This window comes from Rhodococcus sp. IEGM 1354, from assembly GCF_030056855.1.
Classification (GTDB): Bacteria; Actinomycetota; Actinomycetes; order Mycobacteriales; family Mycobacteriaceae; genus Rhodococcoides.
This window is the reverse complement of the sequence record NZ_JASHKT010000005.1, coordinates 287,559-344,646: the sequence shown is the minus strand read 5'-3', so window position 1 is coordinate 344,646 and position 57,088 is coordinate 287,559. Positions and strand designations below refer to the sequence as shown.

General features: G+C 64.2%; 56 protein-coding genes, 2 tRNA genes, 1 other RNA gene and 3 pseudogenes (2 of these 62 only partly in view). 38 read left to right on the top strand and 24 right to left on the bottom strand.

Going from position 1 to position 57,088, the window contains the following annotated elements:
* The 3 genes from QM588_RS13765 to QM588_RS13755 all read left to right on the top strand — a co-directional run.
* Positions 1-1,436: the 3' portion of an ATP-dependent DNA helicase UvrD2 gene (locus QM588_RS13765; protein ID WP_283314024.1), read on the top strand. It extends 679 nt beyond the left edge of the window; the window shows 1,436 of its 2,115 coding nt (coding positions 680-2,115); its start codon lies off the left edge, out of view; its stop codon occupies positions 1,434-1,436.
* 143 nt (positions 1,437-1,579) lie between these two features.
* Positions 1,580-1,891: a hypothetical protein gene (locus QM588_RS13760; protein ID WP_283314022.1), complete on the top strand. Its 312-nt coding sequence runs from the start codon at positions 1,580-1,582 to the stop codon at positions 1,889-1,891.
* 153 nt (positions 1,892-2,044) lie between these two features.
* Positions 2,045-2,365, top strand: coding sequence for a WhiB family transcriptional regulator (locus QM588_RS13755; RefSeq protein ID WP_032383607.1), 321 nt, complete (start codon positions 2,045-2,047; stop codon positions 2,363-2,365).
* Positions 2,366-2,399: 34 nt separating this feature from the next.
* Here QM588_RS13755 and QM588_RS13750 read toward each other — a convergent pair whose 3' ends face one another.
* The 3 genes from QM588_RS13750 to QM588_RS13740 form a co-directional block, all read right to left on the bottom strand.
* Positions 2,400-3,710 carry an ABC1 kinase family protein gene (locus tag QM588_RS13750; protein ID WP_283314019.1) on the bottom strand — a complete coding sequence of 437 codons (1,311 nt, stop codon included), beginning with the start codon at positions 3,708-3,710 and terminating at the stop codon, positions 2,400-2,402.
* 95 nt (positions 3,711-3,805) lie between these two features.
* A complete protein-coding gene (locus QM588_RS13745) occupies positions 3,806-4,693 on the bottom strand; it encodes a hypothetical protein (RefSeq protein ID WP_283314018.1) in 888 nt (295 codons plus the stop codon).
* A 123-nt stretch (positions 4,694-4,816) separates the two neighbouring features.
* Positions 4,817-6,220, bottom strand: a complete 1,404-nt coding sequence (locus tag QM588_RS13740) for a zinc-dependent metalloprotease (RefSeq protein WP_283314017.1) — start codon at positions 6,218-6,220, stop codon at positions 4,817-4,819.
* Between the two features lie 144 nt (positions 6,221-6,364).
* Here QM588_RS13740 and QM588_RS13735 point away from each other — a divergent pair, with 144 nt between their 5' ends.
* Positions 6,365-7,390, top strand: a complete 1,026-nt coding sequence (locus tag QM588_RS13735) for a YlbL family protein (protein WP_283314015.1) — start codon at positions 6,365-6,367, stop codon at positions 7,388-7,390.
* A gap of 15 nt (positions 7,391-7,405) precedes the next feature.
* Here QM588_RS13735 and QM588_RS13730 read toward each other — a convergent pair whose 3' ends face one another.
* Positions 7,406-7,972 (bottom strand): PPA1309 family protein, encoded by a 567-nt coding sequence (locus tag QM588_RS13730; RefSeq protein ID WP_283314167.1) that lies wholly within the window; start codon positions 7,970-7,972, stop codon positions 7,406-7,408.
* Positions 7,973-8,260: 288 nt separating this feature from the next.
* On the opposite strand from QM588_RS13730, the gene QM588_RS13725 reads away from it, so the two are divergent.
* Positions 8,261-11,221 (top strand): UPF0182 family protein, encoded by a 2,961-nt coding sequence (locus QM588_RS13725; protein ID WP_283314013.1) that lies wholly within the window; start codon positions 8,261-8,263, stop codon positions 11,219-11,221.
* 141 nt (positions 11,222-11,362) lie between these two features.
* On the opposite strand, the gene QM588_RS13720 is transcribed toward QM588_RS13725, so the two are convergent.
* Entirely contained in the window at positions 11,363-11,935 is a 573-nt protein-coding gene (locus tag QM588_RS13720; RefSeq protein WP_283314011.1) for a transglycosylase family protein, read from the bottom strand.
* A 500-nt stretch (positions 11,936-12,435) separates the two neighbouring features.
* On the opposite strand from QM588_RS13720, the gene QM588_RS13715 reads away from it, so the two are divergent.
* Positions 12,436-12,512: transfer RNA gene (locus tag QM588_RS13715), tRNA-Met, on the top strand.
* 105 nt (positions 12,513-12,617) lie between these two features.
* Positions 12,618-13,130 (top strand): putative immunity protein, encoded by a 513-nt coding sequence (locus QM588_RS13710; RefSeq protein WP_283314009.1) that lies wholly within the window; start codon positions 12,618-12,620, stop codon positions 13,128-13,130.
* Between the two features lie 2 nt (positions 13,131-13,132).
* Here the strand turns inward: QM588_RS13710 and QM588_RS13705 are convergent, their stop codons facing one another.
* Positions 13,133-13,753, bottom strand: coding sequence for a hypothetical protein (locus QM588_RS13705; RefSeq protein ID WP_283314008.1), 621 nt, complete (start codon positions 13,751-13,753; stop codon positions 13,133-13,135).
* A gap of 5 nt (positions 13,754-13,758) precedes the next feature.
* Positions 13,759-13,950, bottom strand: a complete 192-nt coding sequence (locus QM588_RS13700) for a hypothetical protein (RefSeq protein ID WP_206498065.1) — start codon at positions 13,948-13,950, stop codon at positions 13,759-13,761.
* Positions 13,951-14,023: 73 nt separating this feature from the next.
* Between QM588_RS13700 and QM588_RS13695 the strand changes: the two genes are divergently transcribed.
* Complete coding sequence (locus tag QM588_RS13695) at positions 14,024-14,563, top strand: GNAT family N-acetyltransferase (RefSeq protein ID WP_283314006.1); 540 nt, start codon at positions 14,024-14,026, stop codon at positions 14,561-14,563.
* Here the strand turns inward: QM588_RS13695 and QM588_RS13690 are convergent.
* The 4 genes from QM588_RS13690 to QM588_RS13675 form a co-directional block, all read right to left on the bottom strand.
* Positions 14,536-15,816: an RNA polymerase sigma factor gene (locus QM588_RS13690; RefSeq protein WP_283314004.1), complete on the bottom strand. Its 1,281-nt coding sequence runs from the start codon at positions 15,814-15,816 to the stop codon at positions 14,536-14,538. The genes QM588_RS13695 and QM588_RS13690 overlap by 28 nt on opposite strands.
* 16 nt (positions 15,817-15,832) lie before the next feature.
* The gene (locus QM588_RS13685; RefSeq protein WP_027496565.1) at positions 15,833-16,177 is read right to left on the bottom strand and encodes a YciI family protein; all 345 of its coding nucleotides are present in this window, start codon (positions 16,175-16,177) and stop codon (positions 15,833-15,835) included.
* 184 nt (positions 16,178-16,361) lie between these two features.
* Positions 16,362-17,582 (bottom strand): acyl-CoA dehydrogenase family protein, encoded by a 1,221-nt coding sequence (locus tag QM588_RS13680; protein ID WP_032397698.1) that lies wholly within the window; start codon positions 17,580-17,582, stop codon positions 16,362-16,364.
* A gap of 44 nt (positions 17,583-17,626) precedes the next feature.
* Positions 17,627-19,036 carry an acyl-CoA dehydrogenase family protein gene (locus tag QM588_RS13675; RefSeq protein ID WP_283314166.1) on the bottom strand — a complete coding sequence of 470 codons (1,410 nt, stop codon included), beginning with the start codon at positions 19,034-19,036 and terminating at the stop codon, positions 17,627-17,629.
* Positions 19,037-19,180: 144 nt separating this feature from the next.
* On the opposite strand from QM588_RS13675, the gene QM588_RS13670 reads away from it, so the two are divergent.
* Positions 19,181-19,549 (top strand): DUF1304 domain-containing protein, encoded by a 369-nt coding sequence (locus QM588_RS13670; RefSeq protein ID WP_283314002.1) that lies wholly within the window; start codon positions 19,181-19,183, stop codon positions 19,547-19,549.
* Here QM588_RS13670 and QM588_RS13665 read toward each other — a convergent pair.
* Positions 19,546-20,349, bottom strand: a complete 804-nt coding sequence (locus tag QM588_RS13665) for an inositol monophosphatase family protein (protein WP_283314001.1) — start codon at positions 20,347-20,349, stop codon at positions 19,546-19,548. The genes QM588_RS13670 and QM588_RS13665 overlap by 4 nt on opposite strands.
* Before the next feature lie 58 nt (positions 20,350-20,407).
* Positions 20,408-20,485: pseudogene (locus QM588_RS25810) on the bottom strand (carbonic anhydrase); the annotation flags it as partial.
* A 148-nt stretch (positions 20,486-20,633) separates the two neighbouring features.
* Between QM588_RS25810 and prfB the strand changes: the two are divergent.
* The 13 genes from prfB (at position 20,634) to QM588_RS13600 (ending at position 32,535) form a co-directional block, all read left to right on the top strand.
* Positions 20,634-21,746: a peptide chain release factor 2 gene (gene prfB, locus QM588_RS13660; protein ID WP_027496571.1), complete on the top strand. Its 1,113-nt coding sequence runs from the start codon at positions 20,634-20,636 to the stop codon at positions 21,744-21,746.
* 3 nt (positions 21,747-21,749) lie between these two features.
* Positions 21,750-22,649, top strand: coding sequence for a mechanosensitive ion channel family protein (locus tag QM588_RS13655; RefSeq protein WP_032401394.1), 900 nt, complete (start codon positions 21,750-21,752; stop codon positions 22,647-22,649).
* Positions 22,646-23,095: a hypothetical protein gene (locus QM588_RS13650; protein ID WP_283313998.1), complete on the top strand. Its 450-nt coding sequence runs from the start codon at positions 22,646-22,648 to the stop codon at positions 23,093-23,095. The genes QM588_RS13655 and QM588_RS13650 overlap by 4 nt, the downstream gene beginning before the upstream one ends.
* Positions 23,096-23,181: 86 nt before the next feature.
* Positions 23,182-23,871, top strand: a complete 690-nt coding sequence (ftsE, locus tag QM588_RS13645) for a cell division ATP-binding protein FtsE (protein ID WP_027496574.1) — start codon at positions 23,182-23,184, stop codon at positions 23,869-23,871.
* 66 nt (positions 23,872-23,937) lie between these two features.
* A complete protein-coding gene (ftsX, locus tag QM588_RS13640) occupies positions 23,938-24,843 on the top strand; it encodes a permease-like cell division protein FtsX (RefSeq protein WP_283313995.1) in 906 nt (301 codons plus the stop codon).
* 83 nt (positions 24,844-24,926) lie between these two features.
* The gene (smpB, locus tag QM588_RS13635) at positions 24,927-25,400 is read left to right on the top strand and encodes an SsrA-binding protein SmpB (protein WP_027496576.1); all 474 of its coding nucleotides are present in this window, start codon (positions 24,927-24,929) and stop codon (positions 25,398-25,400) included.
* Positions 25,401-25,408: 8 nt separating this feature from the next.
* Positions 25,409-26,263: a DMT family transporter gene (locus tag QM588_RS13630; protein WP_283314165.1), complete on the top strand. Its 855-nt coding sequence runs from the start codon at positions 25,409-25,411 to the stop codon at positions 26,261-26,263.
* Between the two features lie 31 nt (positions 26,264-26,294).
* Positions 26,295-27,755, top strand: a complete 1,461-nt coding sequence (locus QM588_RS13625; protein ID WP_283313993.1) for an SDR family NAD(P)-dependent oxidoreductase — start codon at positions 26,295-26,297, stop codon at positions 27,753-27,755.
* 65 nt (positions 27,756-27,820) lie between these two features.
* Positions 27,821-28,191: a transfer-messenger RNA gene (ssrA, locus tag QM588_RS13620) on the top strand.
* Between the two features lie 497 nt (positions 28,192-28,688).
* Positions 28,689-30,329: a phosphoglucomutase (alpha-D-glucose-1,6-bisphosphate-dependent) gene (pgm, locus tag QM588_RS13615; RefSeq protein ID WP_283313991.1), complete on the top strand. Its 1,641-nt coding sequence runs from the start codon at positions 28,689-28,691 to the stop codon at positions 30,327-30,329.
* Positions 30,330-30,406: 77 nt separating this feature from the next.
* Positions 30,407-31,564, top strand: a complete 1,158-nt coding sequence (locus QM588_RS13610) for an MFS transporter (RefSeq protein WP_283314164.1) — start codon at positions 30,407-30,409, stop codon at positions 31,562-31,564.
* A 25-nt stretch (positions 31,565-31,589) separates the two neighbouring features.
* Positions 31,590-32,336, top strand: coding sequence for a DsbA family protein (locus QM588_RS13605; RefSeq protein ID WP_283313989.1), 747 nt, complete (start codon positions 31,590-31,592; stop codon positions 32,334-32,336).
* 126 nt (positions 32,337-32,462) lie between these two features.
* A tRNA-Ala gene (locus QM588_RS13600) sits at positions 32,463-32,535 on the top strand.
* A gap of 114 nt (positions 32,536-32,649) precedes the next feature.
* Here the strand turns inward: QM588_RS13600 and QM588_RS13595 are convergent.
* Positions 32,650-32,994: a histone-like nucleoid-structuring protein Lsr2 gene (locus tag QM588_RS13595; RefSeq protein WP_032370939.1), complete on the bottom strand. Its 345-nt coding sequence runs from the start codon at positions 32,992-32,994 to the stop codon at positions 32,650-32,652.
* A gap of 550 nt (positions 32,995-33,544) precedes the next feature.
* On the opposite strand from QM588_RS13595, the gene QM588_RS13590 reads away from it, so the two are divergent.
* A complete protein-coding gene (locus QM588_RS13590) occupies positions 33,545-34,642 on the top strand; it encodes an N-acetylmuramoyl-L-alanine amidase (protein WP_283313986.1) in 1,098 nt (365 codons plus the stop codon).
* Between the two features lie 11 nt (positions 34,643-34,653).
* Positions 34,654-35,577: pseudogene (locus tag QM588_RS13585) on the top strand (CobW family GTP-binding protein); the annotation flags it as partial.
* A gap of 138 nt (positions 35,578-35,715) precedes the next feature.
* Here the strand turns inward: QM588_RS13585 and QM588_RS13580 are convergent.
* The 3 genes from QM588_RS13580 to QM588_RS13570 are packed head-to-tail and all read right to left on the bottom strand — an operon-like array spanning position 35,716 to position 38,316.
* Entirely contained in the window at positions 35,716-36,129 is a 414-nt protein-coding gene (locus tag QM588_RS13580; RefSeq protein WP_283313983.1) for a molybdenum cofactor biosynthesis protein MoaE, read from the bottom strand.
* Positions 36,122-37,138, bottom strand: a complete 1,017-nt coding sequence (moaCB, locus tag QM588_RS13575; protein WP_283313982.1) for a bifunctional molybdenum cofactor biosynthesis protein MoaC/MoaB — start codon at positions 37,136-37,138, stop codon at positions 36,122-36,124. Before moaCB ends, QM588_RS13580 begins: the two co-directional genes overlap by 8 nt.
* Positions 37,126-38,316, bottom strand: a complete 1,191-nt coding sequence (locus QM588_RS13570; protein WP_283313980.1) for a molybdopterin molybdotransferase MoeA — start codon at positions 38,314-38,316, stop codon at positions 37,126-37,128. Before QM588_RS13570 ends, moaCB begins: the two co-directional genes overlap by 13 nt.
* Positions 38,317-38,495: 179 nt before the next feature.
* Between QM588_RS13570 and moaA the strand changes: the two genes are divergently transcribed.
* Positions 38,496-39,548 carry a GTP 3',8-cyclase MoaA gene (moaA, locus tag QM588_RS13565; protein WP_283314162.1) on the top strand — a complete coding sequence of 351 codons (1,053 nt, stop codon included), beginning with the start codon at positions 38,496-38,498 and terminating at the stop codon, positions 39,546-39,548.
* 31 nt (positions 39,549-39,579) lie between these two features.
* Complete coding sequence (locus QM588_RS13560) at positions 39,580-39,825, top strand: MoaD/ThiS family protein (protein ID WP_283314160.1); 246 nt, start codon at positions 39,580-39,582, stop codon at positions 39,823-39,825.
* A 29-nt stretch (positions 39,826-39,854) separates the two neighbouring features.
* On the opposite strand, the gene nadE is transcribed toward QM588_RS13560, so the two are convergent.
* Positions 39,855-40,700: an ammonia-dependent NAD(+) synthetase gene (gene nadE, locus QM588_RS13555; RefSeq protein WP_283313979.1), complete on the bottom strand. Its 846-nt coding sequence runs from the start codon at positions 40,698-40,700 to the stop codon at positions 39,855-39,857.
* A 66-nt stretch (positions 40,701-40,766) separates the two neighbouring features.
* Here nadE and QM588_RS13550 point away from each other — a divergent pair, with 66 nt between their 5' ends.
* Positions 40,767-41,549 (top strand): fructosamine kinase family protein, encoded by a 783-nt coding sequence (locus QM588_RS13550; protein WP_283313978.1) that lies wholly within the window; start codon positions 40,767-40,769, stop codon positions 41,547-41,549.
* A 10-nt stretch (positions 41,550-41,559) separates the two neighbouring features.
* Here QM588_RS13550 and QM588_RS13545 read toward each other — a convergent pair whose 3' ends face one another.
* Complete coding sequence (locus QM588_RS13545) at positions 41,560-42,159, bottom strand: TetR/AcrR family transcriptional regulator (RefSeq protein WP_283313977.1); 600 nt, start codon at positions 42,157-42,159, stop codon at positions 41,560-41,562.
* 104 nt (positions 42,160-42,263) lie between these two features.
* Between QM588_RS13545 and QM588_RS13540 the strand changes: the two genes are divergently transcribed.
* The 7 genes from QM588_RS13540 (at position 42,264) to nrdF (ending at position 48,539) form a co-directional block, all read left to right on the top strand.
* Positions 42,264-42,830 carry an NAD(P)H-dependent oxidoreductase gene (locus QM588_RS13540; protein WP_283313975.1) on the top strand — a complete coding sequence of 189 codons (567 nt, stop codon included), beginning with the start codon at positions 42,264-42,266 and terminating at the stop codon, positions 42,828-42,830.
* A gap of 43 nt (positions 42,831-42,873) precedes the next feature.
* The gene (ykgO, locus tag QM588_RS13535; RefSeq protein WP_027496600.1) at positions 42,874-42,996 is read left to right on the top strand and encodes a type B 50S ribosomal protein L36; all 123 of its coding nucleotides are present in this window, start codon (positions 42,874-42,876) and stop codon (positions 42,994-42,996) included.
* Positions 42,997-43,398: 402 nt separating this feature from the next.
* Complete coding sequence (locus QM588_RS13530) at positions 43,399-43,632, top strand: redoxin NrdH (RefSeq protein WP_027496601.1); 234 nt, start codon at positions 43,399-43,401, stop codon at positions 43,630-43,632.
* A gap of 24 nt (positions 43,633-43,656) precedes the next feature.
* Positions 43,657-44,118 carry a class Ib ribonucleoside-diphosphate reductase assembly flavoprotein NrdI gene (gene nrdI / locus QM588_RS13525; RefSeq protein WP_027496602.1) on the top strand — a complete coding sequence of 154 codons (462 nt, stop codon included), beginning with the start codon at positions 43,657-43,659 and terminating at the stop codon, positions 44,116-44,118.
* A 34-nt stretch (positions 44,119-44,152) separates the two neighbouring features.
* Positions 44,153-46,318, top strand: coding sequence for a class 1b ribonucleoside-diphosphate reductase subunit alpha (nrdE, locus tag QM588_RS13520; RefSeq protein WP_442972916.1), 2,166 nt, complete (start codon positions 44,153-44,155; stop codon positions 46,316-46,318).
* A gap of 91 nt (positions 46,319-46,409) precedes the next feature.
* Complete coding sequence (locus QM588_RS13515) at positions 46,410-47,504, top strand: type IV toxin-antitoxin system AbiEi family antitoxin domain-containing protein (protein ID WP_283313971.1); 1,095 nt, start codon at positions 46,410-46,412, stop codon at positions 47,502-47,504.
* 69 nt (positions 47,505-47,573) lie between these two features.
* The gene (nrdF, locus tag QM588_RS13510; RefSeq protein ID WP_057477537.1) at positions 47,574-48,539 is read left to right on the top strand and encodes a class 1b ribonucleoside-diphosphate reductase subunit beta; all 966 of its coding nucleotides are present in this window, start codon (positions 47,574-47,576) and stop codon (positions 48,537-48,539) included.
* Between the two features lie 24 nt (positions 48,540-48,563).
* Here nrdF and QM588_RS13505 read toward each other — a convergent pair whose 3' ends face one another.
* From QM588_RS13505 to QM588_RS13490, 4 genes are all read right to left on the bottom strand, one after another.
* A complete protein-coding gene (locus tag QM588_RS13505) occupies positions 48,564-48,761 on the bottom strand; it encodes a hypothetical protein (protein ID WP_283313970.1) in 198 nt (65 codons plus the stop codon).
* A gap of 3 nt (positions 48,762-48,764) precedes the next feature.
* A complete protein-coding gene (locus QM588_RS13500; RefSeq protein WP_283313969.1) occupies positions 48,765-49,682 on the bottom strand; it encodes an SPFH domain-containing protein in 918 nt (305 codons plus the stop codon).
* Positions 49,683-49,780: 98 nt separating this feature from the next.
* Complete coding sequence (locus QM588_RS13495; protein WP_283313968.1) at positions 49,781-50,254, bottom strand: NUDIX hydrolase; 474 nt, start codon at positions 50,252-50,254, stop codon at positions 49,781-49,783.
* A 4-nt stretch (positions 50,255-50,258) separates the two neighbouring features.
* Positions 50,259-51,272: an ABC transporter substrate-binding protein gene (locus QM588_RS13490; RefSeq protein WP_283314157.1), complete on the bottom strand. Its 1,014-nt coding sequence runs from the start codon at positions 51,270-51,272 to the stop codon at positions 50,259-50,261.
* Positions 51,273-51,645: 373 nt separating this feature from the next.
* Between QM588_RS13490 and ctaD the strand changes: the two genes are divergently transcribed.
* The 4 genes and pseudogenes from ctaD to yczE form a co-directional block, all read left to right on the top strand.
* Positions 51,646-53,436, top strand: coding sequence for an aa3-type cytochrome oxidase subunit I (ctaD, locus tag QM588_RS13485; protein WP_027496609.1), 1,791 nt, complete (start codon positions 51,646-51,648; stop codon positions 53,434-53,436).
* Positions 53,437-53,585: 149 nt separating this feature from the next.
* The gene (gene serB / locus QM588_RS13480) at positions 53,586-54,812 is read left to right on the top strand and encodes a phosphoserine phosphatase SerB (RefSeq protein ID WP_283313965.1); all 1,227 of its coding nucleotides are present in this window, start codon (positions 53,586-53,588) and stop codon (positions 54,810-54,812) included.
* Positions 54,809-55,618 carry an aminoacyl-tRNA hydrolase gene (locus tag QM588_RS13475; protein ID WP_283313962.1) on the top strand — a complete coding sequence of 270 codons (810 nt, stop codon included), beginning with the start codon at positions 54,809-54,811 and terminating at the stop codon, positions 55,616-55,618. The genes serB and QM588_RS13475 overlap by 4 nt, the downstream gene beginning before the upstream one ends.
* Positions 55,619-55,693: 75 nt before the next feature.
* Positions 55,694-56,275 (top strand): annotated as a pseudogene (gene yczE / locus QM588_RS13470) (membrane protein YczE); the annotation flags it as partial.
* A gap of 11 nt (positions 56,276-56,286) precedes the next feature.
* On the opposite strand, the gene glgX reads toward yczE, so the two are convergent.
* A protein-coding gene (gene glgX / locus QM588_RS13465; RefSeq protein WP_442972925.1) for a glycogen debranching protein GlgX crosses the window boundary here: on the bottom strand, positions 56,287-57,088 show its end. The gene runs 1,355 nt beyond the window's last position; the window shows 802 of its 2,157 coding nt (coding positions 1,356-2,157); its start codon lies beyond the right edge, outside the window; the stop codon is at positions 56,287-56,289.

Sequence of the window (57,088 nt, the reverse complement as noted above, 5' to 3'; positions counted from 1 at the left end):
TCGTCGACGAGTACCAGGACGTGACGCCGCTCCAGCAGCGGGTTCTCGACGCCTGGGTGGGCGATCGTGACGACCTCACCGTCGTCGGGGATGCGAATCAGACGATCTACTCGTTCACCGGAGCGTCCCCTCGCTACCTGCTCGACTTCTCTCGCAAGTATCCCGAGGCCACGGTTGTCCGTCTCGAACGCGACTACCGATCGACGCCGGAGGTCGTGTCGCTGGCCAATCGCGTGATCGGTGCTGCGCGGGGTCGCATTGCCGGCACTCGCCTGCAGCTGATCGGTCAGCGTGATTCCGGTCCGGAGCCGGAGTTCTTCGAGTACGACGACGAGCCCGCCGAAGCGGACGGAGTGGCACGCGCGGTGAAGAGGTTGATCGCGAAAGGCGTCGAGCCTGCCGAGATCGCGATTCTGTACCGCATCAATGCGCAGTCCGAGGCGCACGAGCAGGCTCTGACCGAGCTGAAAATTCCCTATCAGGTTCGCGGCGGCGAGGGCTTCTTCACTCGACCCGAGGTGCGGCAGGGTGTCAATGCTCTGCGCCAGGCTGCTGGCCGCGACGATCTACCCGACGGTTCTCGTTCCGGGGACGGCCTGACCGGTCTGGTTCGGGCCGTGCTTGCTCCACTGGGGTTGACCGCTACCGAGCCGACCGGTGCGCAGGCGCGGGAGAAGTGGGCCTCTCTGGGAGGTCTCGTGCAACTCACCGAGGAATTGCTGGTGCACGATCCCGATCTGACCCTCGACTCACTTCTGGGTGAACTCGCCGCTCGCGCCGAGGCGCGGCATCCACCGACGGTGCAGGGCGTGACGCTGGCCTCGTTGCACGCGGCGAAGGGGCTCGAGTGGGATGCAGTGTTCATCGTCGGGCTTGCCGACGGAACGCTGCCGATATCTCACGCGATCGGTAACGATCCCAGTGCGAACAACGAGGCCGCTGTCGAGGAGGAACGCCGCCTTCTGTACGTAGGTGTCACTCGGGCACGGGTTCACCTGCACCTGTCCTGGGCCCTGGCCCGTAACGAGGGTGGGCGCAAGTCGCGGCGCCGCTCGCGATTCCTGATCGGACTGGTGCCCGAGGATTCGCCCGCGTCGCGCATCGCGGCACCCGCAGCCAAGAGGTCGGGGCCCAAGTGCAGAATCTGCGGTAAACCGCTGATCGGCACGTCGGCCACGATGCTCGGGCGATGCGACAGCTGCCCGTCCAACGTGGACATCGCCCTGCTCGACGCGTTGAAGTCGTGGCGTTTGGACAAGTCTCGCGAACTCAAGGTGCCCGCGTATGTCGTGTTCAGTGACAACACCTTGACTGCTATAGCGGAACAGCAACCGCAGGACGAGCGTGGACTCGTTGCGATACCTGGAATCGGGGCCAAGAAGCTCGAGCGCTTCGGCGAGGACGTGCTGACGGTGGTGCGGTCTTCCGACCGGTAACCGTCCACCTAACAGACGCCGTAAAACTGCTGGTCAAAAATAACTTGTGCAGATCTCGGCGGGGGGCTTAGTCTGTTTCTCGTGTCGCGGGAGACCGCACACTGCCCAGTCCGCCCACGAGACCAGAACAGGAGCTGAAGAACATGATCGACACATTCGACATCGCCGGTGCAAGAGCAACCGTCGCGCTCAGCCCTGTCTTCGGTGCAACGCCCCTCGGCGCTGCGCTGGTCGGTACGCCCGCTGCTGCGGCCGTAGCCGCCGGCTCGGTTGCGCAGACGTGGATTCGTCCCACCGCTTTCGGCCCGATGCACCAGTCCGCATCGGAATCCCTCGGGTCGAATTCCGCCCCCGGCGTCCTGGCGTTGGCAGCACCCGCTGTCTACACCCATCGACGTCACCGCGCACCACGCGCGTCCGTGTTCGACAGCAGATACCGACTACACTGTAGGTAGACGCTTCGATTTGCCCACCAGGCCACGGACCCGCACTCGCGGACCGTGGCCTTTGTCGTTCAGGTAGATCCTCTACCCGAGCGTGAGGCCGACATGGTTCGCATTACCCCTCGAACCGATAACGACGCCGCACGAAAAGTAGAGGAGACCGACGTGTCAACCGCCACGATCCGGACGACATGCCGACCAGAGTCCGAAAGCGCCTACGCAGCAACAAGTTTCGCCGAATCGGCGGAGCTCGAGCTGTCGGTGCCCTGCCGAGCGGCGAACCCCGACATGTGGTTCGCCGACACCCCTGCCGAATTGGAGCAGGCCAAGGCGCTGTGCGCCGAATGCCCCATCCGTCGAACCTGTCTCAGCGCCGCATTGGATCGCGCCGAGCCGTGGGGCGTATGGGGTGGCGAGATCCTGGAACAGGGTGTTGTCATCGCACGCAAGCGTCCTCGCGGACGGCCACGTAAGAACGCGGCATGAAGCTCGATCCGGAGGTCCGGCTTCACCTAGTGATTCACTCGGTGAAGCCGGGCAACCATTCCGTCAGAATTGCCATGTACGGCGCGTAGGCGTCGAGCTGCGCGCAGATTCCCACCAGGCCGCCCAGTACTCGAAAGATCATCACGTACTCCGGCGGCATGTTCAGCGATCGAACGGTACGGAACTGTGCGCTGTTGAAATCCGCGGCGGTGCCTGCCGCCTTCTGCAGCCACGCCCGCGTGAAGTGAAACGACTCGGTGTGAATCGGGTCTGTGAACGGGCGAAGGTAATCGGCAATTTCCTTCTCCGTCACTGTGCGACCCGGCACCACGAAGCCACTCTCGGTGCACAGTTCGACCAGTTCGTCGAACTTCTCGTCGCGAGCGAGTGCGACCATCCGACCGAGGACCGGAGGCAGGCCGTCGGGCATCGGAGCACACGCACCGAAATCGATGACGCCCATTCGGCCGTCGTCGAGCATCATGAAGTTTCCTGGATGTGGGTCCGCGTGCAACAATTTCGCGCGCGCGGGAGACTCGAACGCGAACCGCGCGAGTAGTTCGCCGGCTCGATTACGCTCGTCCGCAGTTCCGTGCGCGATCACATCGGCCAGTGGCCTGCCCGTCATCCATTCGCTCACAACCACTTTCGGGGCGCTGGCGACGATCTTCGGAACCGCGAACCGCGGATCGCCCGCGAACTCCTTGCTGAAGGCGCGCTGATTGGCTGCCTCGATGCGGTAATCGAGCTCGTCCTCGGTGCGAGCCGTCAGCTCTTCGAGCACGGGCTTGACGTCCGTACCCGCGAGCACCGTGCTGAACAGATTCGCGAAACGAGACAGAGTCTTGAGGTCCGACCGCAGGGCGTCGTCCGCACCCGGATACTGGATCTTGACCGCGACGTCACGCCCGTCCGCCCATGTGGCTCGGTGGACCTGGCCGATGCTGGCCGAGGCGATTGCGGTGTCGTCGAAACTCTCGAACCGTGATCGCCACGCCGTACCCAGTTGTTGATCGAGTACGCGATGCACTGTTTTGGCCGGCATGGGCGGGCCCTGAGCCTGCAGCTTCGTCAGTGCCTCACGGTAGGGCTCCGAATACTCCTCGGGGACGGCGGCTTCCATCACCGACAGCATCTGACCGAGCTTCATGGCCCCGCCCTTGAGCTCTCCGAGCACGGAGAAGAGTTGCTCGGCTGCTTTGGCGGCCATGTCCGCGTCGATCTCGTCGCGGTTTCCGCCTGCGAGCTTCTTTCCGAAGCCCATCGCGGCACGTCCGGCCATTCCCAGAGGAATGCTGGCTAGTTTCGCCGTACGAGTGGATCCACGGCGCGGTATGTCTGACACAGCTCCATCATGGCTGAACCTTCCGACAAATGCTCGGACCGGTGAAACCGTGGCCGCGACGGCCGAGGTGGGCGGGTGGTCGAGTGACCGTGTCGTCAGTACCAGCAGTCGCAATGTGGATGCCGCGTCCACTGACGTTTGTGCACGGACGTACCGGTTGCCGCGAAACTCAGCTCCATCGTGCAGTCGGTGGTTTCGGGCATCCTGCCGTCCGTGCGATAGATGAGGGTTTCGAGTTGAGCGAACGCGAACGCCGCCGTTGCCAACACCGTGGCGGTACTCGCCTGACCCACCGTGCCGAGCAGATGTGCGGACAGGTGCGGCCACTCCGGGTCGAGATCGCAGCGGGTGAGATCTGCGCAACGCAGGCAACTCGTCTGCCCGGGCACCACGAACGGGCCGACGATTCCTCTCCCGTCCCGCAATCGCACCTGCAGGTGCGGGATCCGCTTCCGCACCAGATCGGTCACCAGACGAGGTTCGACGACGAGGTCGTCGGTGAGCACGACCACGTCGTACTGCCACGCGTTCACGGCGAGGTGCGGATAGCGTGTCGGGGTCAGGCTCGTTCTGGTCACCGCGACGCTGGTGCGCCGCAACCCGGCGGTCAGCGCATCCGAGAGCGGCCCACGGCCCACGAGATGTACGGAACGAATGTCGCGCAGTTCACTCGACGGAGCGTCCGCGTTGTTCGCCGCCGGGCCACTCGTGCCGTGCACGAGCAGTCCCGAATCGTCCAATTCGGCCAGCATCGACGACACTCGATTCGCGGACAAACCCAGCGTCATTGCGTGACAGACGATGTGAGGCCTGGAACGTCCTGCCGCGAGAAGCCGCAGGATCTCGAGTATCGAACCCGGTTCCGAACCGGGAGGGGGAGTGACGACGACGCTGGTCTCGGGGCTCCATCCGAGCTGAACGGTTCCGTCCCGTCGCGGCAGGATGGCCACCGCGGGATCGAGTCGAACGGTCGATGTGATCATGAACCACACTGTGACACTCGGCCTCACGGCAAACGCCCGCTCCAAGCACGTTATCCACAGGGGAAAATGGGCTTCGAGCAGGCGTTCGACGAGGCCGACGGCATTGGTGTGCGCCGTCCGGGTTCAGGGTGTGGAAGAGCCCTTGTCCGGATGGTCGTCGCCGTCCTCCGAGGCGTCGTCCGTGCCGTGTTCCGCTCGTTCGGCGGCCTCCTTCGCCTCCATCGCCTCGAGTTGCGCGATGGGGTCGTCGAAGCTGGAGGTGCCGCCGCCGACGACTCGGTCGATGAACGCCGCCGGATTGTCCAGGTCGGATGCGTCGGGTAGGAGATCCGGGTGTGCCCACACCCCGTCGCGGCCCTCCACGTCGGCGGCTGCCAGCAGTTGGCGCCACAGATCGGCGGCCTCGCGCACCTTGCGGGGACGCAACTCGAGACCGACCAGCGTCGCGAACGTCTGCTCTGCCGGGCCGCCGGAGGCGCGGCGGCGGCGAATGGTCTCGGCGAGAGCAACCGCGCCGGGGAGACGGTCGCCGAGTGCGGCCGTAACCACGGTCTCCACCCAGCCCTCCACCAGCGCCAGCAACGTTTCGAGACGTTCGAGAGCGTGCTTCTGCTCGGGTGTGGTCTGCGGCTCGAACGAACCCTGCTGCAGCAGCGCTTCGATCTTCGACGGATCCGTCAACGCCGACGGGTCGAGCCCGGCAGCGGCTTCCTCGATTGCCGAGAAGTCCATGCGGATGCCGCGAGCATATTCCTCGACAGTGGCGAGAACACGCTGGCGCAGCCACGGAACATGGCTGTACAGCCGCTGGTGCGCAGCTTCGCGGGCGGCGAGGAACACCAGCACCTCACGCTCGGGCTGTTCGAGACCCTCGCTGAACGACGCGATCGCCGACGGTAGCAACGCTGCGGTGCCCGACGGGCCGAGCGGGAGACCGATGTCGGTGGAGGTCAGGACTTCTTTCGACAGTTGGCCCAGTGCCTGACCGAGTTGCGAGCCGAATGCCATTCCGCCCATCTGGGTCAGCATGCCCATCATCGGTCCGGCCATCTGCTGAGCCTCCGGCGGCAACCCGGAGGTCCACATGCCCGAGATCTGCTCGGCGACCGGATCGCACAGCCGCTTCCAGGTGTCGATGGTGTTGTCCAGCCAGTCGACCGGCGTCCACGCTGCGGTCTTGGTGGCACCGGCAGGCAACGTGGTGGCACCGTCCAGCCACAGTTCCGCCAGGTGGGCAGCGTCGGTGATGGCCTCACGTTCACCGGCCGACACCGGGCTGAAGTCGCCCATCTGCTGCCGGGCCAATTGCTTGGCGAGGTCGTAATTGACCGGTCCGGCCGATGATCCGCCCGACCCCGCGGCACCCATGCCGCTGAGCATCTGGCCGAACTGGGTGAGCATCTGGCCCAGTTGTGCGGGGTCGAAGCCCTCGGCCCCGAACCCGAAACCGGCGGGGTTACCCGATCCGTCCGGATCCTTCTTCTTGTCCGGGTCGTCGTCGGAAGCACCGAAACCAAAATTGCTCATGGCTCAACGGTACAAGCCATGAGCACTCCGAGCGCGGAAGATCGTCACGCTGACGGCGAACAGAACGGCTTCGTCGCATCGTGCGACGGGCTCCGGCAGGGGCGGTATCCACGCCGCCGCACGTTCGGATCTAGTGTCTACCGAGTGAACCGAAGGATCGCCACACTCGTCGCAGCGCTGGTACCGGTCGTGGTGCTGGGCGTCACCGGCTCGGTCGTCACCGTTCCGTTCGCGGCACTCGGCCCCGGGCCGACGTACAACACTCTCGGCGACGTCGATGGCGTGCCCGTCGTCCAGATCGACGGCACCGACGTCGACCCGACCGCAGGCCATCTGAACATGACGACGGTGGCCGTGCGGGATCAGCTCAATCTCTTCGAGGCTCTCGGGTTCTGGGCCAGTGGGCGCCAGGGACTGGTACCTCGCGAGGAGGTATACCCACCGGACAAGTCGAAAGAGGAAGTGCAGGAAGGTAATCAGGCCGATTTCGAGCAATCGGAATCCAGTGCCGAACTCGCCGCTCTGCATCACCTCGACCTCCCGGTGTCGCTGTCGGTGACCAGCGTGGCCCAGGACGGCCCCGCCGCAGGCGTGCTGGACATCGGAGACACTCTGGTTGCGGTGGGCGGTGCCCCCGTCTCGACGGCCGGCGCGGTTCGCGAGGCCGTCAGCGCCAAGGCACCCGGCGATTCGCTCGACATCGACTACGTGCGCGATGGTGCCCCTCGTACGGGCTCCGTTGTGCTCGGGGCCAGGCCGGATGATCCGTCCAAGGGATATCTCGGTGTGACGCCCGAGGAACAGCCGGACGTTCCGTTCGACGTGAAGTTCAATCTCGCCGACGTCGGTGGTCCGTCCGCCGGCTTGATGTTCAGCCTGGCGGTCGTGGACAAACTGAGTCCCGGCGAGCTGAGCAACGGCGAATTCGTGGCCGGAACAGGCACGATCGACGCAGCGGGAACGGTCGGCCCCATCGGCGGTATTCCCTACAAACTGATCGCAGCTCGCGAGGCAGGGGCCACGACTTTCCTGGTGCCCGACGCCAATTGTGGTGAGGCGCAACAGAATGTGCCCGACGGTCTGCGCTTGGTGCGAGTCGAATCGCTGGACAACGCGATCGACTCACTCCGGGCGATCGGATCGGGCGAGGACGCTCCGACGTGTAGCTGACCCCCCGGGTCGTACTCAGTCGTCCTCGACCACGTCGAACGTCGCGTACAGACCGTGGACGACGTTGGGTGCCAGATCCTCGGCGATGCGGAGGTCGACGGGAGCGAACGGATCGGCGTCCTCGTCCGGATGCAGTTGCAACAACGTCAACGACGGTCCGTCTTTCAACACTGCCACGATCAGTCGCGCGTCACGCTTTTCGGGATGGTTCTCGGCGGCCGAACGCGCCGCGTTGTCGGCCGCGTCGGGATCCGCGAGCAGCGGCATCAGCGCATCGTCGAGCGCCGACTCCGCCGCCGGGGGGAGAACGACGATCTCCTGGACGAGTGCGCATCCCACGACGCCCTCCGGCCACGTCGACGTGGCGAGGAATTCGTCGAGTGCGGGGGAGCCGCCGGTGATGTCCTCGGGCAACGAATGCTGCTGGATCGGTGTGAGTGCAGCGCCGTCGGCCAGATCGTCGAGCAGGCCGGGTTCTGCTGCCGCGAGAGCAGCGGTGGGCACCAGCGCGAACATCTGGGGCGCCTGGCCCCACCCGCCCGCGTCGACGAAGTCCGCCACCTCACGCGCGCACCGAGCCAACGCGTCGGCGACGTCGGGTCCACCCGACTCGGGGTCGAAGTCGTCTCCGAAATGTTCCTGGCCGGGCAGTCCGTCACTGTCGTTGCTCACCGCACTATCCTCGCATCCGAATGGTTCCACGAAAGTCGATGCTCCTGACCTGCTGTCCGGCGGGGCCGCAGTACGGGCGTCACAGCCGTAGGATCAACGTACGTACAGTAGGGCGAAACGGACATGCGGCGCACGCGAGGTGCGCCGTGACAGTCATCTGCGGCGCCATCGGCGTCGCCCGAAGTTGGAGTGTGGCACGTGGGCATGAGGCCCCCCACCGGTATGCCGTCGTTGTCGCGGCGAAGCCGGATCTTGCTCGTATTGGCCTTGGTAGTAGCAGCTTTGCTGCTCATCGGTCCGCGGTTGATCGATATCTACACGAACTGGTTGTGGTTCGGAGAAGTCGACTTCCGCGGCGTCTACACCACCACTCTGCTGACCCGGTTGGTGATTTTCCTCGTCGTCGCTGTCGTCGTCGGGCTCATCGTCTTCGGCGCGCTGGTCGTCGCGTACCGCAACCGCCCGGTGTTCGTACCGGTGGCCGGACCCAACGATCCGATCGCTCGCTACCGCACCACGGTGATGAGCCGATTGCGGTTGTTCGGCATCGGGATCCCGGTCGTGTTCGGCTTCCTGTCCGGCATGATCGCGCAGACGAACTGGGTCACCGTGCAGCTGTTCCTGCATGGCGGCGACTTCGGCCAGACCGACCCGCAGTTCGGCCTGGACGTCGGGTTCTACTCGTTCGATCTGCCGTTCTACCGCTTCATCCTGAACTGGCTGTTCGTTGCGATCCTGGTGGCGTTCTTCGCGAACCTGGTGACGCAGTACGTGTTCGGCGGCATTCGTCTCGCCGGCCGAGAGGGAGCGCTCACCCGCGCGGCGCGGATTCAGCTCGCTGTGCTGGCCGGCACCTTCGTCCTGCTCAAGGCCATCGCCTACTGGTTCGACCGATACACGTTGTTGTCGAGCAGTCGTAAGGAGCCGACGTTCACCGGTGCCAGCTTCACCGACATCAACGCGGTGCTGCCGGCCAAGCTGATTCTGTTGGCTATCGCGGTCATCTGCGCGATTGCGTTCTTTGCGGCCATCTTCCTTCGCGACCTCAGAATCCCCGCGTTGGCCACAGCGCTGTTGGTGCTGTCGTCGATCCTGATCGGTGCCGTCTGGCCACTGGTGATGGAGCAGTTCTCGGTTCGCCCGAACGCGGCCGACAAGGAAAGCACGTACATCGAGCGCAACATCGCGGCAACGAGGTCTGCGTACGGCTTGACCGATGACGTGGTCTCGTACCGCGACTATTCGGGTGAAGCCTCGCTGAGCCCGAGCGAAGTGGCATCGGAGTCGGCCACGATGTCGAACATCCGGTTGCTCGATCCGAACATCCTCGCGCCGACGTTCACTCAGCAGCGTCAGATCCGTAACTTCTACGGATTCCCCGATACCTTGGCCGTCGACCGCTACCCGGACGCGGACGGTAACCTCCGCGACTACGTCGTCGCCGCGCGTGAGATCTCACCGCAGACTCTCGACGCGAACCAGCGTGACTGGATCAACCGCCACACCGTGTTCACGCACGGAAACGGCTTCGTTGCTGCGCCGGCCAACTCCGTCGACGAGGCTGTCGCCGACGAGTCCAGCGGTGGGCGTGGTGGTTATCCCAACTACCAGGTGAACTGGATCGAGAACAACGCCGAGGGAACCGTGCGCAAGGACGGCCCAGGTGACCTCGATCAGCCGCGCATCTACTTCGGCCCGGTCATCGCGAACTCCGACGCCGATTACTCCATCGTCGGCTCGGCCGGTGAACCCCGTGAGTACGACACGGACAGCAAGAGCTACTCCTACACCGGTGCAGCGGGTGTCGACGTCGGTAACTTCTTCAATCGACTCGTGTTCGCGAGCAAGTACGCCGAACGCAACATCCTGTTCTCGAGTGTGATCGGTGACGAATCGAAGATTCTGTTCAACCGTGATCCCCGAGACCGTGTGCAGAAGGTCGCGCCCTGGCTCACCACCGATGGTTCGACGTACCCGGCGATCGTCGACGGCAAGCTCGTCTGGATCATCGACGGCTACACGACGCTGGACAACTTCCCGTATGCCCAGCGGATGTCGCTCGAGGATGCGACTGCCGACAGCATCGAGTCGACGACAACGCGCGCACTGCCGAGCCGGGAAGTCTCGTACATCCGGAACTCGGTCAAGGCCACTGTCGACGCCTACGACGGCACCGTCAAGCTGTACGAGCAGGACGAGAACGACCCGGTGCTCAAGGCATGGGAAGGCGTGTTCCCCGGAACGGTCATTCCGAAGAGCGAGGTGTCTCCGGAATTGCGGGATCACTTCCGGTACCCGGAGGACCTGTTCAAGGTTCAGCGCGAACTGCTGACGAAGTACCACGTCAACGATCCGCGAGAGTTCTTCACCAACAACGCGTTCTGGGAAGTTCCGACCGACCCGACCGCGGAGAACACGGCCGCCAAGCAGCCTCCGTACTACGTCGTCGCGTCCGACATCTCCAACGAGGAGAACCAGGCCTCGTTCCAGCTGACCAGTGCGCTGGTGGGATATCGCCGAGAAGTGCTGGGTGCGTACGTCAGCGCAGATTCGGATCCGGACAACTACGGCAAGATCACCGTGCTGAGGTTGCCGACCGATACGTCCACTCAGGGCCCGAATCAGGTACAGAACCAGATGACGACCACGACGGACGTCTCCGAAAGCCTCGGCATCGTGCGCCGAGAGAACACTGTCGAGTTCGGTAATCTTCTGACTCTGCCCGTGGGCAACGGCGGGTTGATCTATGTGGAGCCGGTGTACGCCTCGCGAACCAACGAGGCGTCGGCGTACCCGCAGTTGATCCGGGTGTTGGTGTCGTACGAGGGTCGTGTCGGTTACGCCGCCACGCTGCCCGAGGCCATCGAGCAAGTGTTCGGGGCCGGTGCCGGACGGACAGTCACGGCACCGGGGGAGACCGACGGCAGTACCCAGCCGGGTGCCGTACCCGAGACGACCCCGTCCGAAGGCGGATCGGCACCGGCGAATCCGGCTCCGTCCACCGGTGGGTCGACCACCAGGGACGCCGCTGTCACCGGTTTGAACGCCGCCCTCTCCGCTGTGCGCAGTGCCCAGCAGAGTGGAAACCTGGCGGAACTCGGCACCGCGCTCGAGAACCTGCAGACGGCGGTCGACACTTACAACCGGGCCGGTAGCTGATCGGCACGGTTTCACCGGGCTCATAGCGACGACAGAGCCGCCTCACCGAATCGGTGAGGCGGCTCTGTCGTTGTCCGCTACAGCAATGCGCAGTGCATCACTGCAAACGGAACGAGGCAGTTTCAGCGAACTGCCGGTGGATCAGCGTCCGATGGGCGCGAGCACAGGAGCGTTCGCAGCGACGAAGTGCTGGAACTGGGTGCTCAGGCCGTACTGGTCGGCGAGCTTGGATGCTGCGTCGAATGCGCCCTGAGCGGCCTGAGCGGCCTGTGCGGCTGCTGCGGCCTCGGGTGCAACGGCAGGCGCGGGGGCCGGTGCCGGAGCGGCCTGAGGAGCCGGTGCCGGTGCCGCTTCGGGCTCGGCTGCCGAGGTGCCGGTGGTCAGCTGCTGACCACAGACGGGCCATGCGCCCGGTCCCTGGCTCTGCAGGGTGTTCTCCGCGACGCGGATCTGCTCGGCCTTGGAGGCGTTGGCGGGCGAGCCGGTTCCGCCGTTGGCCGTCCAGGTGCTCTGCGAGAACTGCAGGCCACCGTAGTAGCCGTTTCCGGTGTTGATGTTCCAGTTGCCACCGCTCTCGCACTGTGCGACGCCGTCCCAGTTGTGGGTGGCTGCGTTGGCGGTTCCGGCAGAAACGCCGAGCGGAATGGCGACGGCTGCGCCGGCGATGGCGGCCAATCCGAGTGCGCGCTTACCGAAGTTGTTCTGAGTGGTCATGCGGGGTGAATCCTCTCCGCGCTCGACTGGCGCGACTGGCCTGTGAATCGCTACGCCGATGGTGATGGCGATGGCGACCAGGCACTTCGTATCGTCGCGGCTCTGCCCCCGTACGTATTGGGGACCACACCCGCGGGGCAGAGCGAAAGAAGCGGCGGGGTGGTGCAAGCCCAGCGGTTTAGGGCCGTCCGTGAAGGTAGTCGACGATTCATCCACCGTCACGGAGCGGTTATGGGATGAGGAGTGTCCACATGGTGGGATGAAGCCCCCCATTTATCCAGGTCAAGCCGTACTGTAGCGGTAATGTTTCACCTTCGTGATCCCACCGTTATGTGACCCGAAACACGCATTTAAAGAGACCCGGAGCACTATTTCCGGGGGCCACGAACGTGCTGGTTGGGTCGGCTCCAGCACGCGTCGAACCGATCGACGCGGTCGAGCACCCCGTGGTCACGTGATTTGCATTCGCCGTACACACGAGGGTAACTTCGTAGATGCAACGCGGGGTGGAGCAGCTCGGTAGCTCGCTGGGCTCATAACCCAGAGGTCGCAGGTTCAAATCCTGTCCCCGCTACCATTGGAAAAGCCCGAGACCGAACGGTCTCGGGCTTTTTCGTGCTCTGATAGCTGCCGTGCGTTGATGTTCGACCGCCCAATGCCCGTGCGGAGAGGACGGCCGAGGATGATCCTGCCCGCTGTTCGAGATCCCCGGCTCGTCACCGTCCGGCGCGGGGGACTGCTCTCCGATGACGATCAGCGGGCCCTGGCACTCTGGGCTGCTGCCTGCGCCGAACACGTGCTGCCTCTGTTCGAGAGCTCGGTTCCGTCGGACACCAGACCACGGGAAGCCATCGACGGGATCGGCGCATGGGTACGCGGGGAGCTGCCGATGATGGAGACCCGCGCCCTCGGCGGACACGCGATGGGCGCGGCGCGTCCCCTTCACGGGGCGGCTCGTTTTGCCGCGTACGCCGCAGGCCAGGCCGCGTGCGTGGCGCACGTGGCCGAGCACGACCTGGGAGCGGCTGCGTACGCCATCAAGGCTGCCCGAGCTGCGGCACCGTCGGCAAGCCGAGGCGCTGCAGGGCACATCGAGAATCAGTGGCAGAGGAAGCAACTGCCGGACAGTGTGCGGGACCTGGTGTTGGAGGACCAGCACAGGAGAAACAGCATCTGCTGGTACGTGTTCGAGTAGATCTACAGAACCGTGACCGTCAAGGACTGGGTTTCGACGACCAGAGCGCGAAGATCGCGCGGCCGCAGCTGATCTGCGGCGAGCAGTGAGGTATCGGGACGAAACCGGATCGTGGTACCGGTCCGGTCCGTAGGGGTGGTCGACACCAATTCGGTGACGGGCAACCCGTGCTGGTATCGACGGGTCCACGAGCCCCCACTGCGACGGTTGGAGTGCTCGAGCACGTCCGACAGCGCTGCGACGGTCGACATTCCTCGGCGGGCATGTCCATCCGCCAACAGCACTGGCTCCAGCCGGTCGAAGAAGCGAACATCTGAAGTGCTCACAACGGGCTTGCGAATTGCGAGTCCGCGGTCGAACCGTGTGTCGGTGCCTCGTCCGAAGTCCGTTACCTCGATCGTGCCGTCCGAGTCGAACGTGATGGTCGCGTGACCGCCTCCCTGATCCTCGGCTTCGTCCACCGCATACGCGAGGACTTCGAGAACCAGGTGCAGCGCTCCACCCGGCGCGTACTCACCGGGGTGGCTTCTGATGTGCGAGAGGTGATCTCGATCGACATCCCTCGACCAGTCGTGCGTCGTGGTGGACCAAGTGCTTCGGCCGGACACGGAGGGGTCGGGCACCGACGTCAGTCCGAGACCTGCTCCCGTGCATCGTCGCTGGTGACGATGTCATCGTCGTCGTCGGTGGTCGCAGCATCCTCCGGCTCGTCTGCGGTGAGGTCGACGGTGTCCGCGCCCTCGAGAGCCGTCAGTTCCTGTTCTGCCTCTGCGATGAGGCCCTTGGCGTTTTCTTCGACCTTCTTGATCCACTCGGCCATGACTGTCACCCTTCGCTCGATCGTCTACCACCGGTCTACCAGACTCGAGCCCCCTAGGATCACCGGTGTGCGAATGCGGACCCCACGACTGGTTCTCGACGAGCCTGCAGGCGCAGATCTCGACGCGTTGTACGAGATCTGCAGTGACCCGCAGTCGTGGACACATTTTCCGAGCCTGCGGCACACCGATATCGGTACGACCGAACGCATGATGCAGAAGTGGACAGAACAATGGCGTCGAGATGGATTGAGTACGTGGATCGTTCGTGAGCACGGCAGCGACATGGTCAGCGGCTACGGCGGATGTTCCATCAGACAGAGTGCTTTCTGGAACCTCGGCTACCGTCTCCATCCCCACGCGCAGGGCAACGGGTATGCCGCAGAGATGTGTCGAACTGCAGTCGAGTGCGCGCACCGGACTCGGCCCGAAATGCCGGTCGTGGCATACCTTCTCGAACACAATGTCGCATCCGGCCGGGTTGCAGAGCGTGCCGGCCTGGAGCTGGTCTCCCGCGGACCCGATATCGGTAACCCCGATCCCGAGGCCATCCGGCTGGTGTACGCAGACCGACCGCTGACGGCAGATCAGGTGAATGCTGTGCTGTCCGCCTGAGCGCCTGCGTCGGTGACCTCGGCGAGTCGTCTTTTCAGCAAACGCTTCTCCGGCGCCGTTCGCGCGAAGTCCAACGCTCTCCGGTAGTGCTCGGCGGCCTCGTCCACGCGGCCGGCTCGGTGCAGCAGATCGGCCTTCGCCATCGCGAACGGGTGGTAACGGCTCAGGGCCGGTTCAGCGGCGATGGCGTCCAACAACTCGAGGCCGGCCCCCGGCCCATCGGTCATCGCGACGGCAACCGCGCGATTGAGTGCGACGACCGGTGACGGGGTGAGCGTCATCAACACGTCGTACAGAGCCACGATCTGAAGCCAGTCCGTTTCCTCGTCGTCAGCGGCCTCGTCGTGTAGTGCCGCGATGGCGGCCTGAACGGAGTACGGGCCGGCCGGTCCGCGGGTCAGGGCCTCGCTCACGAGTTCCGTGCCCTCGGCGATGAATGCGGAATTCCATGCGTGCCGGTCCTGATCGGCCAACAGCACGATCTCGCCGTGCGCGTCGATCCGTGCGCGGCGTCTGGCGTCGATCAGCAACATCAGCGCCAGCAAGCCGGCCACCTCCGACGTGCCCGGCAGAGCCGCGTGCAGAACTCGGCCCATGTCGATCGCTTCGTCCGTGAGATCGACGCGTCCGACTCCGTCCCCGGATGTCGCCGAGTACCCCTCGGTGAAAATGGAGTAGACGACCTCGAGCACCATGGGCACCCTCTCCGCCAGCTCGTCCGGTCCCGGAACGCGAAACGGAATACGACCCACGCGAATCTTGTTCTTGGCCCGCACTATTCGCTGTGCTGCCGTGGCAGGAGGGATGAGCAGCGCGCGCGCCACCTCGGCGGTGGACAGGCCCGCAAGACACCTCAGCGTCAAAGCGAGTCGGTCCTGGGCAGCGAGAGCCGGATGAGAGCACGTGAAAAACAGCTGAAGGCGATCGTCGGGCACACGATCGTCGAGCGCATTCGAGCCGGCCGGGTTGTCTCGGTCCGAGTCGATCTGCAGTACGGCCATTTTCGCAGCCAGTGTCTCATCGCGTCGGAGGCGGTCGACTGCCTTGCGCCGGGCTGTGGTGAGCAACCAGGCCCCTGGCTTGGCCGGTATGCCATCGATCGGCCAATGCTTCAGAGCCGCCTCGATGGCATCCGACGTCACCTCCTCCGCGAGGTCGAGGTCACGGTAGCGCTGCACCAACGACGCGAGCAGCATCGAACGCTCGGCACGGAAGACCGATCCGATCGTTCGACTGACCTCGACCTCGCTCACCCCACGACCCCGCGGGTCAGAATTCTGCGAGCGGGCGCACGACGACGGTGCCGCCGTCCTTGGAGCCGGGGCAGCGGGCCGCCCACTCGAGCGCGGCATCGAGGTCAGGGACGTCGATGACGTCGTAACCCCCGAGTACCTCGTGCGACTCGGCATACGGGCCGTCCGTGACGGTCCGTTCGCCCGTGCTCGGATCGACGCGTACCGCGGTGGCAGTGGTCAAGTCGGCCAGAGCGTGCCCGGCAACGTAGACCCCGGCCTCCTTCAGTTCCTTCTCGTACGTCATCCAGTCCTCCACGCTGCTGCAGCCGGGTGCAGCACCGGGAGAGGTGTCGGCGTTGATCAACAGGATGTACTTCATGGTGCGCTCCCTGGTTGGGTACCTCGGTGTCGCGGCGCGATTCGCCGTACACGAAGACGACGATCGAGACATCACGATATCGACACCGACCCTCGACATTTCTCCGAAGCGCACGAAAGCGGCACCGGACGCAAGGTCCGGTGCCGCTTGTCGATCACGAGCCGACTCGATGACGAGCCAGTCGTTACTTCAGCTCGGCCGAGGACTTGCCGAGTACGCGACGGGCAACGATCAGCTGCTGGATCTGCTGTGTGCCCTCGAAGATGTCGAGAATCTTGGAGTCACGGCTCCACTTCTCGAGCAGCGGGCGCTCGGAGTAACCGTAGGTGCCGGCCAACTCGACTGCTTTCAGGGTGATGTCGACTGCGGAACGTCCGGCCTTCGCCTTCGACATCGACGCCTGCAGCGAGTTGGGCTCCTTGTTGTCGGCCATCCACGCCGCGCGCAACGCAAGCAGATGTGCAGCTTCCCAATCCGCTTCGAGTCGCAGGAACTCTGCAGCCGCCGCGTGCTGGTTGTAGGCGGGAGTCTCGTACGAGATGTCGACTCCCGCATCGACCAGGATCGACCGCAACTCTTCGAGTGCGGCACGGGCGACGCCGATCGCCATTCCCGCAACCAGAGGGCGAGTGTTGTCGAACGTCTGCATGACGCCCGCGAAGCCCTTTTCGACATTGACCTCGGCGGTGCCCAGCAGGTTGTCCTTCGGGATGCGGCAATCCTCGAGCAGCAGGGCTGCGGTGTCGGATGCCTTGATGCCCAGCTTGTGCTCGAGGCGGGCAACCGACAGGCCCGGAGCGTCACGCGGGACGACGAACGACTTGATGGCCGCGCGGCCGAGCGACTTGTCGACCGTTGCCCACACCACGATGTGGGTGGACCGCTCACCGGCGGTGACGTAGATCTTCTCGCCGTTGAGCACCCACTCGTCGCCGTCGAGAACAGCGGTGGTGGTGACTGCCGCGGAGTCCGAGCCGAAGCTGGGCTCGGTGATGGCCATCGAAGCCCACACCTTGCCGAAGCGCTCGAGCTGCTCGTCGGTGGACACCGCGGCGATCGCCGAGTTGCCGAGTCCCTGGTAGGGGATCGACAGCGTCAGGCCGACGTCGCCCCAGCAGGTCTCGATCACGTTCACCAGAGCGGACATGTTGCCGCCGTTGGCATTCGCGGTCTTGCTGGGCTTGGCCGACTCGCTGTCCTTCTCGCGGCCACCGGCGGCTCCACCGATTTCTCCACCGGCGTCGGACATGCCTTCGACCATCGACGCCATGGTGTCGAGCTCCACCGGGTACTCGTGCTCGGCGAGGTCGTACTTGCGGGAAATCGGGCGGAAGATCTCGGCTGCGACCTGGTGAGCCTGATTCGCCTGCGCCCGAAGCTTCTTGGGAAGTTCAAGATTGATCATCGTGTATGTCCTTGGGTGAGTGCCATGGAATTCGGGGCGGCGAGCTAGATGAGAACGATGCCTTCGGCGACGCCGACGGACCGCAGATCGCGGTACCAACGCTCGACCGGGTGCTCCTTGGTGAAACCGTGACCGCCGAGTAGCTGCACGCCGTCGGAACCGATCTGCATGCCCTTCTCGGAAGCGAGTCGACGCGCGAGCGCCGATTCACGAGCGAACGACAGGCCCTGCTCGGCCCGCGACGCGCCGCGTAGCGTGACCAACCGCATGCCGTCGAGTTCGATGGCGATGTTGGCGACCATGAAGGCCACGGCCTGTCGATTGCTGATCGGCTCACCGAAGGCGACACGATCGTTGACGTACGGAATGACGTAGTCGAGTACGGCCTGGCCGGTACCCACGGCCAAGGATGCCCAGCCCAGTCGAGCGAGACCGATGGCAGCGCTGTACTCGGCGGCCCGCTGGTCTGCGTCACCGTCACCGAGAAGAGCCGACTCGGGAACTGCCACGTCGGTCAGGATCAGGCGTCCCAGGCCGGCCGCGCGCAGGCCCATACTCGGGTCGGCTTCTACGACAAGTCCCTTGGAGTCGGACTCGACGATGAAGAATGCCGGACGGCCTTCCAGCTCAGCTGCGATGACGAACAGCTCGGAGCTGCCGGCCGCAGGCACGAGGCTCTTGATTCCGTTGAGCTTGTAGCCGCTGGGGGAGCGAACGGCCTTGGTCTGCAATGCGTACGGATCGAACAGCGCGCGCGGCTCGTTGACGACCACTGCAGCGTTGGGCACCTTCTCGCCGACGAATGCCGGGAGGTACGTCTTCTGCTGTGCGTCGGTGCCCCACTGGGTGAGGGCGACGGCGACACCGCTGGGCGCGAGGATCGGTAGGGCCAGTCCCATGTCACCGTGAGCGAGAGCCTCGGCGACGAGCGCGTTGGTGACGGCTCCACGTTCGGTGGCGGCTCCGTCGAGCTCTTCCGGAACGTTGATCAGCGTGATGCCGAGCTCGGCAGATCGACGGACCAGGTCTTCGGGCGACGAGGCGTTGTGATCCGCGTCGAAGGCGGCGGGCCGGAGGATTTCCTCGGCGAACTCCTTGACCGTCTCGACGATCATGCGCTGCTCGTCGTTCGGCGTCAGGTCGAAGTAGCTCAGGTTCTTGGCGGCACCGTCGTCGAGACGCTTGGGCTTGCCGCCTCCGGTGACCTTCGCGAACGTACGGTTGGCAGCGCCGAGGGTCTTGAACCCGGTCTTGGTGCTCTCGTACGTGACGCGGTCGATGGTCTGTCGGAGGTTGTACTTCTCTGCCAGTTCAGACCCGGTGATGGCCGTCAGAACACGCATGGCGGTTCCGATCGCATCTCTCTTGAACGGGTTGAGGCCAACCGCAGAAGTATCGCGGGGCACCTTGGGGGCCTTCGCGTCGACCACACTGTCTTGCTTGCTCATGATCACCAGTTCCTCGGCGTCGGGCACGGACTTCACAGATCTTACTCCCGAGTAAGTTAGCTGTCTACTGTCGAGTAAGTACTGGTGGCGCACGACACCTGAGCGGTCAGTTCGTAGCCTGCGTCGTACCGATGTGACAGGCTGTTTCCCGTGCATACGACAGTTCAGATCTTCGCTGCCCTCGCCGCGGCCCTCCACGTCGTCATCTTCGTCATGGAAAGCGTGCTCTGGTCCAAGCCGGCCGTGTGGGCGAAGTTCGGTGTCGCCAGTCAGAACGACGCCGACATCACCAAGCCGATGGCCTTCAATCAGGGCTTCTACAACCTGTTTCTCGGCATCGGCATCGTGGTCGGCCTCATCGTGGGCGGCTCGGCCGGCGACGCCATCGTCTACTTCGCCTGCGCCAGCATCGTCGGCGCAGCCCTGGTGCTCGCCACCGGCGGAGCGAAGTATTTTCGGCCCGCGTTCGTCCAGGGAATCACGCCGCTGATCGCGCTGATTCTGGCTGCACTTCTTTAGGCGAGATTCTCCGCGCTGGGGGACAGGAGTGCGAGAACCTGGTGTTGCAGTAGGCCGTTGGTGGCCACGGCACTGCCCCCGTGTGGTCCTGCGCTGGCGTCGAGCGCGGTGAAATCGCCCCCGGCCTCGCGTACGAGGACGTCGAGGGCGGCCAGGTCCCACAGCGAGACCTCGGGTTCGGCGGCGATGTCGACTGCCCCCTCGGCGACGAGGCAGTACGAGAAGAAGTCGCCGTAACCGCGCACCCGCCATACGGCGTCGGTCAGATCGAGGAACCGATCCCTGATGCCCAGTTCGGCCCACCCGCTGAGGCTGGAGAAACTCAGACTCGACGACGCCACCGAATCGACCTTCGAGACCTCGATGCGGCGCGGAGTTCCCCTGTCCGATGCCGTCCAGGCTCCCAGATCGAGTGCCGCCCACCAGCGGCGATGCAACGCCGGGGCGCTGACCACTCCGACGGTCGGGACGCCGTCCTCGAGCAGCGCGATCAGCGTTGCCCACACGGGTACGCCGCGGACGAAATTCTTGGTGCCGTCGATGGGATCGACGACCCATTGGCGGCCGCTGAACGTAGCCGTGCCGCCGAACTCCTCGCCCAGCAGAGCATCGTCGGGACGCTCCGATCCGAGCTCCGCCCGGATCATCGTTTCCACAGCCAGGTCTGCATCGCTGACCGGCGTGAGATCCGGCTTCGAGTCCACCGTCAGGTCCATGGCGAGGAATCGACCACGGGTGATGACATCGGCTTCGTCGGCGAGCCGGAGGGCGAGATGCAGATCGGCAGAGTAGTCGGTCACCGGAGAAGACTATCGCCGCGCACGGGCCTGCCAGTACGCGGCGATACGTGTGGCCCGGCTATCCGGTGACTTCGTTCGGCTTCCCGGTTGCAACATCGACAACGAACCCGCGAAGCGATTCGTGTTTCGTGACGATGCGTATGTCGATATGCCGGAGGCGGGCAGTCGGTACGACAGGTCGAGGACGGAACAAGCACGGTTCGAACCCTGGACGACCACCCGTCTTCGGCGTCGTTCTCGGGGGCGGTCGGTGACGGGTTCGTGTGCCGGTAACCTTGACTCTCGTGCATCCCGACGTTTCTGCAGACCTCGCCGAGCTCGACACCACTCTGTCCACAGTCGAGTCCGTTCTCGACGTCGAGGAGCTGCGGCGACGCATCGACGAGCTGGAACATCAGGCCGCCTCACCCGACCTGTGGAACGACCAGGAACACGCTCAGCAGGTGACCAGTCAGCTCTCCCATGCGCAGGCCGAACTGCGCCGCGTCGAAGAGCTCCGGCAGCGACTCGAGGACATGCCGGTTCTGTACGAGTTGGCCGAGGGAGAAGAAGGCGAGGCCGCCGCATCCGCCACCGCCGATGCCGATGCCGAACGCGCCTCGCTCCGAGAAGACATCGCTGCCATGGAAGTTCGAACGCTGCTCTCCGGCGAGTACGACGCCCGCGACGCCCTCGTGAACATTCGGTCCGGTGCCGGCGGAATCGACGCCGCCGACTGGGCGGAGATGCTCATGCGCATGTACATCCGCTGGGCCGAGAAGCACGGGTACGGCGTCGAGGTCTACGACACGTCCTACGCCGAAGAAGCCGGGATCAAGAGTGCGACCTTCGCGGTCAAGGCTCCGTACACCTACGGCACGCTCTCGGTGGAGCAGGGCACACACCGGCTCGTCCGGATCAGCCCGTTCGACAACCAGGGTCGTCGTCAGACGTCGTTCGCCGAGGTCGAGGTGCTTCCGGTCGTCGAGACCACCGACCACATCGAGATCCCCGAGAACGACATCCGGGTCGATGTCTACCGCTCGTCCGGGCCCGGTGGACAGTCGGTCAACACCACCGACTCCGCTGTTCGATTGACGCACATTCCGACCGGAATCGTCGTGACCTGCCAGAACGAGAAGTCGCAGCTGCAGAACAAGGTATCCGCCATGCGCGTGCTGCAGGCCAAGCTTCTCGAGGTCAAGCGCAAGGAAGAGCGGGCCGAGATGGACGCGCTCAAGGGTGACGGCGGCAGCTCCTGGGGCAATCAGATGCGCTCGTACGTGCTGCACCCGTACCAGATGGTCAAAGATTTGCGTACCGAGTACGAGGTCAACAATCCGTCTACTGTTCTCGATGGAGACATCGACGGCTTCCTGGAATCCGGAATTCGATGGCGAATGCGAGGGGAGCAGTAACCGATGACGTCCTGGCTCGACCCGACGCTCGACTTCAAGCTCAACGCACTCGGAATCGTGCTGTACATCCTCGGTGGACTGCTGGCGGCGCGGTTCGTCACGTGGACCGGCTCCCGGATCACCGCTCGTATCGATCAGAACTACCAGCACAGCGACGCGCTCGTCCGGTCGGAGGCCGCCAAACACCGTCATGCGTTGGCTCAGGTCATCACCTGGGTGCTGGTCACGCTCATCTACATCCTGGTCACCATCGAGGTGCTGCGTCGTTTCGGCTTCGGGGTCGGTGGGCTCGTGGCACCCGCCACGGTCATCGGAGCGGCACTCGGCTTCGGCGCGCAGCGTGTGGTGCAGGACATTTTGGCCGGATTCTTCATCATCACCGAGCGTCAGTACGGCTTCGGAGATGTCGTTCAGATCGCCGTCAACGGATCGGCAGAGGACGCCGAGGGCACCGTCGAGGACGTCACGCTGCGGGTGACCCGGGTGCGTAGCGTCGACGGAGAGGTCATCACCATCCCGAACGGGCAGATCGTCAAGGCGATCAACCTGTCGAAGGATTGGGCGCGCGCCGTCGTCGACGTGCCGGTGCCCAGTACCGCCGATCTGACGCAGGTGAACGCTCTGCTCCGTGCGGTCGGCCGGGACGCATTCGCCGATACGCGGTTACGTCCGCTACTGCTCGACGAACCGACCGTGATGGGCGTGGAGAGCATCGAGGTGGGGCAGGTGAACGTGCGCCTGGTCGCGCGGACGCTGCCGGGCAAGCAATTCCAGGTGGGACGAGAGCTTCGGGTGAGAGTGGCCGCCGCGCTGCAGCCCGAGGGCATCAACGTTGCCCCCGACGTCAGTACGGCCGGAGTTGCACCGGAATCATCGGGACGAGATCGGACGGAAGACCAGTGAGTACACCCGATACCGGAACCGAACGCTCGCAACGAAATTGGCGGCAGTGGCGCATTCCGGCCAAGATTTACGGTCGTGTCAGAACGTCCACCGTCGCGTTCGGCATCTGCTTCGTGCTCACCGGCCTGCTGTACGGGCAAGTCAGCGAAGATATTGCGAAACGAGACAGTGAACGTGTCCAGGGTCCGGTTGCGGTGAGCCCGGACGAGCTCATCGAGCCGAGCGAGTCGCAGACGTACGTACCGACCCCGTCGCGTCTGTCGACCACCAGCTCACCCAGCGCGACCACCGAACCGGAGCCCTCGACGAGCGCCGACGACACCGGGACCCAGTCGACCACGACCACCGCCCCGCCGGCCACGACGACTGCCCCGTTCGGTGTGCCCCTCCCGCCGGCAATTCAGTCGCTCATCCCGTCCCGGCCTGCACCGACGTCGTCGCGCTGAGGCACTCTTTACTGCCTCTCGGGACTCGCCGCGGTGCCCGCTCGCTTCCGGCGGTTACCGGCGGGTAAGGACTACACTGGCGACCCGTGATCAGCACCTCGAATGTGTCCAAGTCCTACAAGACCTCGACCAGGCCCGCTCTGGACAAGGTGACGGTCTCCATCGACAAAGGCGAGTTCGTGTTTCTGATCGGGCCCTCGGGTTCGGGCAAGTCGACATTCATGCGCTTGCTGCTCAAGGAGGAGACGCCGACGTCCGGCGATATCCACGTAGCGGACTTTCACGTCAACCGGCTCGCTGCTCGTCGCGTCCCGCGGCTACGGCAGAGCATGGGGTGCGTGTTCCAGGACTTCCGACTGCTGCAGCAGAAGACCGTGGTGGAAAACGTCGCGTTCGCGCTCGAGGTGATCGGCAAGCCTCGATCGATGATCAAGCGCACTGTTCCCGAGGTGCTGGATCTGGTGGGACTCGGCGGCAAATCCGACCGTCTGCCCAACGAGTTGTCCGGTGGCGAGCAGCAGCGTGTGGCGATCGCCCGGGCGTTCGTCAATCGCCCGCTGGTGTTGCTCGCGGACGAGCCGACCGGAAACCTGGATCCGGACACCAGCCAGGACATCATGCTGCTGCTCGAGCGCATCAATCGCACCGGAACCACCGTGCTGATGGCGACCCACGACAACCACATCGTCGATTCGATGCGTCGACGCGTCGTGGAACTGGACAACGGACGAGTCGTTCGTGACGAGGCCCGAGGGGTCTACGGCGTCGGCCGCTGACGCCGACGACCGAACTCGACCGCTCAGACTTCTCGACCGAACGAATCGAAGGGCTCGGATTCCGCGATGCGCGCAAGTTTCATCTTCAGTGAGGTCTTCACCGGCCTTCGCCGCAACATCACCATGACGATCGCCATGATCTTGACGACTGCAATCTCGCTCGGCCTGTTCGGCGGCGGGTTGCTCGTGGTGCAGATGGCGGGAAAGACCCAGCAGATCTTCCTCGATCGGGTGGAGGTGCAGATTTTCCTCACCGATGACATCTCTGCCACCGACGCAGATTGTGCCCAGGACACGTGCGCTACGTTGCGCTCGGATCTCGAGAACACCCCCTCCGTGGTCTCGGTGCAGTACCTCAACCGTGAGGACGCCGTGAAGGACGCGACCGAGCGAGTGTTCAAGGACCAACCCGAACTGGCCGAGTTGGTCAGTGCCGACAGCTTTCCGGCCTCGTTCAAGGTGCGTCTGAGCGATCCGGAACGATTCGGAGTGATCAACGACAACTTCGAGAACCGTCCGGGTGTGCAGAGCGTGCTCAACCAGCGAGACCTGGTGGAGCGGTTGTTCAGCGTCCTCAACGGAGTGCGCAACGCAGCGTTCGCGATTGCCACAGTGCAGGCGATCGCTGCGATCCTCCTGATCGCCAACATGGTTCAGATCGCCGCGTTCACCAGACGAACCGAGGTCGGCATCATGCGGCTCGTCGGTGCCACCCGGTGGTACACCCAGCTGCCGTTCCTCCTCGAAGCCGTGGTCGCAGCTCTGGTCGGTTCGGCGCTGGCGATCGCCGGGCTGTTCACCGCGAAGAACATGTTCATCGACGACGTCCTCTCCGACGTCTATCAAGCCAACATTCTGGCTCGGATATCGAACAGTGACGTGCTGTTGGTCTCGCCGTTCCTCGCACTCGTCGGAGTGGGAATGGCAGCGGTCACCGCCTACATCACATTGCGCCTCTACGTGCGCGAATAAATTCGGTTGCCGATCGGTTCTATGCTGGAGCGGTTGCCGATGAGGCGGCGTCATGCATCGAACGCTCGAGAAAGGGCCCTGCAGTGAGAGAGAAGGGCCGCAAGGCCATTGCGACCAATCGCAAGGCACGGCACAACTACTCCATACTCGACGTCGTCGAGGCCGGAGTCGCGCTCGTCGGCACCGAGGTCAAGAGCCTGCGCGACGGCAAGGCCTCCCTGGTCGACGCGTTCGCGACCGTCGATGACGGCGAGATCTGGCTGCGCGGGCTGCACATCGCGGAATACACACTCGGAAGCTGGACCAACCACGCACCGCGTCGAAACCGCAAACTTCTCCTGCACCGTCGCGAGATCGACCGCCTGGCCGGCAAGGTCAAAGAGGGAAACCTGACGTTGGTGCCGCTGTCGATGTACTTCTCGGACGGCAAGGTCAAGGTCGAACTGGCTTTGGCCAAGGGCAAGCAGGACTACGACAAGAGGCAGTCGTTGGCCAAGCGCACCGCCGAACGCGAAGTCACTCGTGAGCTCGGGCGTCGAGTGAAGGGCATGCGCTGACCGCTGTCCTGCTCGCTCTGGTAGCTGCCATGGGCTACGGGGTGAGCGATTTCGTCGGCGGTGTCGCGTCCCGTCGAGTCGCAGCCCTGCGGGTGGTCATCGTGTCCTACCCGCTGTCGCTCGTCATCGTGTTGCTCGTCGCTCCGTTCGTCGGCGGGACCATCGAACTCCCCGCAATGCTGTGGGGCCTGGCGTCGGGTGTAGCGGGCGGCGTCGCCGTGTGGTGGTTCTATCTCGCGCTCGCGGCCGGGCCGATGGCTGTGGTGTCCCCGGTGACGGCTGTGTTGGTCGCCGGGATCCCAGTTCTCGTCGGGTTGTCGATGGGGGAGCGCCCAGGAGTCATCGCGTTCGTCGGCATCGCGGTGGCGCTGGTGGCTGTCGTGCTGGTCAGCAAGGAGTCACCGGACGAGGTGACCGGCGAGGTCGCGGGCGGCCGGGAGATGAAGTTCACCCGCACCGTGGCTTGGTTGACGATCGGGTCGGGTGTCACGTTCGCCTTCGCCTTCATCTTCCTGCATCAGATCGGCGACGGCAGTGGGCTGTGGCCCCTCGCGGCCTCCCGCGCATCGGCCACCGCGGTGGTCTGGGCCGTCGCGTTGGCGTCGGGGCATTTCGCACCGCCACACGGCAGCGTGCTCAAACTCGCGGCGTTCGTCAGCGTGCTCGACGTGGTCGCCAACGCCGCGATGATCTACGCGTACGAGGGCGGTCTGCTGTCGTTGGTGAGCGTCATCGCCTCGCTCTATCCGGCAGCGACGGTGCTGCTGGCGATGGTGATGCTCGGGGAACGAGTCGGCACACTGCAGAAAGTAGGAATGGCGTTGGCACTCGGGGCCATCGCCATGATCGCGCTCGCGGGTTGAACTTGCCCGCGCACGGGTAATGAACCCGTTTATGACTGCTTCCGGTTCTACCTCCGATGGCCCCACATCCGAGAACGCGTCGTCTCGGCCGCGTGTGCTGGTCACCGGTGCCACGGGATATCTGGGCGGTCGTCTGGCACCGCGCCTGCTCGACGAGGGCTACCGAGTTCGCGTGTTGGCTCGGACCCCGAGCAAGCTCGACAACGTTCCGTGGGCGGCGGACGTCGAGATCGTCCAGGGTGACCTCAGTGATCGGGAGTCACTGAAGGAGGCGCTCAGCGGCGTCGACGTCATGTACTACCTGGTGCACTCGATGGGCACCGCGGGCCATTCCGATTTTGCCGAGACCGAACGCGACAGCGCCGAGAACGTGGCCACGGTCGCTGCGGATTGCGGCGTCGGGCGCATCGTCTACCTCGGGGGCCTGCACCCGCCGACAGGAGAGCTGTCCCCACACCTGAAGTCACGCGCCGAAGTCGGTCGCATTCTGATCGAGTCGGGAGTCCCGACGATCGTGCTGCAGGCGGGCGTCGTCATCGGATCCGGCTCGGCCTCGTTCGAGATGATTCGCCACCTGACCAATCGGTTGCCGGTGATGACCACGCCACGGTGGGTGCACAACCGTATTCAACCGATCGCCGTACGCGACGTGCTGCACTATCTCATCGGGGCCGCGAGCGCCCCGGTCACCGAATCCCGCACGTACGACATCGGTGGACCGGACGTCATGCAGTACGGCGAGATGATGAACATCTACGCCGACGTGGCCGGTCTGCGCCAGCGTCGCATCATCGTGTTGCCGGTGTTGACGCCCCGTCTGGCCGGTCACTGGATCGGACTGGTGACGCCGATCCCGCGCGGATTGGCGATGCCGCTCATCGAATCGTTGCAGTACGACGCCGTCGGTCACGAAATGGATATCGACGCCGTCGTTCCGCGTCCGGCCGAAGGCTTGACGGGCTACCGAGATTCGGTGCGGCTGGCTCTACGCAAGATCGACGACGGCGAAGTCGAGACGCGGTGGACGGACGCAACCGGAACGGCGGCACCGTCGGATCCTCTTCCCTCCGACCCCGATTGGGCTGGAGAGGTCGTTTACACCGATACCCGGGTCGTCAGAAGCGGCGCGCGGTCGAGCGCCATTCGGCCTGCGCTCGAACGATTGGCCGACGCCGACGTGCTCACCGGTTGGCACCGTGACGCCACGGGGCCGGATGCGTCCGCCTCGGGAACCGAACACACCACCCGGCTGAAGTCGTCACGTCGGCTGCCGGGAGAAGCATGGTTGGACCTCACGGTCGGTGGAACCGCCAAGCAGCCGACGATCGAACAGCGACTCGTGTTCTTTCCTCGCGGACTGGCCGGGCGAGCCGTGTGGTACGCGTCGTTGCCCGTACGCAGGGCCGTTGCTCGCCGAATGCTGCGCACGGTCGTGGAACGAGTCGAGTCCGACGCCGGTGCAGCCGCGGCGCAGGGACCTGCCGGCCGTTAACGGGATGAATATGGCCGATCGACGCGTTACACTGAACAGCCCGGGCACGGTGTCCGGGAACATACGGGGCTGAACGGTTTCGACTTTGTATGTTGAGTCAGGGGAAGCGTGTCGGTGCAGGCGAGAGACCACCGTAAGCGTCATCGCAACCTTATAAGCGCCGATTCCAATCAGCGCGACTACGCACTCGCTGCCTAAGTAGCGACTGCGTGTCTGTCAGTCCGGGCTTGCCCTCGGCCCGGGTACTGGCATCAGCTAGAGGGCTCACCGATTCATCCGGCCGCGGGATGATGAGGAACATCAAACAGTGGCTGGGATCGTCATCCTGACTTGTTCGCGAGATCGGGAGATCCAAGTAGAGACATAGCGGACTGCACACGGAGAAGCCCTGGCAATGCAGCAGAGGACCCGGGTTCGATTCCCGGCAGCTCCACTGTGAAGACCGGGCCGAGAGATTTTCTCTCGGCCCGGTCTTTTTCGTATCGGACACCTCACGACCACCGCTGTCGGCCCGGTCCCACCCCAACGAACGCCGGTAGAGGACGCGCGGTGGGCGCTGCACGCCATTCGTGACTTCGTTGTCGGTATCGACGACGACCCGCAGTGTCGAGGTTGTCGGCAGCGCGGAGATGTGGCCTCACGGCTGCATACGCACTGCCCGAGAAGTCGTCGATGACGTTGTCCGAGGCGGACTCTCGCCTCGGTGGCCATGCCGACACCCATTGCATGGATGGGCCAGGCGGTCCGCTAGGCGTCGACACGGGTCGATCGTGCACAACGACCGGAAGACCGGGCTCGACAAGCATATTTTCTGTCACGGCCACCGAAACGGCAGAGCAAGTAGCTCGCGGGTGGGGCAGCGGCGTTAGGGTTGAACGAGAAATTCGGTTCGTCGACCGGATTCGGTTCGTTCGAGGATTGAGGAGGCGCATCGTGGCGCACGAGAGAGCTGGAACCACTGCACTGCCGGAGGATCTGGTCGATCTCTCGCAACTCGTCACGGCGTACTACTCGCGCATTCCGGACGTGTCGGAGCCGAGTCAGCAGGTCGTGTTCGGGACCTCGGGACATCGAGGTTCGAGCCTGGATTCGGCGTTCAACGAGGCGCACATCGTCGCGACCACGCAGGCCATCGTGGAATATCGTTCCGCGCAAGGCATCACCGGGCCGTTGTTCATCGGTCGAGACACCCATGCGCTGTCCGAGCCCGCATGGACGACGGCTCTGGAGGTGTTGGCAGCCAACGACGTCGACGTTCTGGTCGACTCGGGGGATCGCTACACCCCGACGCCCGCCGTCAGTCATGCCATTCTCCGGTACAACGAGTCGGGGCCGACCGCGAAAGCCGACGGCATCGTGGTCACACCGTCCCACAACCCGCCCCGTGACGGCGGGTTCAAATACAACCCCCCGCACGGTGGTCCGGCCGACAGCGATGCAACGTCGGTGATCGCTGCCCGCGCCAACGAGCTTCTCCGCGAGGGCATTACCGGTATCAAGCGGGTGACTCTCGCGCGGGCGTTCGCGGGAAGCGTCTCGCGGTACGACTTCCTCGGCACCTACGTGGACGACCTGCCGAACGTGCTCGATCTCGATGCGATCCGCGCCGCCGGAGTTCGCATCGGTGCAGATCCGCTCGGCGGTGCCAGTGTCGACTACTGGGATGCGATCGCCGAACGACACAACCTCGATCTGACCGTCGTCAATCCGTTGGTCGACGGCACGTTCCGCTTCATGACGTTGGACACGGACGGCAAGATCAGAATGGACTGCTCGTCGCCGAACGCGATGGCATCACTCATCGCTGCGCGGGATCGTTTCGACATCTCCACCGGCAACGATGCCGATTCCGATCGACACGGCATCGTCACTCCCGACAGCGGTCTGATGAACCCCAATCACTATCTCGCGGTCGCGATCGACTACCTGTTCACTCACCGACCCGGTTGGTCGCCGACGGCGGCGGTCGGCAAGACGCTGGTGAGCTCGTCCATGATCGATCGGGTCGTCGCCGGTCTCGGCCGGAAGCTGCTCGAGGTCCCGGTCGGGTTCAAGTGGTTCGTGCCGGGGCTGCTCGACGGGGAACTCGGCTTCGGCGGCGAGGAGAGCGCCGGTGCCTCGTTCCTGCGGCACGACGGCCGAGTGTGGACCACGGACAAGGACGGAATCATTCTGGCGCTGTTGGCCTCGGAGATCACCGCGGTCACCGGATCGACACCGTCGCAACGCTACGCAGAATTCACCGCCGAGTACGGCGACCCGTCGTACGCCCGCGTCGACGCCCCGGCCACCAGGGAGCAGAAGGCTGTGCTCGCCAAGTTGTCGCCCGACCAGATCACCGCAACCGAATTGGCGGGGGAGCCGATCACCGCGACGCTGACCGAGGCTCCCGGAAACGGGGCCGCACTGGGTGGGCTGAAGGTGACAACGGAGAGCGCCTGGTTCGCTGCGCGTCCGTCGGGAACCGAGGACGTCTACAAGATCTACGCGGAGTCGTTCCAGGGCAAGGAACACCTCGCCGAGGTCCAGGCTGCAGCACGTGAATTGGTCTCGTCCGCTCTCGAGAGCTCGTGACCGACTCACCGACACCCGACCACGACAGCTCGGCCCCCGAGCCGGCATTCCAACCCGGAGGCAAACTCCCACCGGAGATCTGGGTACTGGTCTCGGCAGCGTTCGTCATCGCCCTCGGATTCGGCATCGTCGCGCCTGCCCTGCCGCAATTCGCTCGGGAATTCGGCGTTGGATACACAGCCGCGTCAGCAGTGATCAGTGCCTTCGCTCTCATGCGGTTGCTGTTCGCGCCGGCGAGCGGCGCTCTGGTTCAGCGGCTCGGCGAACGACCCGTCTATCTGATCGGATTGTTGATCGTCGCCGTCTCCACCGGTGCGTGCGCTCTGGCTCAGACGTACTGGCAGCTGCTGGTGTTTCGCGGACTCGGCGGAATCGGGTCGACGATGTTCTCGGTGTCTGCTCTCGGACTGCTGATCAGAATCAGTCCACCGACCAGCAGAGGCCGTATCTCCGGGCTGTACGCGACCGCTTTCTTGTTGGGAACCATCGGTGGTCCGCTCGTCGGCGGCGCGCTCGTCGGTTTCGGCCTGCGGGTGCCGTTCGTCATCTATGCCGTGGCTCTGGTGATCGCTGCTGCCGTCGTGTACTTCACCCTCGGCAATTCCGATCTGGTCAGACCGGAGAAGGGAACTGCGCCGCCGACGATGTCGCTGCTCGCTGCTCTGCGAATCCCGTCCTATCGGGCCGCGCTGGCTTCGAATTTCGCCAACGGATGGGCCGTGTTCGGTGTCCGGGTGGCGTTGGTGCCGTTGTTCGTCGTCGAGGCGATGCAGCGGTCCGAGGTATTCGTCGGGATTGCTCTCACAGTGTTCGCAGTGGGTAATGCACTGGTGCTCACCAGTGCCGGTCGCCTGTCCGACGTACGCGGACGCAAACCCTTCATGCTGGGCGGTCTGGCGGTGTGCGGCCTGGGAACGGTCGTGATGGGCTATGTCCACGATCCGGTGTTGTTCCTCGTGGTGTCGCTGATCGCCGGAATCGGATCGGGTCTGATGAGTCCTGCCCAGCAGGCCTCGGTCGCCGACGTCATCGGTTCCAAGGCGCGTGGAGGACCCGTGCTGGCCGCCTTCCAGATGGCGTCCGACGTGGGTGCGGTGATCGGCCCGATCGTGGCCGGGATGATCGTGGAACGGGTCTCGTTCGGTCCGGCTTTCGCCGTGACGGGCGCATTGCTTCTACTGGCGGGGTTGTGGTGGTCGCGCGTTCCGGACACCCTCGAGCGCGAGCGCAGCTGACGGATACGTCCGTAGTATTCGCTCTGTGAGCGAGAAGAAGACATCCAGCACGAAACACACTCCGCAGGCCTCGTCGAATACCGTGACGTACATTCTGGGCGGTATTGCATTCCTCGTGGTGGTCGCGGTCGTCGTGGTCGCGATCCTGTGGCAGCGAGGCAGTGACGCGCCCCGGAACGACGGGTACGGGTCGGTCAAGAATCCCGAGGTCGAATTGTCGTTGCCGGGGGACGGTGTCGTCGTATTGGCTCGTCCGGGCGCGCAGCGCGTCATAGATATCTACGAGGACCCCATGTGCCCATTCTGCGGTGATCTCGAGGTGAAGCACGGCCAGGAATTGGCTCAGAAAATCGACGACGGAGTTGTCTCGGTCAACTACCGCCTGATCAATTTTCTCGATGCGAGCTCGGCCTCGGGAGACTATTCGACGCGGGCCGTTGCGGCGTCGCACTGCGTGGCCGCCACCGAGAATGCGCGGGTCTACTCGGCTTTCCACGCCGCGCTGTTCGACCCGGAATTCCAGCCGGAGGAAGGAAGCGACTCCGACCGAACCGATGCCGAGCTGGCGGAGCTGGCAACGTCGAACGGAGCAAGCGATCTAGCGGTGCAGTGCATCACGACGGGCGCTCAGCGTGACGCAGCGGTGGCGGACGCGATGACCGGTCGGGACGCCCTGGCCGCATCGGGAGCACGCGGAACCCCGGGCGTTCTGGTGGACGGACAGGTGGTCGACGCGCTGGGCGACTCGGAATGGTTGACTGCGGTCGGCTGACTGGGGTCGTGCGCCGGGGCCCGTAGCGAAGCGTCGAGTACGGGCCGCACCAGCTGATTTGTTGCTGCCACGAGCGATAGTGTAACTTCGTTCGAGCAACCGCATGAGCGGGAGCGCGCAGTACTCGGGGCTATGGCGCAGCTGGTAGCGCACCACACTGGCAGTGTGGGGGTCAGGGGTTCGAGTCCCCTTAGCTCCACCGAGAAAGCAAAAGCGCCGCCCACCGGGCGGCGCTTTTCTTGTGTCTATGGTGTCGGCCACCGGATCGGCGTCTGCAGATTGGGTCCTCAGACGCCGATTCGGCAGGCGGGAGTCAGTGAGCTGCGTCGAACGCCTGCTCTACTTCGGCGGGAATTCGTCCGCGCGCGGAAATGTTGTGGCCGTTCGCCTTGGCCCATTCTCTGATGGCTTTGGTCTGATTGGCGTCACGCTTCGCCCCAGTGGCTGGGGAACTCGACTTCTTCTGTCGTTTTCCGCCGACCTTGGTGGAGTGCTCGATGTAATAGTCGAGCTTACGGTGGAATTCTTTGGCGTTCTTGTCGCTCAGATCGATTTCGTAGCTGACTCCGTTGACCGAATAGGTTATGTGTTCGCCACCGGATTCGATCGGTTTTTCGTCGATGTCATCGACTAGTTGCACATAGACTTTTCTGGCCATGCTGAAGCTCTCCAATGGTGCAGGGAATGATGCGGGGGGATGTCCAGATCGAACTGTGTCGACTATACGGCCGAACATTGTCTATAACCATGCTGGTCGATCGATTGTTACCGGTTTCGCAGCAATGTCACAGAATCTGCAGCTGTATTCATCGAAACCGACGCAGAGCAGGCATTAAGAGCGTGCACTGTGCGAGGGATCGATGTTGCGGTGAACAAAGACAAACTGTCCGGTATCGATATGAAATACGTTCTCGGGGTCGGTTCGAGCAGGCGACTCATTTCCGGAGTTTCGCTGCACTTCTGTCGCCGTCGCGGGAAACATGAGAAGGATGGGCGGATCGCAACGGATCGATCACGAAATGCACTCCTTTGGCTAACGAAATTCGATCAGGGACTCGAATGGTTCGATCTCTGGTTCACTCGAGCAGCAAGTGTCTGTTGTGACGCACGGTAGCTCCTGATACCAATGGGAACCGCGTGGCTCGACGGCGTCCGAAGTGCCGAGAGGGGAGTGGCGCGACCGGCTCCACCGGAGCGCCCACAAGTCGATGAAATCTTCACGAACAGCCGGGTCGGCTGCGGTGACGCTGATGTGCGCAGGGCTACTCGGTGCTGGGGTGCTCGTCTGCGCACCGGCACCGGCACCGGCATCGGCCGACCCGTCCACGCCCGCCACCACGCCGTCGGCGACACCCGGCACGGAATCGGCCGGACAAGAGTTGACGGGAAAGACGGTTTTTCTCGATCCGGGCCACCAGGGCACAGCTCATTCGGAAAATCTGCAGCGGCAGGTCGACGACGGGCGCGGCGGCACCAAGGATTGCCAGACCACGGGCATGACCACGGTGGACGGGGTGCCGGAGCACACCATCAACTGGCAGGTCTCGGAGCTGGTTCGGTCCAGTCTGGAGAGCCTCGGTGCGACGGTGAAGACCAGCCGCGTCGACGACACCGGATGGGGCGGGTGCGTCGACGATCGGGCTCGCGCTGCCAGTGCGTCAGGAGCCGATGTGGCCGTCAGCATTCACGCGGACTCGACGAGCGCGACGACCGACACCGACAAGCACGGATTCCATCTGATCGTGCCGACACTGCCGATTCCGAATGCGGCGGCCGATGCGGCTCAGTCGGAAGGCGGGCGTTCGGCCTCGAAGCTGATGAGAGATTCCTACGTTCGCGCCGGGTTCGACCCCGCCGATTACGCGGGCGTCGTCGACGGGATTCAGGAACGATCCGACGTCGCGGGGCCCGCACTGACGACAGTTCCGTTGGTGTTCGTCGAGATGGGCAATGGCTCCAACCCGGACGACGCGGCGGTGCTCGAGGGCCCGGAGGGTCAGCTGAAACATGCGATCGCCATCTCCACCGGCATCATCGACTATCTCCTCGGAGCCGAGGCTGCCTCGTCGCCGGACGTCGCCGTTCCCACCGCCTCTGCGCCGACGTCGACGAGCGCGACTGTCCCCGCTGCTACGTCGACGTCCGTAGCGGGGCGTAGTGCCTTGTCTCGACTGCTCGAAAGTGTCTCACCGTATGTCGAATCGTTCGGTGTCGACGGATTGAGGGGATTGGTGACCGAAGAGAACGTCAGCAGCGTCTCGACCTTCGCTCGAGGCCTCCTGAATCGAATTCTCGCCGCCCGGTAGTCTCGACCGGCGTGGCGCGTCGACGAATTCCGGTGGTGATCGTTGCCGGCTTTCTGGGGGCCGGTAAGACAACTCTGCTCAATCATCTGTTGCGCAACGATGCCGGTATTCGAATCGGCGTCGTGGTCAACGATTTCGGCGCGATCAACATCGATTCCATGCTCGTTGCAGGACAGGTCGATTCGATGGTGTCACTGGGCAACGGATGCATCTGCTGTGCGGTGGACATCACTGACATGGACGCGATGTTCGATGCGCTGGCACACCGCCGTTCGGCCATAGACGTGATCGTGGTGGAGGCCAGCGGATTGGCGGAGCCGCGGAATCTCATTCGAATGGTGCGCGGCAGCGAGAACGAGTTCATCGTCTACGGCGGATTGGTGGGAGTCGTCGACGCGGTCGAATTCGCGGATACGCGCACTCTGCATCCCGAAATCGATCAGCATCTGCAATTGGCGGATCTGGTGGTACTGAACAAGGCCGACGCCGTCGACGATTCGGAGCGCTCCGCGGTGGTGGCCACCGTGCGGTCCATCGTCGGCGACGTTCCTGTCGCAGCTGTCTCGTTCGGACGCGTCGATCCTCTGTTGTTGTTCGACCGGCCCCAGAACGGACCGGTCGAATCTGCACTGCCCGTGCAGTTGTCCTTCGACGAACTTCTGCGTGAAAACCGCGACGGCTGCCATGAGGACGGACACCACCGACATCTGCATGCGCAGTACTCGCATACCGAGTTCGTCAGCACAGCGGCGATGGAGCCGCGTCGGCTGATCGAATTTCTCGAGAACCCGACCGGAAACCTCTATCGCATCAAGGGTTTCGTGCATTTCGACCTGCCGGGGTATCAGCAGAAGTTCATCGTGCAGACGGTGGGGCGACACATCCGGTTCGAGAGTGCAGCGTGGTCGCGGGGTGAAACCGAGCAGACATCATTGGTGCTGATCGGCACCGAACTGGATGCGGATGCCGTCGAACATCGACTGCGTGCGTGCGTGCGTGCGCGGCCCCGACGACGTAGTCGACGCCTCGGCCATGTTGCCGGTCCATCGATACCTCGAGCCGGCGTAGGTCTTCTACAGTCCCACCCACTCGGTGCGTCCGCCTTCGAAGCCCTGCCGTTTCCAGATGGGTACCTCGGCCTTGATGCGTTCGACCAGCCGGGCGCAGGCCTCGAACGCCTCGGCGCGATGAGCCGAGCCGACTGCGGCCACGAGCGCGAGATCGCCGACCCGCAAGTCCCCGACGCGATGCACGGCAGCGACCGCAAGACCGGTTTCGGACGAGACCTCCGAGCAGCATCGGCTCAAGAAGCGTTCCGCATCGGGATGGGCGCGGTATTCGAGAGTCTCCACGGCATGGCCACTGTCGTGGTCACGAACGATTCCGCTGAACAGCACCACGGCACCGTGGCGCGAATCCTGTACCGCGGCTTCCACTTCGGCGGTCGTCAACGGCTCGTTCGAGATGCGGGCGACGAGTTCAGTCATCGTGGGGTCCTCCTCCTGAGATCTGGGCAAGTACATGATCGAGGAGTGGATCGAGAACGGCCAAGCCGTCTTTCACGCCTCCCGGCGATCCGGGCAGGTTGACGACGAGGGTACGTCCGATCAACCCGGAGACTCCGCGGCTCAACACCGCGTGCGGCGTCGCGGAGGTTCCCTTGGTGCGAATCTGGTCGGCGATTCCGGGCATCTCGATGTCGAGCAGTGCCGCCGTGGCCTCCGGAGTTGCATCGGTAGGGGAGACGCCGGTTCCACCGGTCGAGATGATCAGCGACGGCTCGCCGCGCAGCGAGTCGCGCAACCCGGCCTCGATGTCGGCGTCGGCGTACACCAGTGGGCCGCGCACCGCGAAGCCTCGATCGGTCAGCCACGATGCGATGGAGGGGCCGGTGGTGTCCGGGCGGGTCCCACGAGCGCCGCCGGTGGAGGCCACGAGCACGACTGCCGACTTCGTCCCACCCGACGGCGGAGCGTCGGAGTCGGGGGCGGCCGGCGTCGCATCACGCTGCCAATGTCCATGCTTACCACCGTCTTTGGTGATCAGCCGGACGCCGTTCATCGTCGCACCCGGGTCGACAGCCTTGACCATGTCGTGCAGGGTCAACCCGGCGACCGCGACGGCGGTGAGGGCTTCCATCTCGACGCCGGTTCTGCCGGTCGTGCGCGCGGTGGCCTCGACCGTGATCGACGTGTCGGTGAACCCGAAGGCGATCTTCACCGACGAGAGCGCGAGTTGATGGCACAGCGGAATCAGTTCGGACGTGCGCTTGGCAGCCGAGATGCCGGCGATCCGGGCGGTCGCCAGGACATCGGCCTTCGGCATGCCGTCCGCCTGCACCAACCCGATGACCTCGGGCGTGGTGACGAATTCGCCGGCCGCAACAGCCGTTCGAGAAGTCTCCTTCTTGTGCGCCACATCGACCATGCGGGCGCGGCCCTCGTCGTCCAGGTGGGACAGGGGGTTGTGCGGTACTTCGGTGGTCACAGCGGCCATACCTCCACGGGGGATCCTGCGGCGAGTTCGGTTGTCTCTGCGGCGATGTCGATGAGCACGTCGGCCCACGCCAGCGCGGCCACCAGGTGGGACCCGGGTCCGGCGACCAGTTCGACCCGGCCGTCGTCACGCAATGCCCCTCGGAGCAGTTGACGCCTGCCCGGCGGCGAGGTGATCGAATGGAACAGAGTCGCAGGGCTCGACAAGACCGGTGGCAGGCCGGCCGATCGCCGAACGATGTTGCGCGCGAACATGATGTACGACACCACGGTGCTGACGGGGTTGCCGGGGAAACTCAGGACCGGGGTGCCGTCGAACATCGTGATGCCCTGCGGTCCACCCGGTTGCATCCGAACCGATCCGAACTGTCCACCCAGCGGCGCGAGAACGTCCTTGACCACCTCGAAGTCGCCCATCGACACTCCACCGGAGGTGATGATGAGCTCAGCCGATGCGGCTGCGGTGGTGAGGATGCTTCGGAATCGTTCCGGATCGTCGGTGCTGCGTGCGACGGTGACCACGTCGGCACCGCTGGCGCGCAGGTGCGCGGCAAGAGTGATGCCGTTCGAGTCGAAGATCTGACCGGGCGAGAGCGTCTCGCCTGCTCCGGCCAACTCTGCTCCGGTGGTCACCACGGCCACACGAGGACGCGACCGTACGTCGACGCTGGCCAGTCCGACGGCGGCGAGAACCGAGATGTGCCGGGGCTCGAGCACTCTGCCCGCGTCGATCAGGACCGTTCCCGCGCGTACGTCGCTACCCTGTTCGCGCACGAATTCGCCTGCGACGCGGGCTCGTTCGACGGTCACCGCACCTGCGGTGGTCACCGTGGTGTCCTCTACGGGAACGATGGCGTCCGCTCCGTCGGGTATCGGTGCGCCGGTCATGATCTTGGCCGCGCTACCGGGCGTCAGCGTCGAAGGTTCGGTGGGTCCGGCAGCGATGATCGTCGACACCGGAAGCGTCACGGGCGCAGACTGCACCGAACGAGAATCGACCGCGTACCCGTCCATCTGCGAATTTCGGAACAGAGGTAGATCGACGGGGGAGGTCACGTCGTGGAATGCGACACGCCCCAGTGCGTCGGCCAGCGGCACTCGTTGGGCTGCTCTGACACTCAAGTCTGCGAGCAGCGCCTCGATCGCTGCTGCGTGCGCCTCGACCGATACGGCGCTCACAGTGCAGGTCCGGTGATCGCTCGAGTGTGCTCAGCCGTCATGGCTGCCAATCCTAGGCACGCCGCCACGACGGTCGCGTGTGGGCTGCGGCATACTGGGTAGACGAGCCGATGTGAGACATGCAGGAACAGACGGATGCGAGGTGTGAGGTGACGGTGGACAGTGTCACGTCCCTCGGGATCCCGCGATTCGGTGCAGCTTCTTCGGGATCGTCGTTCGGTCCGGTGGACGATCGTCCCGACGTGCCGCATCTGATCGATCGCTTCGGGCGGGTGGCACGCGATCTGCGCGTCTCGATCACCGAGAAGTGCTCGCTGCGGTGCACGTACTGCATGCCCGAGGAGGGGCTGCCGGCAATCCCCACAGCCGACCTCCTGACCGCTGCAGAAATCGCCCGAGTCGTCTCGGTTGCCGTGCGCCTGTTGGGAATACGCGACGTGCGTTTCACCGGCGGCGAGCCTCTGATGCGCCGAGATCTTGACGAGATCCTTCGTTCATGTTCCGCTGTCGCAGACGGCGTGCCGTTGTCCATGACCACCAATGCCGTCGGCCTGGAACATCGTGCACAGGCCCTCGCCGAGGCCGGGTTGACACGGGTCAACGTGTCGTTGGACTCGGTCGATCGTGAACAGTTCGCGCGTCTGACTCGACGCGATCGTCTTCCGTCGGTGCTGGCCGGCATCCGGGCGGCCAAGAAGGCGGGCATCGGTCCGGTGAAGGTCAATGCCGTACTGATGCGAGACACCCTGTCCGGTGCCGTGGATCTGCTCCGGTGGTGTCTCGACGAGGGGGTCGCGCTTCGATTCATCGAGCAGATGCCACTCGACGCCGATCACGAATGGGCCCGCAACAACATGATCGGCGCCCAGACGTTGCTCGACGAGTTGTCCACTGCTTTCGATCTTCGTGAAGTGGGTCGCGCCGATCCGTCCGCTCCCGCCGAGGAATGGAGCGTGGACGGCACGGAGGCGACCGTGGGAATCATCGCGTCCGTCACGCGCTCGTTCTGCGGCGACTGTGATCGCACGAGGCTCACGGCCGAGGGGACCATCAGGTCCTGCCTGTTCAGCGATGACGAGACGGATCTTCGCGCGGCGCTGCGGGGCGGTGCCACCGATGACGAGTTGGCAGCAGTATGGCGCGGAGCCATGTGGAACAAATGGGCCGGGCACGGCATCGACGCCGAGGGCTTCGTGCCACCGACCCGCAGTATGGGAGCAATCGGTGGTTGAGACACAGCCCAGCACGACCGGCAGTCGAACGATGCAGGTGGAGGTGCGGTACTTCGCAGCCGCCGTCGACGCGTCCGGCTGCGAGTCCGAATACCTGACTCTGCCGGCCGGTGCGACGCTCGGAGAATTGCGCGAGGCCATCCGTTCTCGGTACGGAGCCCCGATGGAACCGATTCTGCGGGTGTCGGCGTATCTGGTCGGAGACGAGTTGACCCGCGATCTGGGTCGGTCCGTAGGCAGCAGAGTCGACGTACTGCCGCCGTTCGCCGGCGGCTGATCGTCACGATCGCCGCCGACGAAGGTCGGTCAGTGACCGTTCTTCCACCAATCGTCGAACGGTGTCACGGGAACGGTTCGCTTGTGCCGCGTCGCCGCGAACATCTTCTCGAGTTTGTCGGCCACTTCCTCGGTGACGTCTTTGCCTTCGAGGTAGTCGTCGATCTGCTCGTAGGTGACGCCGAGTGCCTCCTCGTCGGGCAGGGCCGGCCGATCGTCTTCGAGATCTGCGGTGGGGACTTTGCGCCACGTACTTTCGGGCGCACCGAGTTCGCGTAGCAGTGCAGCGCCTTGACGCTTGGTCAAGCCGGTCAGTGGCGTCAGATCCACCCCACCGTCGCCGAACTTGGTGAAGAAGCCGGTGATTGCCTCGGCCGCGTGATCGGTGCCGACGACCACATGTCCGAGTTCGCCGGCGATCGCGTACTGGGCGACCATGCGTTGGCGAGCTTTGATGTTGCCGCGCACGAAATCTCGAACCTCGCCCGTCCCCAGTGCCTCGGCGGTCGAAGCGGCTGCGGCATCGGAGGCGTCCTTGATGTTCACCGTCACCGTGCGATCGGGATCGATGAACTTCAGTGCGATCGCCGCGTCGTCCTCGTCGGCCTGCACACCGTAGGGCAGCCGTACTGCGACGAATTCGGCCTCGTGCCCGTCAGCTCGAAGTTCGGTCACTGCCTGCTGCGCGAGCTTGCCGGTGAGCGTGCTGTCCTGTCCGCCGCTGATCCCGAGTACGAAACCGGAGGCCGGTGTCGACGCGAGGTAGTCCTTGAGGAAGTCCACGCGCCTGCGGACCTCCGTCACCGGATCGATGGTCGACTGTACCGCCAGCTCACGCATGATTCCGGAGCGCAATTCCGAGTTGATGTGTCCCATCCGATCATCCTAATGACGAGTGCGGGTACGCGTTCGGGTCGAGAAGGATGCGTAGTGTCGTTCGACGTGAGCGGATCCACGGATACCTTCGTCAAGCGAGATACCCGCGCGCACCCGGACTTCTTCGAGGCCGAGGCGACGGGACTCGCGTGGCTCGGTGAGACAGGGGTGCCTGTGGTCGGTGTTCTCGATTGCGGACCGACGTTCATCGAACTCGAGCGGTTGACGGCCGCGCGTCCCACCGAGGTCGCGGCCCGTCGATTCGGGCGCGAACTGGCCCGGATGCACGACGGCGGCGCGGCCGGATTCGGAGCTCCGCCGAATCGCCCGGACGGCACACCGTTTCCCGGGCAGTTGTTCATCGGCTCCCGGCCCATGACCAACACTGTCCACGCCACCTGGGGTTCGTTCTACGCCGCCGAGCGAGTGCTGCCGTTTCTGCGGATCGCGGTCGACGCCGGAAACGTGACGCAGTCCGAGGCGGCGACCGTCGAGGCGGCGTGCGAGCGGGTGGCGGACGGCGAGTTCGACGATGATGAACCGCCCAGTCGAATCCACGGAGACCTGTGGAACGGCAACGTCTTCTGGACCGATGCGGGTGTCGTCCTGATCGATCCCGCGGCACACGGCGGACATCGCGAAACGGATCTCGCGATGGCGGCACTGTTCGGCTGTCCTCATCTGGACGCCATGGTCGACGGCTACGAGTCCGTGCATGCGCTGCGGACGGGGTGGCGCGACCGAACCGCCCTCCACCAGTTGCATCCTCTGGCCGTACATGCGGCCGGACACGGCCGTTCGTACGGTACTGCCTTGCATTCGGCGGCACTGTCGGTCCTCGCGACGTGACCGACAACCGCTATCGGACGCGAGTTGCTCTGCGCACCAGATCTTCCCACCCGTCGGCCAGCCGATCCATCGCCATTCCGAGGTCTCGGTACTGGTGCAGCACCAACGTGGCCTCCAGGGGTGTGAGCAGCCAGTAGGTGAGAAGTTCCAGGTCCCCCTCCACGCCGGCCGCACGGAGCAAAGACAGAACATGTGTGAAATTGACCATGTGCGCCGGAGCCGAATACCGAGCGTCGGCCGAGCTTTCCGCGGCGCGCAGCACTTCACCCTGAACCCGGACGAATTCCAGCCGTGCCCGACCGAACGCGACGAGGCGGTCGATGGGATCGGCACCGGGCCCGAGCGGCGGTTCGCCGAACATGAACGAGCTCTGCAGCATCTTCTCGGTGTGGTCCAGCAGGGCTCGCATCAACCCGGCGCGGTTACCGAAGCGTCGGAACACGGTGCCTTTGCCGACGCCGGCCCTCGTTGCCACGGCTTCCATGGTCACGGCGTCGGCACCGAGGGTCGCCACCAGCTCCGTTGCGGCGTCGAGCAGCAGCCGGCGGTTGCGGGCAGCGTCGCAGCGCTCGGAGTCTTCGCCTACTACGGGCAGCATCGGACCGGTCACCTGTTCAGGGTACCTCTCCTGGGAATGCAAATGGACCGCGGTCCGTTTGGATGGTATGAATTGACACGACGATCACGTCATCCGAACTTTCGAAGGAAGATTTCATGTCAGACGCACACGTACTCGTTCTCGTCGGAAGCCTGCGCGCCGAATCGGTGAACAAGCAGATTGCCGAGACTGCAGTCACCGTCGCACCGGCCGATGCCGAGATCGTGGTCTACGACGGGCTGGGCGACGTTCCCTTCTACAACGAGGACATCGACGTCGACGGCTCCGTGCCTGCGGCCGCCCTCGCTCTGCGCGCCGCTGCCGAGAAGGCTTCTGCGCTGCTGTTGGTCACGCCCGAATACAACGGCACCATTCCGGCCGTGCTGAAGAACGCCATCGACTGGCTCTCACGTCCCTACGGTGCCGGTGCCATGGTGGGCAAGCCGGTCGTAGTCATCAGCGCATCGCCGAGTGGCAACGGGGCCAAGTGGGCCCACGAGGACGCGAGCAAGGCCGTCCGCATCGCCGGCGGATCCGTACTCGAGGACGTCCAGCTGTCCATCGGCGGCACCATCGACAAGTTCGGGGCCGCTCACCCGCGTGAGAACGCCGAGGTGTCCGGTGAGATCGGCCATGTCGTGGCCGAGTTGGTCAAGGCGTCGAAGGAGCTCGTCAGCGCGTGACCGCTTGATGGTATCGGGAATCGTTTTCATGTAGCCTGGTCTCATGAAGGTGAGAAATTCTCTGAAATCGCTCAAGAACAAGCCCGGTGCCCAGGTGGTTCGCCGCCATGGGGTCGTGTTCGTGATCAACAAGAAGGAGCCGCGGTTCAAGGCGCGTCAACGCTGACACTCGCGTGATCCACGTGACGGCCCCTCGGAGCAATTCCGAGGGGCCGTCGTCGTGCGCGGGTGTTTTCGGTGATCGTCACTGTCGGGGCGACGGTCGGTAGTGACGAAAGACACCTCGTTCTGTGACGTCCGACACGCCGATGTGGGGTGGACGAGCGTCGGCCGCACAGCCGTGACCAGCGAATACCACGCATGTTGTTCGCAACATCTCGTGTTCTAGGCAGATGGGGGACACTAGGTGTAGTGTTTGACCCGCCGAGAGACCACAACTCGAAGAGCCCGAACGACGTGGGTTCGAGCAGGTCGCAGTCGCCCTGAGCGGGAGATGTTCTCGGTGCCACACGCAGAGCACATCGTCGCCATCGGTGCACCCGACGGCGACAACGGAAAGAGGGACACCATGAGCATCACCGTTTACACCAAGCCCGCCTGCGTCCAGTGCAATGCCACCTACCGTGCCCTCGACAAAGCGGGTATCGAGTACTCCGTCATCGACATCTCGCAGGACCCCGAAGCACGTGACTACGTCATGGCGCTCGGTTACCTGCAGGCCCCCGTCGTCGTCGCCGGTGACGACCACTGGTCCGGCTTCCGCCCGGATCGCATCAAGACCCTCGCGACGAACGCTGCTTGAACAGATCGAGAAAGTGAGTGAGCGGTGAGTTCACAACAGCAGTCCTCGAACTCACTCGTCTACTTCTCCAGCGCGTCGGAGAACACGCACCGTTTCGTATCGAAGTTGGATATCCCCGCGACGCGCATTCCCTTACGAGATCCGGACGGCACGTTTCGCGTCGACTCTCCCTACGTCCTGATCGTGCCGACGTACGGCGGAGGAACGACGTACGCCGGCCGCGACACCAACTACGTCCCCAAGCGTGTGATCAAGTTTCTCAACGACAAGCACAATCGATCGTTGATCAGAGCCGTCATCGCTGCCGGAAACACCAATTTCGGTGACTCCTTCTGCTTTGCCGGAGACGTCATCTCGCAGAAATGCGCGGTTCCGTATCTCTACCGCTTCGAATTGATGGGCACCCCCGAGGACGTAGTGCGAGTCCGCGAGGGACTCGAAGACTTCTGGGAACGGGAAGTCCGTCGCGCTGCCCACACGCACTGAGCATCAACCACCACAGACCAGTAGGAGCACCGCCGTGGCACCGACCATCACCGACGCAGCACCCGCACCCGCGACCGTTCGCAGCGACGGTGACATGGACTATCACGCGCTCAACGCGATGCTCAATCTCTACGGGCCCAACGGTGAGATCCAGTTCGAGAAGGACCGCGAAGCTGCCAATCAGTACTTCCTGCAGCACGTCAACCAGAACACCGTGTTCTTCCACGACCTGGACGAGAAGCTGGACTACCTGGTCGAGGAGAACTACTACGAGCCCGAGGTTCTGGACCAGTACTCACGTGAGTTCGTGAAGTTCCTGATCAACCACGCGTACTCGAAGAAGTTTCGATTCCCGACCTTCCTCGGTGCGTTCAAGTACTACACCTCCTACACGCTCAAGACGTTCGACGGTAAGCGCTACCTCGAACGCTTCGAGGACCGTGTGTGCATGGTGGCATTGACGCTGGCGGCCGGTGACGAAGCCCTGGCCACCGATCTCGTGGACGAGATCATCGCCGGCCGATTCCAGCCCGCGACGCCCACCTTCCTCAACTCGGGCAAGAAGCAGCGCGGCGAGCCCGTCTCGTGCTTCCTGCTCCGCATCGAAGACAACATGGAGTCCATCGGACGATCCATCAACTCCGCGTTGCAGCTGTCCAAGCGCGGCGGCGGAGTTGCATTGCTGCTGAGCAACATTCGCGAAGCAGGTGCGCCGATCAAGCGGATCGAGAACCAGTCGTCCGGTGTCATCCCGATCATGAAGCTGCTCGAGGATTCGTTCTCGTACGCCAACCAGCTCGGGGCCCGCCAGGGCGCGGGCGCGGTGTACCTGCACGCGCACCACCCCGACGTGTACAAGTTCCTCGACACCAAGCGAGAGAACGCCGACGAAAAGATCCGCATCAAGACGCTGTCCCTCGGAATCGTCATCCCGGACATCACGTTCGAACTGGCGAAGAAGAACGAGGACATGTATCTGTTCTCGCCGTACGACGTCGAGCGCATCTACGGAGTGCCGTTCGCCGATATCGACGTCTCGGAGAAGTACTACGAGATGGTCGACGACAAGAGGATTCGCAAGACCAAGATCAAGTCGCGTGAATTCTTCCAGACTCTCGCCGAGCTGCAGTTCGAGTCCGGATACCCGTACATCATGTACGAGGACACCGTCAATCGTGCGAACCCGGTGAAGGGCAAGATCACTCACTCCAACCTGTGCTCGGAAATTCTCCAGGTCTCGACGCCGTCGACGTTCAACGACGACCTCTCGTACAGTCACGTGGGCAAAGACATCTCGTGCAACCTGGGCTCGTTGAACATTGCCAAGACGATGGATTCGCCCGATTTCGGTAAGACCATCGCGGTGGCGATCCGTGGTCTGACTGCGGTGTCGGATCAGACCCACATCTTCTCGGTACCGTCGATCGAGCAGGGTAACAACGACTCTCACGCGATCGGCCTGGGTCAGATGAACCTGCACGGCTACCTCGCCCGCGAGCGCATTCACTACGGCTCGACCGAGGGAATCGACTTCACCAACATCTACTTCTACACGGTGTTGTTCCACGCCATCCAGGCCTCGAACCAGCTGGCCAAGGCTCGCGGCCAGTACTTCAAGGGGTTCCCGGATTCCAAGTACGCGTCGGGTGAGTTCTTCGACAAGTACACCGACCAGGTGTGGGAGCCTGCGACAGCGAAGGTCGCAAAGTTGTTCGCCGACTCCGACGTCGCCATCCCGACGCAGGCCGATTGGGCCGCGCTGAAGGCCTCGGTGCAGGAGTACGGAATCTACAACCAGAACCTGCAGGCCGTTCCGCCGACCGGCTCGATCTCGTACATCAACAACTCCACCTCGTCGATTCACCCGGTGGCGTCGAAGATCGAGATCCGCAAGGAAGGCAAGATCGGCCGCGTCTACTACCCGGCACCGTACCTCGACAACGACAACCTGGATTACTACCAGGACGCGTACGAGATCGGCTACGAGAAGATCATCGACACCTACGCTGCCGCAACGCAACACGTCGATCAGGGCCTGTCCTTGACGCTGTTCTTCAAGGACACCGCCACCACCCGCGACATCAACCGCGCGCAGATCTACGCATGGCGCAAGGGCATCAAGACGCTGTACTACATCCGTCTGCGTCAGATGGCCCTCGAGGGCACCGAGGTCGAGGGTTGCGTCTCCTGCATGCTGTAGGGCTTCGCCGTCGTGCGCGTTTTGCGTACCTGGAGGGACGCAAAACGCGCACGACGGAAGTTGTCGTACCCACTGGGCAGGATGGCCGGCCATGGAGCATGGTCGGGGGGACGGTCGAGAACTTCAGGTTCTGATCGACACGCAGTGGGGGCTGTTCACGCAGTCGCAGGTCACGGAGTTGGGGTACAGCCGAAATCGAGTCCGCAAGCTGGTGGACGGTGGCGCTTGGATCGTTGTTCTGCGCGGCGTCTATTCAATCTTCACCGGGCCGTTGACGCGGGATCGAATCCTGATGGCAGCGCTTCTGTACGGAGGTGGACACGCAATGCTGAGCCATCGATCCGCGGCGGAGGAGTGGGGTTTCCGCACGCCCGACCCATCCGCGGCGGTCCACGTCACTGTGCCGTACGGAAAGTCTGCGTGCAATCAACGGCCGACGGTGCGCTCGGCCCCTGTGCAGGGAGTACGGCTGGTGGCAGGCATCGGATCGGCATTGCATCCCGGAGTGGTGGTGCATCGTTCTCGTGCACACAGATACATCGGGGTACCAGGGGACATGCCGCGAACGACGTTGGTGGACACTGCACTCGATCTGGCGGTGTCGGAACCTACGCCGAGGCAGGCTTTCCGCAGCTTGGTGTCGTCGGTGACTCAGCGACGAATTCGATTGACGGACGTCCGGGAGCAGATTGCCGTCCGCAGGCCGTACCGGTATCTCACAGCGCTGACCGAAGCCGTCGACTTGCTCGCGAACGGCGTTCAATCCGTTCTCGAACTCGAATATGCGACCAACGTCGAAGAGGCTCACGGGCTTCCGGCTGCCGAACGGCAGAGCGCCATACAGGTCGACGGGCGGACACTCTACGAGGACGTCGTGTACCGAGTTGGATCTCGTACGTTGACCGTCCGCCTGGACGGTCGTCGGTTCCATTCGATGCAAGAGGTCGCATTCCGTGATCGGCGACGTGACAATGCTTCGGAACTCGCCGGGCGTGCGCGACTCGTTTTCGGGTACGAGGAGGTCAGCAGCGATCCGTGCGGCGTCGCAGGAGACGTTGCTCGGGTTCTTCGGCGTGAGGGCTGGGAGGGCGAACTCACGTCGTGCGCGTTGTGCGCCCCTCCAGGTACGCAAAACGCGCACGACACAGATCTTGTGTTAGCTATTGATGTCGGACACAACGGGTAGTGTTCGTGTCAGCGACTTTTCACGTAGCTCCGTCCATATTTCTCGCTCATCGACTGTAGGTAGGCACCCATGGTAAAGCTCATCGATCGTGTCACCGCGATCAACTGGAATCGGGTCCAGGACGACAAGGACTCCGAAGTCTGGGAGCGTCTCACCAGTAATTTCTGGCTGCCCGAGAAGGTGCCGGTGTCGAACGACATCCCGTCGTGGGCCACTCTGACCGCCGTCGAGAAGCAGTTGACGATGCGCGTGTTCACCGGACTGACACTGCTCGACACCATTCAGGGCACCGTCGGTGCAGTCAGCCTCATTCCCGACGCGATCACTCCCCACGAGGAGGCGGTGTACACCAACATCGCGTTCATGGAGTCGGTGCACGCGAAGAGCTACAGCTCCATCTTCTCCACCCTCAGCTCCACCCGCGACATCGACGATGCGTTCCGCTGGTCCGAGGAGAACGTCAACCTTCAGCGCAAGGCCGAGATCGTGCTGAACTTCTACCACGGTGACGACCCGCTCAAGCGCAAGGTGGCGTCGACTCTGCTCGAGTCGTTCCTCTTCTACTCCGGCTTCTACCTGCCGATGTACTGGTCCTCACGGGCCAAGCTGACCAACACGGCGGACCTGATCAGGCTGATCATTCGCGACGAGGCCGTCCACGGGTACTACATCGGGTACAAGTACCAGAAGGGTCTCGAGAAGGTCAGCGAGGAGCGGCGCGAGGAACTCAAGAACTACACGTTCGAGTTGCTGTTCGAGTTGTACGACAACGAGGTCGAGTACACCCAGGATCTGTACGACGAGATCGGTCTGACCGAGGACGTCAAGAAGTTCCTGCGCTACAACGCCAACAAAGCACTGAACAACCTCGGCTACGAGGGTCTGTTCCCCAAGGACGAGACCGATGTGAATCCGGCGATTCTGTCGGCACTGTCACCCAACGCCGACGAGAACCACGACTTCTTCTCCGGGTCGGGATCCTCGTACGTCATCGGAAAGGCCGTCAACACCGAAGACGAGGACTGGGACTTCTAGAGACTCGTTCGCGCGTCGGGCCGCTCACTCCTTCGGTGGGCGGCCCGGCGCGCGAATGTCTTTGGCATCCTTCGGCATTCGGCCCTGGTCGCTCAATGCTCGGCGCAGTAGGAACTCGATCTGAGCGTTGGTGCTCCGGAGATCGTCGGAGGCCCAGCGGGCAAGGGCGTCGTGCACCGCTGGGTCCAGCCGAAGTAATACTTTCTTACGCTCGACGGCCATGGCTCACTGGTACAGCGATCCGGTATTGACGACAGGTTGCGTGTCGCGGTCGCTGCACAGCACGACGAGCAGGTTCGACACCATCGCCGCTTTCCGCTCCTCGTCGAGTTCGACGACGTGCTTCTCCTCGAGCTTCGACAACGCCATCTCCACCATGCCGACCGCGCCTTCGACGATCTGCTGACGCGCCGCGATGACCGCTCCCGCCTGCTGGCGTCGCAGCATGGCCTGCGCGATCTCCGGGGCATAGGCAAGACGGTTGATGCGGGTCTCGATCACCTCCACACCTGCCGACCGCACCCGCGCGTGCACCTCCTCCGACATCGCGGCGGTGATCTCGTCGGCGTTCTCTCGCAACGACATTCGGCCTTCGGCGTCGTACGGGTAGCTGCCGGCGATATGACGGACGGCCGATTCGGTCTGGACGGCGACGAACTCCTCGTAATCGTCGACCTGGAAAGATGCCAGGGCGGTATCGGCAACCTGCCAGACGACGATGGCAGAGATCTCGATCGGATTGCCGTCGGCGTCGTTGACCTTCGATTGGCCGGTCTCGTGGTTGCGGATGCGCGTCGAGATGGCCCTGCGGTACGTCAACGGATTGGTCCAGCGCAGCCCCGGTGTACGCAGCGTCCCGCTGTACGAACTGCCGAGTAGCTGCAGAACGCGAGCTTGATTGGGTTGAACCAGAGTCAATCCCATGAGTGCCGGCAGCGAGAGCACGAACAGCACGACTCCGACGACCGTGAGCCCCACCACGGAGAAGGCCAGTCCGAGAGCGAACGCGGCGATTCCGCCGAGAAACAGCGCAAGACCGACGCCGAGCATCGACCAGCCCGGCAGATCCCAGCCGGTGCGCTCGGCGATGGTCGTGGTCGGTGTACCCGTCGGCTTCTCGGCGACGGTAGCGGGTGCGGACATGACAACCTCCCTCTCGATGTTGATACTAAAGTGATATCACATTACGAATCGAAACAGGGACGGTTCGGTGGAGCTGTGTACTCGGTGCGGCAGGGGAGTCAGCGTCGAAACCATGCCGACGGGTCGTCGGCGATGGCTTTCTCGATTCGTAATCGCGAAGTGGCCGTGAGGTTTTCGGGTAGGCCATCGAGTTCGAACCAGGCCACGTCGAGGTTCTCGTCGTCGGCGACATGAGGAGTGCCGCCGGTGTAGCGAGCGAGGAACGTGATGTCCAGATATTGCGCGACGTCGCCGTTGGGGTAGGTGATGGGCTCTGTCACGTCGACGCTCGTCAGGCGCACGATCGTGGCGTCCACACCGGTCTCCTCACTGATCTCACGCAGCGCGGCGGGTGCAGGTTCCTCGCCGGGCTCGAGGATTCCGGACACCACCGCCCAGGTGTTGTTGTCTGCCCGCAGAGTCAGCAGCACGCGCCGATCGTCGTCGAGAACGACAGCGCTGACGCCGGACAGCCACAGCGGGGACGTGCCGACGACGCTGCGCAGCGCCTGAACGAAGTCCGGAATGGGCATCGCGTCAGGACACGTAGGCGTTCAGAGAAGCGGACAGGTCGGCCAGAACCGCCCGAGCCGCGACGACACCGCTGCCGGACCAGACCGTGTCGTTCACCGCGAACACCCGCCCGTCGGTGACCGAGCCGAGAGCGTGCCACGCGTCGCCGTCCATCACCTCACGGCCGAAGGTCTCGCCGTCCGGGCCCGCGAATCGCACGTAGACGATGTCGCCCTCGACGGGCTCCAGGTTCCCGGACTCGACCGAGAAACCACCGTCACGCTGATTCTGTGGCCGCCCCACGCCGACCTCGGCAAGCACCTGGCCCGCGAACGAGTCCGGACCGTCGACCTCGATGGAGTCGGCATCGAATCGGACGACCGACGCCTGCGTCTGGGTCGCGTCGATCTCGCGTCCGACGCGTTCGGCATCCGCGGAGAACGACGCGAGCTGGTCGAATCCTGCCTGGCCGCGCCCCAAGGCGGCTGCGGACTGCAGAAAGGTGTCTTTCCACCCCTGTCCGGTCGCAGTGAACACGGTCGGCGCAATGGCCTGCAGCGAATCGTAGGTATCGGATCCGAGAGAATCGGCACCCAGGATCAGATCGGGGTCGAGGGCGGCGATCGTATCGATGTCGGGGGCACCGACCGTGCCGACCGACGGAACCGACGCCAGGCCGGTACCCAGGTACAGCGGTTGGTCTCCGTCTCCCCGAAAATCGGGGTCGAGCGTGGCCGCGCCGACGACGCGTTCCCAGATACCGACCGCGCAGCTGGCGTCGAGGCCGGCAGCGTCGAGGACGACGATGCGCTGTGGATCGGCCGGGATGGCGCTGATTCCCTCGGCGTGCCCGACGGGGCGGGTATCGCCCTCGACTCCGGTCGGGTCGAGTGGGGCAAGTGCGGGACACAGTCCGACGGTGTCCCGGTTGTTACCGACCACCCCCGCTCCGGCGATGTTCGTCGTACTGCGAACGATGGTGGATGCGTCGTCCTCGGTCGCGGAGTCGGAGCATCCGGTCAACGCCACGGCTGCCATCAGGCAGACAGCGGCCGCCGTGCCCGTGGTGTGCGGCGCGAACCGGCGGGGGAGTCGTGGTCGAAGTGGCAACGCGGAACTTCTTTCTGCGGGTCGGGTGGTCTCACACAGTAACGGAAATCGCCTCGCGCAGAGCACCGCCGCGGACCCTTCTCGGCCATCTGTTCGCACGGTGTTCCGGGGTGTGTCGGAGGGCTCGTAAAGGCCGACGGCGCAGGCAGATCGCACCCCGAACCATGGCTCGATCGAATCCAATACGACACACGGTAGGACCGGTTCGGCAAGCGTCGGTCCGACGGTCTACGATTCGAGTAGCGCACGACTAGTGACGTCGCCTCGTGATTCGGGGTCGGACGCGCAATCAGGAGGATCTGTGACTGCCCTAGCGCCTAGGCCCGCTCCCGCGGTGGATGCTGCTCGGCCTTTCCCGCCGCGGATGGGACCGAAGGGTTCGTTCATCCACAAGGCGGTGACCACAACCGATCCCAAGGTTCTCGGGATCATGTACATCGCGACGTCGTTCGCCTTCTTCCTCGTCGGTGGACTGATGGCGCTGTTGATGCGCGCCGAGTTGGCCGTGCCGGGGATGCAGTTCCTGTCCAACGAGCAGTACAACCAGCTGTTCACGATGCACGGCACCATCATGTTGCTGCTGTACGCAACACCGATCGTGTTCGGCTTCGCCAACTACATTCTTCCGCTGCAGATCGGTGCGCCGGACGTGGCGTTCCCGCGTCTCAACGCGTTCTCCTACTGGCTGTACCTGTTCGGTGCGCTGATCACCACGGCCGGCTTTATCACCCCGGGTGGCGCGGCCGACTTCGGATGGACGGCGTACACGCCGCTCACCTCTGCTCTGCACTCGCCCGGTGTCGGTGCCGACCTGTGGATCATGGGCCTCGCCGTCGCCGGTCTGGGAACCATCCTCGGTGGCGTCAACATGATCACCACGGTGATCTGCCTCCGCGCTCCCGGTATGACGATGTTCCGGATGCCCATCTTCACCTGGAACATCCTGGTCACGTCGATTCTGATCCTGCTGGCGTTCCCGCTGCTGACCGCCGCACTGCTCGGCCTTGCCGCCGACCGCCACCTGGGCGCGCATCTCTTCGACCCGGCAACGGGCGGAGTGCTGCTGTGGCAGCACCTGTTCTGGTTCTTCGGGCACCCCGAGGTCTACATCATCGCGTTGCCGTTCTTCGGAATCGTGTCCGAGGTGTTCCCGGTGTTCTCCCGCAAGCCGATCTTCGGTTACTCGGGTCTGATCTACGCGACGATCGCCATCGCTGCACTGTCGATCGCCGTGTGGGCCCACCACATGTACGCCACCGGCGCGGTACTGCTGCCGTTCTTCTCGTTCATGACATTCCTCATCGCTGTTCCGACCGGTGTGAAGATCTTCAACTGGGTCGGCACGATGTGGCGCGGACAAGTCACGCTGGAAACGCCGATGCTGTTCTCGATCGGCTTCCTGATCACGTTCGTGTTCGGCGGGCTGACCGGTGTGCTGCTGGCATCGCCTCCCATCGACTTCCAGGTCACCGACACGTACTTCGTCGTCGCCCACTTCCACTACGTGGTGTTCGGCACCGTGGTGTTCGCGACGTACGCAGGCATCTACTTCTGGTTCCCGAAGATGACGGGCCGGATGATGGACGAGGCTCTGGGCAAGTGGCACTTCTGGCTGACGTTCTTCGGATTCCATGCCACGTTCCTGGTGCAGCACTGGCTCGGTAACGAAGGCATGCCGCGTCGCTACGCCGACTACCTGCCGTCCGACGGGTTCACCGAACTGAACATCATCTCGACCATCGGTGCTTTCATCCTCGGTGCCTCCACGCTGCCGTTCGTCTGGAACGTGTTCAAGTCGTACCGATACGGTGAGGTCGTCACCGTCGACGATCCTTGGGGTTACGGAAACTCGCTGGAGTGGGCCACCTCGTGCCCGCCCCCGAGGCACAACTTCACCGAGCTGCCCCGGATCCGTTCCGAACGACCGGCGTTCGAGCTGCACTACCCGCACATGGTCGAGCGGATGCGGTCCGAAGCGCACGTCGGTCCGGGTGCTCACGGTGGCAAGACCACCGCGGTACTCGAACAGGCCCGCCGGGCTCCGATCGCTACCAGCGATCACGAAGGTTCGGGCGACCCGGATCCCCGGTAGTCCACAGCACAGCGAGAGCCCCTCCCGGCTACCGGGCGGGGCTCTTCGCTTGCGACAATCTTTCCTGCGCGTCCGGCCCGTTCGGCGGCAGTCGCGGGACACGAGCAGGGCACACCAGTAATGGGGGGACAGTGCGAAAGGGAGATTCGGTGAGATCGAGCGACACTGCGGTGTTGGTAACGGTGACGGGACCCGACAAGCCAGGTGTCACATCGGTGCTGTTCGCGGCCCTGTCACGGCACGACGTCAGTTTGCTCGACGTGGAGCAGGTGGTCATCCGCAAGAGGCTGACCCTGGGAGTGTTGCTGACCTGTCCACGCGATCCCGAGGCGCTCCAGGAGGAACTCGAAGACGCGATGGCCACCGTGGGCGTCCATGTCGATGTCGAGATCGACGCGGCACAGAACGGTGGACGCACGCTGGCCACGCATGTCGTCGTCGTGCTCGGCCGTCCGGTCACCGCGCGAGCGTTCAGTACCATCTCCCGCGAATTGGCCCGGCAGGGTGCCAATATCGATTCCATCCGTGGGATCGCGGACTACCCGGTGACGGGCCTCGAACTTCAGGTCACCGCCACCGACACCTCGCCTGAGGCAGACCTGCAGCTACGCACCGGCCTCGCCGCGATCGCAGCGGGAATCGGCGTCGACATCGCAGTGGAACGAGCCGGCATCGCGCGGAGGTCGAAACGACTCATCGTGTTCGACGTGGACTCGACGTTGGTCCAGGGCGAGGTCATCGAGATGCTTGCCGCCCGGGCCGGGCGCGAGGACGAGGTTCGTGCCGTCACCGAGGCGGCGATGCGCGGGGAGATCGACTTCGCCGAGTCGTTGGAACAGCGTGTCGCGGCGCTGGCAGGCCTCGACGCCTCCGTCATCGACGACGTCGCCGACAGCTTGGAGCTGACGGCAGGGGCTCGAACGACCATCCGGACGCTTCGCCGGCTCGGCTTCGCCTGCGGTGTCGTATCGGGTGGATTCCGCCAGGTGATCGAGGGCCTGGCTCACGAACTCGAACTCGACTACGTCAAGGCGAACACTCTCGAGATCGTCGACGGGAAGTTGACCGGTCGCGTCATCGGCGACGTCGTCGACCGTGCTGCGAAGGCGACCGCGCTGCGGGAGTTCGCCGCGCAGGCCGGAGTGCCGATGGAGCAGACGGTCGCGGTCGGCGACGGTGCAAACGACATCGACATGCTCACCGCGGCCGGGCTCGGCGTTGCGTTCAACGCCAAGCCCGCGCTTCGCGAGATCGCCGACACTGCGATCTCGCACCCGTACTTGGACGCCGTCCTGTTCATTCTCGGGGTCACCCGAAACGAGATCGAAGCTGCGGATGCCGTGGACGGGGGAGTCCGCCGCGTCCCGATCCCATGACCGACGCCCCCGCCGTCGGCGACTCCGTCGATCGGGACCGTGCCGGGTCGACGTCCGATACGGCCGAACCCGAGCAGTTCTCGGACGCCAACACGTTCGCCTCGCGTCACGCCGAGTTGGCCCGCGGCTATGGCGGCGCGGACGATCCCGAGGACCCGTCGGATGTTCTGGCCATGCCCATGGTGCTGCACATACCCAAGGCCGACCCGCCGGTGCGCAACGAGCTACTCGAAGCCGCCGCCCGAGCCGTCGTGGCACTCTGCCTCGACCCACGGGTCGGTGTCGACGCCTCGTGGCACGAGCCTCTCGTCGCGTGGACCTCGGCTCGAATCAGGAAGGTCGCCCGCCGTGCGCGCGGCGCGCAATGGACTGCGGCGCAGGAGGTTCCGGGGGTCACGGTCGACGTCGGGAGCGCCTCGGCCCGTGCTTTCGTGCCGGGCCGCGTCGGCGATCTGGATCCGCGCATCAAGCGTCTCCAGATCGGCGGCACCGACGTACCGTCCGAAGAGGAGTCACCGCCGAGCGCCGGTCCGGTGCTGTGGATCGACGCGTCCCTGTCGATGACGGTGGGCAAAGCCGCCGCGCAGGTGGGTCATGCGTCGATGTTGCTGGCCGGTGCGATGAGTGTCGACGATTGTCGGGCCTGGGCCGATGCCGGTTTCGCCTGTTCGGTTCGGTCGGCGGATCCGGAGCAGTGGGCGCACGCGCTGGACGAGGTCCGCGCGGGTCGTGCCGTCGCAGTTCGAGATGCGGGTTTCACCGAAGTGGCCCCCGGTTCGACGACTGTGATCGCTCTTCGGGCGTAACGCAGCAACAGTCGGGGGTCCACTGTCGCGTAACTGGCTATCGAACGGGGTATCCAGTGCCCGGACACTGAATCTATGCCCTTCTTACCGCTACGCGTCGCCGCCGGCCGTCGTCTCCCGTCTCGCCTGACGGCGCTCTATGTCGGCCTGTGGCTGTACGGCGCGTCCATGTCACTGATGATCGCCGGTGGACTTGGAGTCAATCCCTGGGATGTGTTCCACCAGGGTCTGTCGCGGCACCTGTCGCTCAGCTTCGGAACCATCACTGCCATCACCGGCGTGGCGGTGCTGCTGATGTGGATACCGCTGCGGCAGCGTCCCGGCCTGGGGACCGTCAGCAACGTGATCGTCATCGCTGTCGCCGTGGATACGACGTCGGCGATCCTGCCCCACTTGGGCGGGCCGATCGTTCGGACACTCGCAATGGTGTCGGGCATCGTCGTCAATGCCTTCGCCACGGCGCTCTACATCGGTGCGGGAATGGGCCCGGGCCCCCGAGACGGTTTGATGACCGGGTTGGTCGCACGCACCGGATGGTCGATTCGCCTCACTCGCACGGGAATCGAACTGACAGTGGTACTCACCGGCTGGCTGCTCGGCGGAACCCTCGGTGTGGGTACGGTGCTCTACGCGCTCGGGGTTGGACCGCTCGTGCAGCTGTTCATGACTCACCTACCGGCGCTGCGGAACACGAGAACGGTGGAGCCTGTCACCGAAATCTTCGAACCTGCCTCCAGTGCGGTGGTATCGGGTGGGACACCGTCCGCGCGAGAGGAATCGAGGACGGGTACGAATCGAGACGACGACCAACTGGGGCAGGCCAGCGTGATCTCGGCCGGCCCGCCGGAATGCAAGATCAGCAACGAACTCGCGTCGTCCACCTGCCCGCCGTCGGAGGCGTAGGAACGCACGTCGGACCCGTCGACCCAGGCGGAGATCGTGCGTACCGAATCGTCGTTCCATCTGTCGTGATCGAATTCGATTCCGGCGGAATCGAACCAGACGAGGTCCGGTCGACCGGTCGGCGTCGCCCGGCCGGTGAAGAACTCTTGCTGGCGCAGTGTCGGGGCACTCGCACGTACGCGCAGCAGGCGCGCCACGAAGCGAATCATGTTCTGATCTGCGCTGTCCCAGTCGACGGCCCAGGCCTCGGATGCCGGTGCATCGTGAGATACGCAGTAGGCGTTGTTGTTTCCGCCCTGGCTGTGGCCGAGTTCGTCACCTGCGAGCAGCATGGGTGTTCCGGTCGACAGCGTCAGGGTGGCCAGCAGGGCGCGGACGTGGCGTGCACGGTCGTCGAGCACGGTGGAGTCCTCGGTCGAACCCTCGACGCCGTAGTTGACCGACGAGTTGTTGTCGGTGCCGTCTCTGTTCTCTTCGCCGTTGGCTTCGTTGTGCTTTCGTTCGTAGGACACCAGATCGCGTGCGGTGAACCCGTCGTGCGCGGTGACGAAATTTATCGAGGCCCAC

What these genes read in the sequence shown, in the direction of transcription:
- QM588_RS13760 (WP_283314022.1), top strand. Translation starts at nt 1,580, where the DNA reads ATGATCGACACATTCGACATCGCCGGTGCAAGAGCAACCGTCGCGCTC.
- QM588_RS13745 (WP_283314018.1), bottom strand. Translation starts at nt 4,693, where the DNA reads ATGATCACATCGACCGTTCGACTCGATCCCGCGGTGGCCATCCTGCCG.
- QM588_RS13740 (WP_283314017.1), bottom strand. Translation starts at nt 6,220, where the DNA reads ATGAGCAATTTTGGTTTCGGTGCTTCCGACGACGACCCGGACAAGAAG.
- QM588_RS13720 (WP_283314011.1), bottom strand. Translation starts at nt 11,935, where the DNA reads ATGACCACTCAGAACAACTTCGGTAAGCGCGCACTCGGATTGGCCGCC.
- QM588_RS13710 (WP_283314009.1), top strand. Translation starts at nt 12,618, where the DNA reads ATGATCCTGCCCGCTGTTCGAGATCCCCGGCTCGTCACCGTCCGGCGC.
- QM588_RS13700 (WP_206498065.1), bottom strand. Translation starts at nt 13,950, where the DNA reads ATGGCCGAGTGGATCAAGAAGGTCGAAGAAAACGCCAAGGGCCTCATC.
- QM588_RS13695 (WP_283314006.1), top strand. Translation starts at nt 14,024, where the DNA reads ATGCGGACCCCACGACTGGTTCTCGACGAGCCTGCAGGCGCAGATCTC.
- QM588_RS13685 (WP_027496565.1), bottom strand. Translation starts at nt 16,177, where the DNA reads ATGAAGTACATCCTGTTGATCAACGCCGACACCTCTCCCGGTGCTGCA.
- QM588_RS13680 (WP_032397698.1), bottom strand. Translation starts at nt 17,582, where the DNA reads ATGATCAATCTTGAACTTCCCAAGAAGCTTCGGGCGCAGGCGAATCAG.
- QM588_RS13655 (WP_032401394.1), top strand. Translation starts at nt 21,750, where the DNA reads ATGACGTCCTGGCTCGACCCGACGCTCGACTTCAAGCTCAACGCACTC.
- ftsX (WP_283313995.1), top strand. Translation starts at nt 23,938, where the DNA reads ATGCGCGCAAGTTTCATCTTCAGTGAGGTCTTCACCGGCCTTCGCCGC.
- QM588_RS13625 (WP_283313993.1), top strand. Translation starts at nt 26,295, where the DNA reads ATGACTGCTTCCGGTTCTACCTCCGATGGCCCCACATCCGAGAACGCG.
- QM588_RS13595 (WP_032370939.1), bottom strand. Translation starts at nt 32,994, where the DNA reads ATGGCCAGAAAAGTCTATGTGCAACTAGTCGATGACATCGACGAAAAA.
- QM588_RS13590 (WP_283313986.1), top strand. Translation starts at nt 33,545, where the DNA reads ATGAAATCTTCACGAACAGCCGGGTCGGCTGCGGTGACGCTGATGTGC.
- QM588_RS13580 (WP_283313983.1), bottom strand. Translation starts at nt 36,129, where the DNA reads ATGACTGAACTCGTCGCCCGCATCTCGAACGAGCCGTTGACGACCGCC.
- moaCB (WP_283313982.1), bottom strand. Translation starts at nt 37,138, where the DNA reads ATGGCCGCTGTGACCACCGAAGTACCGCACAACCCCCTGTCCCACCTG.
- QM588_RS13560 (WP_283314160.1), top strand. Translation starts at nt 39,580, where the DNA reads ATGCAGGTGGAGGTGCGGTACTTCGCAGCCGCCGTCGACGCGTCCGGC.
- nadE (WP_283313979.1), bottom strand. Translation starts at nt 40,700, where the DNA reads ATGGGACACATCAACTCGGAATTGCGCTCCGGAATCATGCGTGAGCTG.
- QM588_RS13540 (WP_283313975.1), top strand. Translation starts at nt 42,264, where the DNA reads ATGTCAGACGCACACGTACTCGTTCTCGTCGGAAGCCTGCGCGCCGAA.
- ykgO (WP_027496600.1), top strand. Translation starts at nt 42,874, where the DNA reads ATGAAGGTGAGAAATTCTCTGAAATCGCTCAAGAACAAGCCCGGTGCC.
- QM588_RS13530 (WP_027496601.1), top strand. Translation starts at nt 43,399, where the DNA reads ATGAGCATCACCGTTTACACCAAGCCCGCCTGCGTCCAGTGCAATGCC.
- QM588_RS13515 (WP_283313971.1), top strand. Translation starts at nt 46,410, where the DNA reads ATGGAGCATGGTCGGGGGGACGGTCGAGAACTTCAGGTTCTGATCGAC.
- nrdF (WP_057477537.1), top strand. Translation starts at nt 47,574, where the DNA reads ATGGTAAAGCTCATCGATCGTGTCACCGCGATCAACTGGAATCGGGTC.
- QM588_RS13505 (WP_283313970.1), bottom strand. Translation starts at nt 48,761, where the DNA reads ATGGCCGTCGAGCGTAAGAAAGTATTACTTCGGCTGGACCCAGCGGTG.
- QM588_RS13500 (WP_283313969.1), bottom strand. Translation starts at nt 49,682, where the DNA reads ATGTCCGCACCCGCTACCGTCGCCGAGAAGCCGACGGGTACACCGACC.
- QM588_RS13495 (WP_283313968.1), bottom strand. Translation starts at nt 50,254, where the DNA reads ATGCCCATTCCGGACTTCGTTCAGGCGCTGCGCAGCGTCGTCGGCACG.
- QM588_RS13490 (WP_283314157.1), bottom strand. Translation starts at nt 51,272, where the DNA reads ATGGCAGCCGTGGCGTTGACCGGATGCTCCGACTCCGCGACCGAGGAC.
- QM588_RS13475 (WP_283313962.1), top strand. Translation starts at nt 54,809, where the DNA reads ATGACCGACGCCCCCGCCGTCGGCGACTCCGTCGATCGGGACCGTGCC.